Annotated in this window: 53 protein-coding genes, 3 tRNA genes, 1 other RNA gene and 1 pseudogene; 27 read left to right on the forward strand and 31 right to left on the reverse strand. The window is 43.0% G+C overall.

Features of this window, described 5'->3' with window-relative positions; all coding sequences use genetic code 11:
• The first annotated feature begins 299 nt into the window (after positions 1-299).
• The 3 genes from AOB57_RS04420 (at position 300) to AOB57_RS04430 (ending at position 1,062) form a co-directional block, all read left to right on the forward strand.
• Positions 300-371: transfer RNA gene (locus tag AOB57_RS04420), tRNA-Gly, on the forward strand.
• Positions 372-460: 89 nt separating this feature from the next.
• A tRNA-Leu gene (locus AOB57_RS04425) sits at positions 461-545 on the forward strand.
• 199 nt (positions 546-744) lie between these two features.
• A complete protein-coding gene (locus AOB57_RS04430) occupies positions 745-1,062 on the forward strand; it encodes a DUF2795 domain-containing protein (RefSeq protein WP_054299195.1) in 318 nt (105 codons plus the stop codon).
• A gap of 258 nt (positions 1,063-1,320) precedes the next feature.
• Here AOB57_RS04430 and AOB57_RS04435 read toward each other — a convergent pair whose 3' ends face one another.
• From AOB57_RS04435 to AOB57_RS04455, 5 genes are all read right to left on the reverse strand, one after another.
• Positions 1,321-2,874, reverse strand: coding sequence for an MBL fold metallo-hydrolase (locus AOB57_RS04435; RefSeq protein ID WP_054299196.1), 1,554 nt, complete (start codon positions 2,872-2,874; stop codon positions 1,321-1,323).
• 180 nt (positions 2,875-3,054) lie between these two features.
• The gene (locus AOB57_RS04440) at positions 3,055-3,582 is read right to left on the reverse strand and encodes a GIY-YIG nuclease family protein (RefSeq protein WP_082384255.1); all 528 of its coding nucleotides are present in this window, start codon (positions 3,580-3,582) and stop codon (positions 3,055-3,057) included.
• 40 nt (positions 3,583-3,622) lie between these two features.
• Entirely contained in the window at positions 3,623-4,591 is a 969-nt protein-coding gene (locus tag AOB57_RS04445) for an ADP-ribosylglycohydrolase family protein (RefSeq protein ID WP_054299197.1), read from the reverse strand.
• A 313-nt stretch (positions 4,592-4,904) separates the two neighbouring features.
• A tRNA-Glu gene (locus AOB57_RS04450) sits at positions 4,905-4,979 on the reverse strand.
• Positions 4,980-5,199: 220 nt separating this feature from the next.
• Positions 5,200-6,441, reverse strand: a complete 1,242-nt coding sequence (locus tag AOB57_RS04455; RefSeq protein WP_054299198.1) for a proteasome-activating nucleotidase — start codon at positions 6,439-6,441, stop codon at positions 5,200-5,202.
• 850 nt (positions 6,442-7,291) lie between these two features.
• Between AOB57_RS04455 and AOB57_RS04460 the strand changes: the two genes are divergently transcribed.
• The 6 genes from AOB57_RS04460 (at position 7,292) to AOB57_RS04485 (ending at position 13,946) form a co-directional block, all read left to right on the forward strand.
• On the forward strand, positions 7,292-7,537 hold the full coding sequence (locus AOB57_RS04460) for a TIGR00304 family membrane protein (RefSeq protein WP_054299199.1): 246 nt from the start codon (positions 7,292-7,294) through the stop codon (positions 7,535-7,537).
• Positions 7,519-7,896, forward strand: a complete 378-nt coding sequence (locus AOB57_RS04465; protein ID WP_054299200.1) for a TIGR00304 family membrane protein — start codon at positions 7,519-7,521, stop codon at positions 7,894-7,896. Before AOB57_RS04460 ends, AOB57_RS04465 begins: the two co-directional genes overlap by 19 nt.
• A 251-nt stretch (positions 7,897-8,147) precedes the next feature.
• A complete protein-coding gene (locus AOB57_RS04470) occupies positions 8,148-8,321 on the forward strand; it encodes a hypothetical protein (RefSeq protein ID WP_167829542.1) in 174 nt (57 codons plus the stop codon).
• Positions 8,287-9,561 carry an adenylosuccinate synthase gene (locus tag AOB57_RS04475; RefSeq protein WP_054299201.1) on the forward strand — a complete coding sequence of 425 codons (1,275 nt, stop codon included), beginning with the start codon at positions 8,287-8,289 and terminating at the stop codon, positions 9,559-9,561. The genes AOB57_RS04470 and AOB57_RS04475 overlap by 35 nt, the downstream gene beginning before the upstream one ends.
• Positions 9,562-10,422: 861 nt before the next feature.
• Positions 10,423-12,606 (forward strand): amylo-alpha-1,6-glucosidase, encoded by a 2,184-nt coding sequence (locus AOB57_RS04480; protein ID WP_054299202.1) that lies wholly within the window; start codon positions 10,423-10,425, stop codon positions 12,604-12,606.
• Between the two features lie 326 nt (positions 12,607-12,932).
• Complete coding sequence (locus AOB57_RS04485; protein ID WP_264371740.1) at positions 12,933-13,946, forward strand: alkene reductase; 1,014 nt, start codon at positions 12,933-12,935, stop codon at positions 13,944-13,946.
• A 221-nt stretch (positions 13,947-14,167) separates the two neighbouring features.
• Here the strand turns inward: AOB57_RS04485 and AOB57_RS04490 are convergent, their stop codons facing one another.
• The 5 genes from AOB57_RS04490 to AOB57_RS04510 form a co-directional block, all read right to left on the reverse strand.
• Positions 14,168-14,479: an antibiotic biosynthesis monooxygenase family protein gene (locus AOB57_RS04490; RefSeq protein ID WP_054299204.1), complete on the reverse strand. Its 312-nt coding sequence runs from the start codon at positions 14,477-14,479 to the stop codon at positions 14,168-14,170.
• A 595-nt stretch (positions 14,480-15,074) separates the two neighbouring features.
• Positions 15,075-16,139 (reverse strand): glycoside hydrolase family 130 protein, encoded by a 1,065-nt coding sequence (locus tag AOB57_RS04495; protein WP_054299206.1) that lies wholly within the window; start codon positions 16,137-16,139, stop codon positions 15,075-15,077.
• A gap of 430 nt (positions 16,140-16,569) precedes the next feature.
• On the reverse strand, positions 16,570-16,713 hold the full coding sequence (locus AOB57_RS04500; protein ID WP_167829543.1) for a hypothetical protein: 144 nt from the start codon (positions 16,711-16,713) through the stop codon (positions 16,570-16,572).
• 137 nt (positions 16,714-16,850) lie between these two features.
• Positions 16,851-17,231 (reverse strand): peptide chain release factor 1, encoded by a 381-nt coding sequence (locus tag AOB57_RS04505; RefSeq protein WP_226999636.1) that lies wholly within the window; start codon positions 17,229-17,231, stop codon positions 16,851-16,853.
• A gap of 53 nt (positions 17,232-17,284) precedes the next feature.
• Positions 17,285-18,649, reverse strand: a complete 1,365-nt coding sequence (locus AOB57_RS04510; protein ID WP_054299208.1) for an NAD-dependent succinate-semialdehyde dehydrogenase — start codon at positions 18,647-18,649, stop codon at positions 17,285-17,287.
• Positions 18,650-18,882: 233 nt separating this feature from the next.
• On the opposite strand from AOB57_RS04510, the gene AOB57_RS04515 reads away from it, so the two are divergent.
• From AOB57_RS04515 to AOB57_RS04545, 7 genes are all read left to right on the forward strand, one after another.
• On the forward strand, positions 18,883-19,989 hold the full coding sequence (locus AOB57_RS04515; RefSeq protein ID WP_054299209.1) for a DUF1796 family putative cysteine peptidase: 1,107 nt from the start codon (positions 18,883-18,885) through the stop codon (positions 19,987-19,989).
• A 410-nt stretch (positions 19,990-20,399) separates the two neighbouring features.
• On the forward strand, positions 20,400-21,410 hold the full coding sequence (locus tag AOB57_RS04520; RefSeq protein ID WP_226999637.1) for a PHP domain-containing protein: 1,011 nt from the start codon (positions 20,400-20,402) through the stop codon (positions 21,408-21,410).
• Positions 21,411-21,834: 424 nt separating this feature from the next.
• Positions 21,835-23,628 (forward strand): ABC transporter substrate-binding protein, encoded by a 1,794-nt coding sequence (locus AOB57_RS04525; protein ID WP_054299210.1) that lies wholly within the window; start codon positions 21,835-21,837, stop codon positions 23,626-23,628.
• A gap of 14 nt (positions 23,629-23,642) precedes the next feature.
• Positions 23,643-24,653, forward strand: a complete 1,011-nt coding sequence (locus tag AOB57_RS04530) for an ABC transporter permease (protein WP_264371729.1) — start codon at positions 23,643-23,645, stop codon at positions 24,651-24,653.
• Positions 24,650-25,564 (forward strand): ABC transporter permease, encoded by a 915-nt coding sequence (locus AOB57_RS04535; protein WP_082384256.1) that lies wholly within the window; start codon positions 24,650-24,652, stop codon positions 25,562-25,564. The genes AOB57_RS04530 and AOB57_RS04535 overlap by 4 nt, the downstream gene beginning before the upstream one ends.
• Positions 25,561-26,565 carry an ABC transporter ATP-binding protein gene (locus AOB57_RS04540; RefSeq protein ID WP_054299211.1) on the forward strand — a complete coding sequence of 335 codons (1,005 nt, stop codon included), beginning with the start codon at positions 25,561-25,563 and terminating at the stop codon, positions 26,563-26,565. The genes AOB57_RS04535 and AOB57_RS04540 overlap by 4 nt, the downstream gene beginning before the upstream one ends.
• Positions 26,556-27,248, forward strand: coding sequence for an ABC transporter ATP-binding protein (locus tag AOB57_RS04545; protein ID WP_226999638.1), 693 nt, complete (start codon positions 26,556-26,558; stop codon positions 27,246-27,248). The genes AOB57_RS04540 and AOB57_RS04545 overlap by 10 nt, the downstream gene beginning before the upstream one ends.
• 560 nt (positions 27,249-27,808) lie before the next feature.
• Here the strand turns inward: AOB57_RS04545 and AOB57_RS04550 are convergent.
• The 4 genes from AOB57_RS04550 to AOB57_RS04565 are packed head-to-tail and all read right to left on the reverse strand — an operon-like array spanning position 27,809 to position 31,372.
• Positions 27,809-28,528, reverse strand: coding sequence for a dihydromethanopterin reductase (acceptor) (locus AOB57_RS04550; RefSeq protein WP_054299213.1), 720 nt, complete (start codon positions 28,526-28,528; stop codon positions 27,809-27,811).
• Positions 28,529-28,579: 51 nt separating this feature from the next.
• The gene (locus AOB57_RS04555; protein ID WP_054299214.1) at positions 28,580-29,209 is read right to left on the reverse strand and encodes a DUF447 domain-containing protein; all 630 of its coding nucleotides are present in this window, start codon (positions 29,207-29,209) and stop codon (positions 28,580-28,582) included.
• Positions 29,206-30,246, reverse strand: a complete 1,041-nt coding sequence (locus AOB57_RS04560; protein WP_054299215.1) for a triphosphoribosyl-dephospho-CoA synthase — start codon at positions 30,244-30,246, stop codon at positions 29,206-29,208. Before AOB57_RS04560 ends, AOB57_RS04555 begins: the two co-directional genes overlap by 4 nt.
• On the reverse strand, positions 30,233-31,372 hold the full coding sequence (locus AOB57_RS04565) for a methanogenesis marker 9 domain-containing protein (protein WP_054299216.1): 1,140 nt from the start codon (positions 31,370-31,372) through the stop codon (positions 30,233-30,235). The genes AOB57_RS04560 and AOB57_RS04565 overlap by 14 nt, the downstream gene beginning before the upstream one ends.
• A gap of 218 nt (positions 31,373-31,590) precedes the next feature.
• On the opposite strand from AOB57_RS04565, the gene AOB57_RS14835 reads away from it, so the two are divergent.
• Together AOB57_RS14835 and rnpB are read left to right on the forward strand one after the other, a co-directional pair.
• The gene (locus AOB57_RS14835) at positions 31,591-31,722 is read left to right on the forward strand and encodes a hypothetical protein (RefSeq protein ID WP_264371730.1); all 132 of its coding nucleotides are present in this window, start codon (positions 31,591-31,593) and stop codon (positions 31,720-31,722) included.
• 39 nt (positions 31,723-31,761) lie between these two features.
• Positions 31,762-32,122: RNase P RNA component (gene rnpB / locus AOB57_RS04570), an RNA gene on the forward strand.
• A gap of 151 nt (positions 32,123-32,273) precedes the next feature.
• On the opposite strand, the gene AOB57_RS04575 is transcribed toward rnpB, so the two are convergent.
• From AOB57_RS04575 to AOB57_RS04605, 7 genes are all read right to left on the reverse strand, one after another.
• Positions 32,274-33,467 carry a geranylgeranyl reductase family protein gene (locus tag AOB57_RS04575; RefSeq protein WP_054299217.1) on the reverse strand — a complete coding sequence of 398 codons (1,194 nt, stop codon included), beginning with the start codon at positions 33,465-33,467 and terminating at the stop codon, positions 32,274-32,276.
• 153 nt (positions 33,468-33,620) lie between these two features.
• Positions 33,621-34,745 (reverse strand): geranylgeranyl reductase family protein, encoded by a 1,125-nt coding sequence (locus AOB57_RS04580; protein ID WP_054299218.1) that lies wholly within the window; start codon positions 34,743-34,745, stop codon positions 33,621-33,623.
• Between the two features lie 214 nt (positions 34,746-34,959).
• Positions 34,960-35,580, reverse strand: a complete 621-nt coding sequence (locus tag AOB57_RS04585; RefSeq protein ID WP_054299219.1) for a DUF116 domain-containing protein — start codon at positions 35,578-35,580, stop codon at positions 34,960-34,962.
• Positions 35,573-36,208, reverse strand: a complete 636-nt coding sequence (locus tag AOB57_RS04590; RefSeq protein ID WP_054299220.1) for a DUF116 domain-containing protein — start codon at positions 36,206-36,208, stop codon at positions 35,573-35,575. The genes AOB57_RS04585 and AOB57_RS04590 overlap by 8 nt, the downstream gene beginning before the upstream one ends.
• Positions 36,209-36,363: 155 nt before the next feature.
• Positions 36,364-37,593: a dihydromethanophenazine:CoB--CoM heterodisulfide reductase subunit HdrD gene (gene hdrD, locus AOB57_RS04595; RefSeq protein WP_054299221.1), complete on the reverse strand. Its 1,230-nt coding sequence runs from the start codon at positions 37,591-37,593 to the stop codon at positions 36,364-36,366.
• A gap of 4 nt (positions 37,594-37,597) precedes the next feature.
• On the reverse strand, positions 37,598-38,380 hold the full coding sequence (gene hdrE, locus AOB57_RS04600; RefSeq protein WP_054299222.1) for a dihydromethanophenazine:CoB--CoM heterodisulfide reductase subunit HdrE: 783 nt from the start codon (positions 38,378-38,380) through the stop codon (positions 37,598-37,600).
• Between the two features lie 543 nt (positions 38,381-38,923).
• A complete protein-coding gene (locus tag AOB57_RS04605) occupies positions 38,924-39,601 on the reverse strand; it encodes a nitrite/sulfite reductase domain-containing protein (RefSeq protein ID WP_054299223.1) in 678 nt (225 codons plus the stop codon).
• 1,051 nt (positions 39,602-40,652) lie between these two features.
• Here AOB57_RS04605 and AOB57_RS04610 point away from each other — a divergent pair.
• The 6 genes from AOB57_RS04610 (at position 40,653) to AOB57_RS04635 (ending at position 46,028) form a co-directional block, all read left to right on the forward strand.
• Positions 40,653-40,850 (forward strand): 4Fe-4S binding protein, encoded by a 198-nt coding sequence (locus AOB57_RS04610; protein WP_054299224.1) that lies wholly within the window; start codon positions 40,653-40,655, stop codon positions 40,848-40,850.
• Between the two features lie 22 nt (positions 40,851-40,872).
• On the forward strand, positions 40,873-41,631 hold the full coding sequence (locus AOB57_RS04615; RefSeq protein ID WP_054299249.1) for an RNA methyltransferase: 759 nt from the start codon (positions 40,873-40,875) through the stop codon (positions 41,629-41,631).
• 122 nt (positions 41,632-41,753) lie between these two features.
• Positions 41,754-43,856 carry a minichromosome maintenance protein MCM gene (locus tag AOB57_RS04620; protein WP_054299225.1) on the forward strand — a complete coding sequence of 701 codons (2,103 nt, stop codon included), beginning with the start codon at positions 41,754-41,756 and terminating at the stop codon, positions 43,854-43,856.
• Between the two features lie 141 nt (positions 43,857-43,997).
• The gene (locus tag AOB57_RS04625) at positions 43,998-44,288 is read left to right on the forward strand and encodes a DUF424 domain-containing protein (RefSeq protein WP_054299226.1); all 291 of its coding nucleotides are present in this window, start codon (positions 43,998-44,000) and stop codon (positions 44,286-44,288) included.
• 126 nt (positions 44,289-44,414) lie between these two features.
• Positions 44,415-45,038, forward strand: a complete 624-nt coding sequence (locus AOB57_RS04630) for a coiled-coil domain-containing protein (protein ID WP_054299227.1) — start codon at positions 44,415-44,417, stop codon at positions 45,036-45,038.
• Positions 45,039-45,068: 30 nt separating this feature from the next.
• Positions 45,069-46,028 (forward strand): coiled-coil protein, encoded by a 960-nt coding sequence (locus AOB57_RS04635; protein ID WP_054299228.1) that lies wholly within the window; start codon positions 45,069-45,071, stop codon positions 46,026-46,028.
• A gap of 195 nt (positions 46,029-46,223) precedes the next feature.
• Here AOB57_RS04635 and AOB57_RS04640 read toward each other — a convergent pair whose 3' ends face one another.
• The 6 genes from AOB57_RS04640 to AOB57_RS04665 form a co-directional block, all read right to left on the reverse strand.
• Positions 46,224-46,736, reverse strand: a complete 513-nt coding sequence (locus AOB57_RS04640; protein WP_226999639.1) for an S-layer protein domain-containing protein — start codon at positions 46,734-46,736, stop codon at positions 46,224-46,226.
• Between the two features lie 94 nt (positions 46,737-46,830).
• Positions 46,831-47,808 (reverse strand): biotin--[acetyl-CoA-carboxylase] ligase, encoded by a 978-nt coding sequence (locus AOB57_RS04645; protein ID WP_054299230.1) that lies wholly within the window; start codon positions 47,806-47,808, stop codon positions 46,831-46,833.
• Positions 47,809-47,918: 110 nt separating this feature from the next.
• Positions 47,919-49,400, reverse strand: a complete 1,482-nt coding sequence (locus tag AOB57_RS04650) for an acetyl-CoA carboxylase biotin carboxylase subunit (RefSeq protein WP_054299231.1) — start codon at positions 49,398-49,400, stop codon at positions 47,919-47,921.
• Between the two features lie 22 nt (positions 49,401-49,422).
• Positions 49,423-51,138: a sodium-extruding oxaloacetate decarboxylase subunit alpha gene (oadA, locus tag AOB57_RS04655; protein WP_054299232.1), complete on the reverse strand. Its 1,716-nt coding sequence runs from the start codon at positions 51,136-51,138 to the stop codon at positions 49,423-49,425.
• Positions 51,139-51,818: 680 nt separating this feature from the next.
• Complete coding sequence (locus AOB57_RS04660) at positions 51,819-52,766, reverse strand: class I SAM-dependent methyltransferase (RefSeq protein ID WP_054299233.1); 948 nt, start codon at positions 52,764-52,766, stop codon at positions 51,819-51,821.
• A 137-nt stretch (positions 52,767-52,903) separates the two neighbouring features.
• Positions 52,904-53,089, reverse strand: a complete 186-nt coding sequence (locus AOB57_RS04665) for a hypothetical protein (protein WP_167829544.1) — start codon at positions 53,087-53,089, stop codon at positions 52,904-52,906.
• A gap of 210 nt (positions 53,090-53,299) precedes the next feature.
• Here AOB57_RS04665 and AOB57_RS04670 point away from each other — a divergent pair, with 210 nt between their 5' ends.
• Entirely contained in the window at positions 53,300-53,521 is a 222-nt protein-coding gene (locus AOB57_RS04670) for a histone family protein (RefSeq protein WP_226999640.1), read from the forward strand.
• Between the two features lie 142 nt (positions 53,522-53,663).
• On the opposite strand, the gene AOB57_RS04675 is transcribed toward AOB57_RS04670, so the two are convergent.
• The 4 genes and pseudogenes from AOB57_RS04675 to AOB57_RS15115 form a co-directional block, all read right to left on the reverse strand.
• On the reverse strand, positions 53,664-53,927 hold the full coding sequence (locus AOB57_RS04675) for a 4Fe-4S dicluster domain-containing protein (RefSeq protein WP_054299235.1): 264 nt from the start codon (positions 53,925-53,927) through the stop codon (positions 53,664-53,666).
• Positions 53,928-54,101: 174 nt separating this feature from the next.
• Positions 54,102-54,614 carry a COG2426 family protein gene (locus AOB57_RS04680; protein WP_054299236.1) on the reverse strand — a complete coding sequence of 171 codons (513 nt, stop codon included), beginning with the start codon at positions 54,612-54,614 and terminating at the stop codon, positions 54,102-54,104.
• A 118-nt stretch (positions 54,615-54,732) separates the two neighbouring features.
• Positions 54,733-55,752, reverse strand: a complete 1,020-nt coding sequence (locus AOB57_RS04685; RefSeq protein WP_226999641.1) for a replication factor C small subunit — start codon at positions 55,750-55,752, stop codon at positions 54,733-54,735.
• Between the two features lie 138 nt (positions 55,753-55,890).
• Positions 55,891-56,294: pseudogene (locus AOB57_RS15115) on the reverse strand (hypothetical protein); the annotation flags it as partial.
• 311 nt (positions 56,295-56,605) lie between these two features.
• Here AOB57_RS15115 and AOB57_RS14460 point away from each other — a divergent pair.
• Both AOB57_RS14460 and AOB57_RS04690 read left to right on the forward strand, forming a co-directional pair.
• On the forward strand, positions 56,606-57,013 hold the full coding sequence (locus AOB57_RS14460; protein WP_226999642.1) for a hypothetical protein: 408 nt from the start codon (positions 56,606-56,608) through the stop codon (positions 57,011-57,013).
• Positions 56,943-57,644, forward strand: a complete 702-nt coding sequence (locus AOB57_RS04690; RefSeq protein ID WP_226999643.1) for a hypothetical protein — start codon at positions 56,943-56,945, stop codon at positions 57,642-57,644. Before AOB57_RS14460 ends, AOB57_RS04690 begins: the two co-directional genes overlap by 71 nt.
• Positions 57,645-57,671 lie beyond the last annotated feature (27 nt).

Raw genomic sequence — 57,671 nt, forward strand, 5'->3', positions numbered from 1 at the left:
AACACTGTATATAAAATTAAAATATATAATATTAGGTACATAAAATAAGACGTTTACGTATCTGTTACCAGCAAACTGAATATTAATGTCTATCACAAATGCTTTGTCAAATAATCTCTAACGAAAGCCTGCACCTACTTAATCCAGTTACTATGCAATGCCGGTTTTTGATCAAACTTTTTCTGAAAAAGTTTGTGGTTAAGCAAATGAAGGAACCAAAGCGGATTCGTAATCCTGAAGTGCAACATAGGAAGCGAAAAAAATATATATGAGAAATACCTCTAGATGTGTTGCAATTCGCGTTGATGGTCTAGCGGCTATGACTTGGGCCTTCCAAGCCCAAAACCCGGGTTCGAATCCCGGTCGACGCATTTAACCTTTCTCAAAGAAAAGAAAACTAAATTACTCTTTTTCTTATTTTCATATTGAACTAAACCCACTAAATAAATCGGACGTTAGTGCGAGGGTTGCCCAGCCAGGTCAAAGGCGATGGGTTTAGGACCCATTTTCGTAGGAATTCGTGCGTTCGAATCGCACCCCTCGCATTCTTTTCACAGAAGGCTATTATCAACCATTCATGCTGGATTTTTTGCAACATTTATTGGACAGAGGAATATCACTCATGAGAGCTTCTCGGTAACAGGAGACCTGCTTTTAAAATATATAATTAAGTATTTATTTATATGATTAATATAATTGTTTAAATTGGGGTAAATCCATAAAACATGGGGAAGGTGAAAAGGCATGAGGGCAAGTGCTAGCAGTATGCAGGAAATTTTTAGAGATATGAAGTTTCCAATGACAAAAGATCAAATTCTAGAGCAGGCAAGAAGTAAGAACGTCTCCAGTGACATAATGGAAGATTTGCAAATGATTCCTGACAGGGAATACGAATCAGCCGATTCCTTAATTAGAGCGATGGAAGCAGCCAGCCAGCAGGTCGGCGGAGGTGGAGGAGGGAAGAGTCAGTCATTCGGTGGGTCCGGCACTGGTGAGACAGGCGGAGGTGGTCCGTCAGAGGGAGGAAGCAGCCAGAGTTTTGGAGGAAGAGGAGGAGCATAAGTCTAACTTTGCAACTGGTCAATTCTAGAATTTTAGGTACTTTACATGAAATATGAATTGTAAAATAGATCGGATTTACCCCTGATCGATGATAATTGCACAAATATAAATGATTCTCAAGAATGATTGAACAAGTATAAATGGCTCTCAAGAATAATTACACAAATATGAATGATCCTCAATATTAACTTCTTATTCTTTAATTACCTCAATATTATTCTATCGGAATTTCCTCACAATGTTTTTCTATGGGAGGTTTCAAAAATTTTCTTGAGAAATAGAGACAGGTTTTTGTCCTGCTATATACCTCTCTGAACCTGTATATTCAACAAGTTTTCCCTCTTCCATTACCGATATTGAGCCATGTCCGCAGCAAATAAGACATTTCCTGCCTTTTCCAGCAAGTTTTTCATCAATTTCGGAAATAAGAGAAAAAAGAGTTTTTCGTTCCTCTCGTGCAAGCTTGCTGTCAACATTCACCGACGTCATAAGGTAATCAGCCAGAATGTTATATTCCGTTCTATCAGGGCTCAGACTTCTGAAATTGATCAATGCATCTTCGGGAAAAAGAAGCCCCTCATCCGGGCAAAGATAAAATACCTCTCCATGCATGTGCCCGCCTATACCTTCAAGAGCTTCAAACTCCAGATCGCCTATCCTGAATCGAGCAACGACAGGGAATGAACCCCGCTTTTCAATTGACTCAGTTGACGAGGAAATTTCAGGAAAGAGAACTATGTTTTCAGGGGGAGTAAACCTGGAAAACAGGTTTATTATCTTCGTATAAACCTCTTCCAGAATACAATCCTGGCTGCTTGAGCCGTAGGCTCTGCTGGTCTCCCGAGTGATCAGAAAAGTCTTATGGTTAAGATAGGATGGCGCAGGAAAAAGGCCGGCAGCCCCACAATGATCGGCATCGGCATGCGTTATGTAAATTCTTTTGAGCAAGCTCAGATCCCCAAGCCCATAATACTGGAGCATATTCACAACATCCTGGAAATAAATTCCATATCCAGTGTCAATCATGACCCTTTCAGAGGGAGTATCGAAAAGATAGATATTTCCCCCGCAAGGAGGTTGAAAACAGAAAAGTTCAATATCGTCTTTGATTTTGATCCTCTGTACATCTGCATAAAAGTTATCTCCTGAAGTCCGGTTAAGGCAATCTCCTACTTTCAGGATATTCTCAAAAACCTCAATAGGATCTTTCTGAAGGTTTGAAAGCTCCTGAGCAATGTGATTAATATCGTGCAAGAATCTCATCAAAAAATCATCTTCTGCACTCCCTATAAACGACCTGAGCTTCTGGGCGAGCCGAAGATAAAATACCGTATCATCAAGTTTCTCCCCGGTTGTATCGTACTCTAAAATTTCGAGCCTGTACCTGGATTTGAGCTGGTTCAGGAGGGCATCGATCATATCTGGATTTTCAATGTTAAGACCCACGACAAGCCTTTCAGGATGCTGTCCTCGATCGTCAAAATCAAGAAAAGTAATGTTTGCTTCTGCTGAAGTGATATAATTCAGAAGATCAAATAAAGCCCCAGGACAGTTAGGAAGATAGATATGGAATTTGAGGAAGGCTACGGGTTGAAGGGAAGTCTGAAGATAGCCTATTTTTTCCAGCTCCTCACGGATTTTTTCATAAGCCTGCGGAGCAGCAGTCACCTCAAAAAAAACAGTGTACATATCTATCCTGCGGTCGTACTGAATCCTGTTAATATTTCCTTCGTACCGTGTAATGATTTCGGCTGCCCTATGCAGCGCCCCCGGTCTGTCAGGCATGCGGGCAATAAAAGAGAACTGTTCCATTGGATATCCCCTGATTAAATATCCTAATTTCTCATAACTTAGATAAAATCTTTTTTACATTAAGCTTTCCTGTTAGCAGCAGAGAAGATTAAGGTTAAAATCGAGTTGAAATTGAGGATTAAAAGTAAGGATTAAAAGTGAGATTTAAAGAAGTTTAAATCTGCAATTTAAGACTAGGACTTAAAACTCAAGCACAAGGGCAGAAAGTCCCAAAACTTCAAAAGTTTCAATGACCTCTAAAAGAGGGCTTTTATTCCTATAAAAAAGATGAGAACTGCACATACAGTCCGTGCATCCGAAACCTGAAACAAAATTTCCTCCGATCCTGCTGGCAAGCGCGCACTCAAGCTGCGAAGAAGTAAAGGCGTAAACCGCTGAAACCAGCCTGAAAGCAGGACTCAGGTGAAGATAATCTACATGCCATTTTGGGTTTCGGTCCTTGTTCCTGGAGAGGTTAATGTGCCTCTTTACCCTTTTAAGACCTCCCGGACCCAGAGCCGAACCCACATAGATATGAAATCCTGCATGGAAAAAGAATTCTCCCTTTTTACCTACCTCAAACTTGCATGCCCGATTCTCAAATATCAAACAGTAGACGCCTTTCCCGGAAAAAATATCCTTCTCAGAGTGATTATTTTCCTCTAAGTGAGCAGTTCTCTCGGAACAATCAATTTTCTCGGGATAAACGTTTTCTTCGGAAAAGAACATCTCAAGACTCCTATTTTTATCTCAAAACCTGAATCAAATCTCAAGACTTTAATTTATCTCCTGAGACCTGAAAATACTTCTCAAGCAGAGGCTCTACTGTTTTCTCCAGTTCTTTTTTCCACTTAAGCGCTTCAATCCAGGAAACGGGTATGGCATCAATTCCAAGCCTAGCCCCAAGAATGCCCCCCGCAACGCCCCCAACCGAATCCGAATCCCCTGTAATATTCACTGCAGTCTGTACTGCTTTTTTGTAGTCATGAGGATAACGCAGTATGCAGAAGTACGCCAGGGCAAAAGTCTCATCAGCATACCAGCCCTGCCCAAGTTTCCTCAAGCCTTCCTCGTCTTTGATGTCACTATAAGCCGTTTTATAAGAACTTTCCAGGGCATGAGTGAATTCCTCAGAGATTCCCTGAGTTACCTCAAAAAGAGGTTCAAACATATCCCCGGGTTCCACCCCATCAAGGGCAAGTTTAACTGCATATGCTCCTGCAAGGGAAGCAGCTTCTGCGACCGGATGGGAGTGGGTTATTCTGCCCGAAATCAGGGCAACTTTAACCAGCTTTTGAGGATCATTCTGGAAAACAAAACCGAGAATCCCAGCCCGCATAAGGCTCCCACAGGTTTTGGATCTGAGACCGGATTTGCTCCAGGGAATCCCATCCTTAAGGCTCAGGGCTGCCCCTCTGGTAGTCGCCCCTGCTCCCAGATCAGGCTCATCCAGCCAGAATACAAGCTCCTCTGCTATCCTGTCCATAAGCCCGGGAATTTCAAGCTCAGCCCCCCTAAGTAGCCCTCTGGCAAGTACAAGCATCAACTGAGTATCATCGGTCCAGGGGGAATCAGACGAGAGTTCAAGAATTCCTTTCTCTCCATACGTACTTTTGATTTGTTCAAGAGTTAGGTGTTCTACCGGGCGCCCGAGAGCATCAGCGCAGGCTGTGCCGAAGAGGTAGCCACGCAGCTTTTTTTCAATATCTGACACATCTGGCAGTTTTTCTGTTCTCATGATTTTAATCCGCTTCCTCTAGTTCCAGCTTATAAGTATTAGGCGTATCAAAGAAAAAACATCGTATTGAGGTAGATCAGGCAATCATTGAAAAAAGAGTGGAAAAACAGATAGAGTAAAGTTTAGAGATTTATCTGACAGGTTGAACTGTAAAAGGAAATGTAGTAGAGATAAGATCAAAGATTTAAAAGTATATAATAAAAACTGATTTGAAGAATTAGAAATTTTGCATGAAAAGAAATTAGCATAAAGAAAATTCAGTACAAAGAGGTTATAAAAAAGTTCAGTATAAAGAAGTTATAAAAAAGAATAGTGCTCCAATGGGGATTTGAACCCCAGTCGCAGGAGTGAGAGTCCTGAATGATTGGCCGAGCTACACTATTGGAGCATTCTGTTATCTGTTATTATGCTTTGCCTCACAGGCAGCATATCTTCAAGTAATTTATAAAATATAAACCTTTCGTTTGACTTTTTAAAGAATAAGGAATTGCCGGCAGGATTTTCAGCCTTCCGGCGTGCTTGAGAAGAACTTCTCTAGAAGCTTTCCTTAAACTTAAAGGGTAGTTTTGCTTCTATTTGACTTTCTAAGATCAAGTTCCCAGGGCCGATTATACGAACATAGCCTGAGGAATTGTGGGTTCCTCGGTGTTTACAACTTTTTCGTACGCTTTCAGGAAGTCAGCCATTGTAATCTGTTTACCGCGCCTGCGCAGCACAAAAATTCCGGCTTCCTTGACAATAACGCTGATATCTGCCCCGCTCATGCCTTTCATGATTTTTGCGAGTTTCTCGAAGTCCACGTCGTCTGCAAGATTCATTTTCCGTGTGTGAATTTTAAGGATTTCGACCCTTCCTTTCTCATCAGGGAGCGGAACCTCGATAGATCTGTCAAACCTGCCGGGCCTGAGAAGAGCAGGATCAAGCAGGTCAATTCTGTTGGTTGCAGCAACCACTTTTACATTGCCTTTAGGATCAAAGCCGTCCATCTCCGCAAGGAGTTGAAGCATTGTCCTGTTTACCTCGGCAGAGCCACTTGTTCCGTCGTAAGTTCTCATGCTGCCGACAGCATCGATCTCATCTATGAAGAGGATACTCGGGGATTTGTCTCGGGCAAGCTGAAAAATATCTTTGACAAGCCTTGAGCCCTCACCTACGAATTTCTGGACCAGATCAGAACCCGACATCCTGATGAAGGTTGCTTTTGCCTGAGAGGCTATGGCTTTTGCGATAAGAGTCTTGCCCGTTCCCGGCGCGCCGTGGAGCAGAACACCTGAAGGGGGCTCGATTCCAAGTTCCTCGAAAAGCTCGGGCTCGGTAAGCGGAAGTTCAACGCTTTCTCTGACTTCCTGGAGTACCTCGTCAAGCCCACCAATCATGCTGTAGTCCACACCAGGCGAGTTAATGAGTTCCATAATCTGAGCCCGAACATCGGCGGCCCTGCTGACTATGGAGATAATTGAGTATGCCCCGTTTACCGCAACTCTCATACCGGGCTCGATCTTTCCTACATATTCTTCAGGAATCTGGGTGAGAACTTCCTGGTTGTTCCCATGCTGCCTTATAAGCGCAATTTCCCCGTTTACCTCAAGAATAGTTGCAATAAAGAGAGGGGGCTCGGTAAGTTGCTCCAAATGAGCTTTCAATTTATTGATCTCCTGGAGGTGTCTCCCTGTTGCCACACTTGCCTCAAGAAGCCGGGCCTTCATGTTTTCATTCTGGACCCTCATGATTTCTATTTCGGTTAAGAGGGACTTCACATCTTCAGCATTGATCTTCCCGCACTCAAGCTGGAACTCTACCCTTGTTTTGATATCTTCCAGAGAAGATCTTATTACACTGTCTTCTGACATCTGAAAACACCTTTTTTATCGCATGAAATTGAGTTTAGATATGGTTTAAAGATTAGTTTACTCGGAATTATTGATTTGCGAACACTGATTTGATGGCAAGCTGCTTACGGATTTGTTATTCAACTTCGCAATCAGTTAATTAGCCATAGCCAGTTAACCAGTAAAGTTTAAGCGTTATTTCTCGTAAAGGCTGTCCGCCTGTATATTAGATCTCAGTTAGATCTCAGGGTTATTACATTCTCTCTCGGCTTCTACAAGAAGTAAGCCTGAGAAACGGGAAAACAGGGAAGAATCCATTTTCATAAAAATCCCCCGTTATAGTAAGATTTACACACATATCAAAGGTTAAAATGGCATTTAAAAGGTACTCTTGACTTTCACAGTATATATTAATGCCGGGAATTTATATACATACATAAATATAAAAAGGGTATATATAAGTTCCTGCGACATCAGTGGCCTGTTTAATATTCTTGATGAGGATCTATCAATTTTTCCATTAAATTGCTTTTGGACGCTTTCTGAGATCTGTCGATTTTTGTGTTCCGCTCAGTTTTCATATTCTATTTTTTCTATATTAGGTCTACTGTCGCATTTCCCAAGTATCAGTAAATTTCCGGGAAGGACAGAAGATATAAACTTTTTCCGAATGGGAGAGGAAGGTATTGCCGGAAGAATATATCCTTTTGTAAACCATCAAAACACACTCGACAGTCTTCTTTCCTCCGGAGGTAGATATCGGAACATTATATAATATTTATCGGATTGAATTGAAAAGCGAATGAAGTAAGCTACATATGTAAAAAGTACAGAAGAAAGATTTAAGAATGAGAGCACTATATCATTCCACATGCGTACATCGCAAGATTTTCTAAGAGCAGGCGCAGCAGTCACATTCATTGGCTTCATTATATTACTATTAGGTATAGTCCTTACTATCTTCCAACGTTCTGCAAGCAGCCAGATGGGCGGATTGATAATGATAGGCCCAATCCCAGTTGCTTTTGGCTCCTCTCCTGAAATAACAACAAATATGCTGGGGCTTGGATTAATAGTTTCAATTCTCTATCTATTCCTATGGAAAATGAAACATTGATTGAAGGAAATATGCTTTTTTCAATTGGAATTCTCGTAATACTTATAGGGTTTCTGCTGATTCTTATCGGTATAGCTCTTAGCCTGTACCAGGAATCCAAATCAACACAGTCACACTCAAACAGGACAGACGCATTCGGGAGAAAAACCCGTTTTGAAAGCACTCCGGATTCTGAAACTCCATTTAATGAATGGTCCCCTGCAAAAGAGAGTAAAACCGAAATCAAAACTGGCGGAGTAATTATGATCGGCCCGATTCCCATTATTTTCGGAAGCGATAAAGAAGGTGCCAAAACCGCCGCAATCCTGGCAATAATATTAATGCTCCTTAGCCTGCTAATCCTCAGAGCTTCTTTCTAAACCCTGCTATTCTCCCGCATTTTTCTACCTGAGTGCTTACGTTTAATTTACCAGACTTTATACAACCTGAATGATTCTAGTCACTCGAACCTTAATAACAACCGGCACAGAAAAAAAGTCTCAATTTATAGCCACGGCGAGTAGTGAGAAATATAGGAAAATTCTGTCTCACAAGCCTTTTTGAAAAGGTTTGAGTGAAAACGATGTGATGGCGTAATCAAACCGGACAACGCAAACTTTTTCAAAACCCATTGACCCGAAACCTTTGCCCTGCGGTCGTTTTGCCGGTCGATCACGCCGACCATGCGGTCATGACGTTTTCTTTCAAGCCTTCTCAAAAAAAGGCTTGGAACAAAAAGTTATTAATGGTTAAACCCGAATCAGGGCTTTATGTTTACGATAATCACAGGCGCGCAGTTCGGTGATGAGGGAAAAGGCAAAATTGTTGACCTTCTTGCAAAAGATTACGACATTGTTGCCCGCTTCCAGGGAGGGAACAACGCGGGCCATACGGTCAGGGTAGGAGATGAGGTTTACAAACTGCACCTGATCCCTTCAGGTATTCTGCTTGATTCCAGAGTTCTGATCGGGCCTGGGGTTGTCCTTAATCCTGAGGTTCTTGCCGAAGAAATCACAATGCTTGAAAAGCACGGCATAAAAGTAAATTCCAGAAAACTAGGAGTCGATGCGAAGACCAGCATAATCATGCCCTATCATATAGAGCTTGACGGGCTAAGGGAAGCTTCCAGGGAAAAGAAAATTGGAACTACAAAACGCGGAATAGGGTATGCTTACATCGATAAAGTAGCAAGAGACGAATTCCGCATGGCTGAACTTGTAAACCGCGAACGTTTTCTTGCAAGACTTGAAGAACTTGCTCCCCAGAAAGAAAAGGAAATAGCAATAATGGGAGGAAATCCTAAAATCGTCCGAGATCCTGCGCTAATAGAGAGATACCTTGAACTTGGCAAGCAGTTTGCCACTTATATAACAGATGTCTCCAGAGAAATCAACAAGGCTCTTGATGAAGGAAAACACGTAATGGCTGAAGCTGCCCAGGGAACTCATCTCGACGTCATACACGGAACCCAGAAATTCGTAACATCTTCTTCTACAATTGCAGGTTCTGCCTGTGCCAACCTCGGAGTCGGCCCTACAAGAGTGGATAATGTGATTGCTATAGTAAAAGCATACATCACAAGGGTAGGCGAAGGCCCACTTCCTACAGAGCTTACAGGCGAACTTGGAGAAAGAATACAGAAAGCTGGAGGAGAATTTGGGACAACTACAGGCAGGAGCAGAAGATGTGGATGGTTCGATCTGCCTCTGCTGAAGAAAGCTATTGCCCTAAATGGCTACACCGAGATTTCACTTACCAAACTGGACGTACTTACAGGACTTGATCCAATCCGGATCTGCACAGGCTACACACTCAGAGGAGAAAATATCGACTATCCTCCCGAACTTACCGAGGATCTTGCCGAGTGCACGCCTGTTTACGAGGATCTTCCAGGCTGGGAAACTGACCTCACCAAGGTAAAATCCTACAAAGAACTTCCGGAAAACGCCAAAAACTATGTTACAAGGCTTGAGGAACTCATGAAAGTGCCCATTAATTATATCTCCGTAGGTCCGGGCAGGGCACAAACCTTCAAAAAAGAATGATCTTATTCTGCAAGCTTGCATCATGAGTTACAGAAAAATGAATGCGAAATATAGGGTATGTAATAATATTACATATCCAGCTTATTTATAACCTAATTAGCTTATTCGTAATCAAATTATATAACCGACTTCGCTTACTTATAATCTAAATTATTATAACCAATTTCGCTTTTATAACCTGTTTATTACCAGATTCTAATTCGTTTTCTTGCTATTTAAGTCGTTTTGAGCCAGATTATCTTTTTCTATTACTGTAAATCTCATAGTGAACTCTGTGCCGTCATTACTTCTCAATTCAGACTCCCCATCCAGATGATCTACAAGGGAAGTTAAAAGCTGCATGCCAAGCTAACTATTCATTGACCCAGTTTCGCAAGTCATTAAGCTGATCTACAAGGGAAGTTACAAGCTGCATGCCAGGACTATCAAGGTTTTCGATATTCTGGGAGATTCTTTAAAAACTGAGAATAAAGCGCCAGACCAGATACGGTATTTTAAATTTTGTAATTATTATAACACATTCTTTTTGATTTTTCAGAATAAGTTATTGTAATTTGACTACCGAAATTATCGGACAAACTGCGAATATTTAAATAAATTTCCACTATAATTATATTAGTTTTTACCCCCAGATGGCTAAGATAATTCTCAAAGTAGTGGCAGGATAATAGTGAAAGTATACAGAAAAGGTTTCGTAGTTCAATGTAGACCAGACTTAATCAGCTTTACCTTCATTCTGCAACAGGGTCAGTAAGAGTTTGTCGAGGGTATAGATGGGATGTTCTCCTATCAAGCGTGAAAGGAGCCATCCAAGGGTTGCAGCCACTATATAAAACAAATACTGGATTATGAGGAATTTACATGCTAAGACCTTCTGAACGAGAGGGAATTCGCGAAGCGTGGGATATACACAAGAAGCATACCTTGTCCAGCAGCATTATCGACAAGATGGTCATACGGGATAATGAGCTGGCATTCATAACGCAAGAGGATGGCGAGATCCCTATCATAGAAAACTATGGGTATGGCCTCTACTATCATGACTGCAGATACCTGAGCGGTTTTCACATAAGACTCATGGATGTGCCTCCGACACAGGTTCTATCCAGTGATGAGAGAGGTTTTATATCGACGCTTATAGTCACCAACCCGGAAATGAAAGATTGCACAGGCACCGTCATCGCTAAAGAAACGCTCCTCGGCATTATGACCACGACTATACCTGGCTGCATCCAGCAAAGCCATACTATCCGGAACTTTAACACCTTCCCCGTAACATTGGAACTGAATTTTGAGTTCGATGCAGATTTTGCAGATATGTTCACCATCAGGGGTATTGTCCCTCCTACAGCTGGAAAAGTGTTACCAGCCAGATTCGATGGTAAAAAACTTTATTTATCCTACGAGGGAGAGGACAGGCTTCGCCGCAACACGATAATCGCATTTGACCCATTGCCTACGAAGGTAGAAGGGAAAATATGCACCTTCGAGCTGAATATAACCTCACACGGGTTACAGACCATTAATTTAGAAATCTCTGTCGAGGAAATTAAACCTGGTCAGGAACCTGAACGACCAGTAAAAACTCCTGATGAGCGAATAAACCAGATTATAGGATCCCACACCGCTGCTCTTGAATACTGCAACAATATACCGACCAGCAACAACATTTTCAACAGCATCATGGCTCGCTCGCTGGCTGACCTGAACATGATGCGTATGAGCCTTAATGGAGATGTATTTCATGCCGCTGGGATACCCTGGTACGACACATTATTCGGGAGAGATAGCATTATCTCGGCACTCCAGATATTACCTTTTGATGCAGAGCTGGCAAAAGGCACATTGCTGGTGAACGCAAAATTCCAGAGCAACAGCTCAGATGATTGGAGGGATCAGGAGCCCGGTAAAATAGCTCACGAATTGAGGCGTGGAGAACTGGCGAACCTGAACCTGATTCCTCAGACCCCGTACTATGGCACTGTGGACGCCACGCCCCTGTTCCTTATCCTCCTGACCGAATATGTGAATTGGACAGGGGATATCGAACTGGTCAAGCTGCTGGAAAACAATGTGGATCGGGCGCTTGAATGGATCGATGTTCACGCCAACATGGAAGGAAATGGCTTTATCTACTATGCGGTGAAATCCCCATTAGGTATTTACAATCATGGTTGGAAAGACTCTCCCGACTCTATCAGCCGTTCAGATGGAACTCTGGCAAAACAACCTATTGCCGTTGCCGAAGCACAGGGATATGTGTATATGGCAAAAAAAGGACTCGCACCGCTTTTCAGACGGATAGGTCGAAAAAGCGACGCTGCCAGACTGGAGAGGGAAGCAGAGGAACTGAAAGAAAGGTTTAACCGTGAGTTCTGGATGGAAGACAAGCAATTTTTCGCCCAGGCACTGGATGCTGACGGCGTGTGCGACGTGATATCATCTAATCCAGCGCAGTGTTTGTGGACAGAAATCATTGATCAAAGATACGCAAAATGTCTGGTCAACAGGATCTTCAGAGACGATATGTTCACCGAATGGGGGATTCGCACGCTGTCCTCGAAGGAGAAGCGATACAACCCTCTAGGCTATCACAACGGCACGGTCTGGCCTCATGACAATGCGATAATTACTATGGGCTTGAGAAAGTACGGGTTCATCAAAGAGATGTCCTTATTATTTACAGGCATGTATGAGGCGGCAAGAGAGTTCGACGACTTCCGTCTGCCGGAATGCTTTGGTGGGCTGACGCGCTCAGAGTATGGTATCCCTGTTAAATACCCGGTAGCCTGTAGCCCGCAGGCGTGGGCATCCGGTGCCATACCATTTATGTTAACCGCCTGCCTGGGCATAACTCCTGATGCTCTGAATAACCGGCTAATTATCAATAGACCTCATCTGCCTTCATGGCTGGATAACGTGCAGTTCAACAACGTGAAGGTTGGCAACACTTTGACGGATCTGAATTTCAGGCGCGTTGAAGAAGAGACACTGGTTAACGTATCCAAGAGGAGTGGGGATATTAATGTGCTCATAAAGTATTAACGCCGGAACTGAACGGAAAGAAATTGAAGAAAACAGAATTAACAATAAAATCAGGGGGGGGGGCATATGGCAAAAACATCAATGTAACCATAAGCGTCTGCCTCATACCGGAAAAATAAAGGAATTTTTCTGATCCAAAAGCATGTCATTTAAGTTTATGGATTATGATCTCTCCACCGAGAGCGAGAAAATAAGAAAATCTGAGAAACTCGAACTGGCAACCAGTCAGGCTTAAAGAGGGGGTTATCATGGAAAGAGACATAAACCTTTTTTCACAGTATAAGATGGGCGATCTCATACTGCCAAACCGTATAGTAATGGCGCCAATGACTCGCAACCGCGCAGGGGATGGCGATGTTCCGGTTCCTTTGATGGCTACTTATTATGTGCAGCGAGCCTCTGCCGGCATGATTATCACCGAGGGTTCGCAGGTTAGCCCACAAGGAGTGGGCTACATTCATACACCAGGTATTTACTCTGCAGCACAGGTCGCTGGCTGGAAAAAGGTGACGGACGCCGTCCACCAGGCTGGCGGCAGGATTTTCATCCAGCTCTGGCACGTAGGGCGAATCTCTCACCCCGACCTCCTGGGGGGCGCTCTGCCCGTTGCACCATCCGCGCTACCAGTCGAAGGTACTGTCCACACGCCAAGTGGAAAAAAGCCAATACCAGTACCCAGGGCTCTTGAAACCAACGAAATACCGGACATCGTCAGACAGTTCCGGCAGGCAGCAGAAAACGCCAAAACGGCGGGTTTCGATGGCGTAGAAATTCATGGCGCTAACGGCTACCTCCTTGACCAGTTCCTGCGGAGCGGATCTAACACGCGAACTGATGAGTACGGCGGTAGCCTTGAGAACCGTGCCCGTCTGCCTCTTGAAGTCGCAAAAGCTGTAATTGAGGTATGGGGTGGCAACCGTGTTGGCTATCGCATCTCTCCTCACAATACCGGTCATTCTATGTCGGATGCTAATCCAAGGGAAACATTTTCCTATCTCGCCAGAGAGCTTAACAAAATCGGCATGGGGTACCTTCATCTAATCGAGCCTATCGGAGGCAGGATGGGGTTTGTGCCACCCAAAACACGGCTTGGGCCTACCCTGCGCAAAATTTTTGAAAGGACGCTAATACTGAACGGCGGCTATGATCTCCAGAGTGGAAACGAAGCTATTGCCAGCGGCGAAGCCGACCTGATATCTTTCGGGGTACCATTCCTCGCAAATCCTGACCTGCCGGAGCGTTTCAGGCAAAATGCGCCGCTAAACGAGCCAGACGTGGCTACATTCTACGTGGGCGGCGAGAAAGGCTACACGGACTATCCGACACTGACCGATAGATGATGATTAAAAAGGTTTTACTGTAAGTCTGCGAGGATGGATAGTTTACAGGTTCTACATTAGCTGAAAAAAATCTCATATCTCGAAGATTTTGCACAACTGGTGCTGACCTTCGGACTGGTCTCAGAGCTTACTGAAAATTTATCCCAACCCCGCAGACTATAGAGAACTCTCTTATTTTTCTTTTAACAAATTACATTGCTAATTTTACATCACATAGTGCCTTATGGAATACTAAATACGTTTTTCATTGTGCTCAGTTTTATCTCATCACACAATTCTTTCAGTTTCACAAAAGCTGCTTTAAATTCCGGCTGCTGCCGCCATGCCTGCACGCAAGCTGGAGTTTTCCACGGACCAAATGATATAAACCGGTTCTTTTGCTCTAAATCTTGCAACAGGACAGCTCCAGTGTTACACATCTCATTAGCCTTAGTCCAGTTAGCCAGATCCGTCCAGATTTTCAGAAATTCTTCCTCTTTCCCCTGTTTCACAGACCAGATCTCAGCTGCATATATTATTTCTTTATCCCCCATTGTCTTTCACCCGTCGAATTTATATTCCCCATATAGACTTGTGAAATATATAGTTATATACTTATGGTTATTATTTTGTTCCAAAATTATTTCGCATTTCCTGTTTGATTTTCCTGAAGCCTCTTAGTTATCAGATCTTTTTTTAATTACAGGGCTCATATTTAGTAATAATAGAAATAGACAGGGCCATAAGTTCCTTATGTTTCCGTGAAAGACAACCAGCTTCAAATACTTACCTTTATAATTCAAGAAAAGAATTATAATTGCTGCAATTTCTAAAAATCGGGAATGATGCCGTTTTCTATCATTCATACTTTGATTATAGGTTTTGGAGCGAATTCGCAGATAACTCAAGCAATTTTGATAAAAAATAGGAGCCTGGGCGTAAGAATCTCTTAACGCCCCTGTTTACGCCGAAGTTCTTACGCCCTTCGCTCATCTTCCGGTTTTTGTCGATTTTCTCTTTCGCGAGCCTCGTGACAAGCTCAAGACCAGATTTGACTTCTTCGATGGGCTTCGTCTCGAACATGCCCGCGGCGACAGCCTTGGACCAGATTTCATACCCTACCCTGGTGCGGACTCAATAATGAAAACATCAACCACGTACTGATGGAGTTTCATTTTTGACTTTTATTTTAATGTCACCTTTTTTGGCATCACTTGAAAGCCCACTGTTTTCTTCAAACCATCTACAGTAATCCTCTGGGCATTGAGTTTCCGGGCATTGATGTATGTACTCCAGGACATCACTCATTTTTGCAGTAGCTAATGACACAGAAGTGTCCGCACTTCCGTAATAAATACGGAGTTCATCATCTACAACAACCCATCCGCAGGGGAAAACAACATCATTAACATCCCCACTGCGTTCATACATTTCACGCGGTCCGAAAACCCAGCCTTCCGACCTGTGGAGCACTTTTCTGGGATCCTCAAGATCAAGAAGAGCTAGCCCAAGCCTATAACTTGCTTTAGCCGTTGTCTGGCGTACTCCATGATACATAATTAGCCATCCATCAGGTGTACGTAGTGGCTGCGGGGATAATCCGATTTTTCGGGCGTCCCACCATCCACCTTCTCGAGCATATAGAAGAACTTCGTGTTCTCCCCAGTATTTCATATCTGGAGAAAAGGATATCCAGATATTTGCCTTTGCACCCGCCATACCAGATACAGGCCTGTGTAACATTGCCCATTTGCCTTTAAATCTTACAGGAAAAACAGCAGCATCTTTATTTTCAGGCGGCAGGGTAGCTCCTACCCGGTCAAAATTACGGAAATCTTCGGTAAATGCAAGAGCTGTTAATGGACCGGAATCAGAAAAAGCCGTATATGCTACAGCCCATTTTCCCATCTCGTCTATATAAGTTATACGCGGATCTTCAATGCCGTATATTTCTTCAGGGTAATTTACAGGGTCTGGCATAAAGGTTGGCTCTGGGTCAATTTCCCAGCCATCAATCCCGTTCTCACTCCTGGCTACTGTAAAGTGAGAAAAGCCTCGATGATCCTCGACACGCACCATTAATAAAGTTGTTCCATTAACTATAGCTGCTGCAGGGTTAAATACTGAGTGAGCTCGATATGGCCAATCATCGACGGTAAGTATAGGGTTTTTAATGTTCCTCTGGAACAGCTCTCCATGGTCTTTCCACATCATATCTACCTCATTCTACCTGATTTGTTAATAGCGGCTCCTTTTTGCAGAGCATGTCACTTACTTAGGTTGGACACTGTACTGAAAAATTATTTTTGAGCTCTGTAGAAATCTTCAGAATAAAAAAGCTCCAATTATTGAAATGAACTACGTCATATATTTATTTCTATATTTTTCAGCCTAATGAAGTTAATTGAAAACCTATCGAAAAATGCGTGACCTCCTATAATATTAAATTTTTTAAGGAATGTGCTCGAACCCGGTGAAATGTTATCCGGCTAAAAAAAGTTAAATAAATTTCTTAATAACTGTCTTTAAAATATATTGAAACACAGCATCAGTTGGTAGGAGTAGCGCAGTATTAGTTAGTAGAAGAAAAGATGGAAACTAACATTAATAAGGTTTTATAAATCTATTACCAGCCTTAGTAAATTTAACAAAGAGCCTCGATTTTCCAGATGGGCTCTTTGTTACCAAATTTCTTTTTAATTCCGGTAGAGTTGACGTATTCCTCATCCACCTGCCAGCCTGCGGCTGTCGAGGAAGGTGTCTCCTGCTTATGACGATGAAGCTCCATTTGGAGTGAGAATTTGGAGTGAGATATTTAATAGGCTTAAACACAGGCTTACCGATTTTAATATTCTATGTATTTTATACAAAGATCATGGCTGCCATATTCTATGTAAAAAGGATCAGTATTAAACCGTGTAGCACTTAGTCCGGTTTACTCATTCTTTTTCTTCTTATTTCTTCTCTGATCTCTGCGAGTTTACTGCGAGCATCATTATATTCGTTCCTTAGAGTATCAATGTCCGCCGGAATGGTTTTTATCCTTGCCTCTACCAGTTCCCTCATCTGTTCATCTTCGATTTCGTCAGATAATTTGCAGCTTAAATCTTCTTTAATCTGTCCTACCTCTTCGAGGTATTCATCGAATTTATCGACAAAGCCTGTCATTTTTAATTCTCTGGCTACAGTTTGCAAACTCTCTAATTCATCTATAAGAGCATCTGAACTTCTATCCAAATCGTTCATTTTCTGTTCTAATCGGGTTAATCTGGACATTATATCCTGTTCAGTTGATTCAGACAACACATTTCCCCCTAACTATTGAATGTCAAAGACACTACTTATCTAAAAATTCTTCATTATTTATTGACAACGACAGTCTTTATATTTACAAATTCCCTGAACCCATACTGGGAAAGTTCTCGCCCCACTCCGGATTTTTTCACTCCACCAAAAGGCAGCCTAGGATCGGATTTAATCATTCCATTGATAGATATAGACCCACACTTTATTCTTTTTGCGAGCCTTTCAGCTCTTTCCAGGTCTTGAGACCAGAGTTTGGCCGCGAGCCCGTATATGGTAGAATTTGCAATTTCTACAGCCTCATTCTCGTCTTCTACAGTAATTATTGGGGCGATTGGCCCGAAAACCTCGACATTGCATACTTCCATATCTATACTGGCTGCAGGGATAATAACAGGATTGAAGAAAAAACCTCTTTCAGGTTTTTCTCCGTAGATATGGGGTTTTGCACCTTTCTTTTTCGCATCTCTCAAAACCCTATCAAGACTATCGATAAATTCTTTCTTTGCAATCGGCCCTATATCGGTTTCCTCATCCATAGGATCCCCGATTTTCAATTCCTGCACGCGGCGTTCAAATGCCTTGATGAAATCCACGACAATATCCTCTACAACAATGAGCCGCTTGGCTGCGATACAGCTCTGCCCGGCATTCAGGAAGCGTGACCTTACGGCCGCCTGTGCAGCTTTCTCAATGTCAGCATCCTCAAGCACTATAAAAGGATCTGAGCCTCCCAATTCCAGCACTAAAGGCTTGATCAACCCTCCGGCAAGTTCCCCTATCTCTGAGCCTGCGCCTATACTGCCGGTGAGCGAAACTCCATCTACCAGTTCTTCCTTAATAATCTGCATGGCAGTTTTAGAGTCAATTAACAGGGAACTAAAAACGTTTTCTGGAAACCCGGCTTCAATAAAAACTTTCTCAATCTCCAGTGCCGACTTCGGCACATTTGATGCATGTTTTATAACGCATACATTCCCTGCGCACATTGCGGGCACTGCAAACCTGAAGACCTGCCAGAACGGAAAATTCCAGGGCATGATCCCGAAAATTATCCCCAGTGGCTCAAAAGTTACATAGCTCTTCTCAGCTCCTGTATCCACAATCTCATCTTTCAGAAGTCTTGCTGCGTTTTCTGCGTAATAATCACAGAGCTGGGCGCATTTTTCAATCTCATGCCTTGACTGCCTGATAGGTTTTCCCATTTCCTTAGTAATAATTTCGGCATAGATCTCAGTATTTTGCCGAAGGACACTGGAGACTCGTGTGAAATGCTTTGCCCTTTCCTCCACAGGCATTAAACTCCAAACTAAAAAAGCGGCCCTGGAATTTTCAATCCGGGCTCTACATTCCCCGAGTGAAAATGAGTCATATGTCCAGTTTACCTCTTCAGTATAAGGGTTAATTGACTTAATTTTCATACTCCCCCCGAAAAAGAGTCATTATTAGTATTGAAATTCCCAGTATTATAAATTAAGGAGAAATAAAATCTGAAGAGGAAGAAACATCTTGAGTTCAACATTAAAACCGATTTTTGGAGGAAAGAAAGCTGCCGATTAAAAATAAGAGAAGAATTATGCTCAGAGCCCACAAGGACAGGATATCCTTCACTTCAAACAAAAGATTTATTCCATAGTCTCAAAGATAACTACTCATGAATTCTAGCGATGAGGTTGTCGGTTCTTTAGGTCAGGATCTCAGGAGCGGCCAGTCATATGATTTTGCGGTAAGTCTTGGAGCAGCCTGCATAGTTGCCAGTAAAATGGAACAGAATAGCCTGAGGCTTTTTGCAGGACCTTTTGACTGGATAGTAGGATCTCCCGAAAGAGTAAACTATTTAATAAAAAATAATTTTGAGAGTTTTTTTCGGTATGAGAACCTGGAAATCGAGGGAAGGAGAGATGGGAAATTTTTAGTAAGGGACAGGTTGAACTGGCTTCTATCTGTCCATGATTTTAAGGAGCTTGGAAGTAAGATCTCCAGAAGTGAGTATAGCAAGGTAATGGAGAAATATAATCGGCGAATCAACAGGTTTTATGAATGGTGCAGAAGATCCGAAAATGCCCTGTTTGTTATTTTTGTGGGATCTGAAGAGGATCTCCAAGACGTATACAGGATAAAAGAAACAATAAGTTCTGGTTTCCCACAGCTGGATTTTGACATTTTGGTAGTTTATCTTTGCTCCGAAAAAATTTCCGAGATAAATAAAATAGACGATAATATCTACCTTGCCAGAGTATACCATGACGAGAGCAACTGGCCAGGATCGGATTTGCACTGGAAGAATATCCTCAGCCACTTTTCCATTAATTTCTCGCATAAAACGATTTATCTTTCCAAAGTGCTTCCTTTAAAGAATAATCGCCTTGATTTTAAAAATTCTCATGGTAAGCATCATGATGATAAGAACAGGTTTGTTTATCTGGGCTTATCCAACCCTGAACCTCATGGCAGGTGGTCAGTAGGAAATAAAACAAGAATAGGGTTGAAAGTAAATACAAAACCTGAAAAAATGATCGTAAAATGTGGCTCTTATAAAAATAATAGCAGTTTAGTGTATATAAATGGAAAATGTGCAGGAAGCATGGACTTTACGAAAGGCGGTTACTCCCATGAATTTGATTTAAAAGACATTGATATGGAGAACGGTTGTTTAGTTATAGATTTTATTCATGAATCTCCAATATCTCCCCTCTCTATTGGAGAATCGGCAGATTCGAGAATGTTAGCCGTTCTATTTGATGAGATAAAATTTTCCTAATGAAATTGGTTGCTGCTTCCTAGGGTTGCTGCCTCGTAGAAAGTTTTCATGTCAAAATAAAGAAAATTTTCATGCCAAAACAAAGAAAGTGGTTGAAACAGCTACAGATATAAGACCGATTAAAAGGTTAATTCCTAAAGTTATTAAAGCACTCCGTTTTCCCAGAAAAATTTCTTTTTTGAACTGCGCTCAAATTTCTCAAAAAGGCTGGAAGTTCTAAACAAATCTATAGTTAATCACTAATATCTTTGTGAAAATATGGAAATATTTCAGTATATATATAATCGGGCAAATCTGAATCCGGATAAATCCATCCGGAAAACCTTAATCTAAAAAAAGAATATACCATATTGGGGAGAAATTTAATACTTAATAAAAATAATCAAGATTAAATTGAATTGTCGGGTTTTATGCCTATGGGAAGAAGGCCGAGGAACTACGAGGAGAAACTTATAGCCCCGGAAAAGGCAGCCGAAATTATGGAAGAGGGCTGGAAGCGAGCAGATCTGCACGTTCATACCACCTGTTCTTTTGACGTACTTCCTGTTAGAGACCTGCATCCGGAAAGCCTTTATGAGAAAGCACTCAAGCTCGGTATGGATTATATCACGTTTACGGACCACGATACCATAGAAGCATACGAAATTCTAGGATGGAATCGTGAGAAGCTAATTCCCGGGGTTGAGATGAGTGTTTATGACCCTGAATTTGCAGGACATAGCCTTCATATTAACATTTTTGAATTTGACAGAGAAGAGTTCTTTGAACTCAGAGAAATTGCAGAAATTGAACATGACCTGAAAAGTTTTATAAAATATCTCAGGCGGCATAAGCTTCCATTTATATACAACCACCCATTCTGGTTCGAATTCCACCGTGAGCCAAATCCTTCGGCAGTACCGAGACTGGCAAAATTTTTCCCTGTACTGGAGTACAATATGCATGAGCTCAAGCAGAAGAATGAACTTACTATTGCCCTGGCTGAAAAATTCGGAAAAGGCATTGTTGCGACAACCGACACTCATTCCGGCAGACTCGGGAAGGTGTATACCCTCTCACAAGGAGATAATTTCAGGGAGTTTTTCAGGAATATAGAAAAGGGGAAGAACTACATTGTCCCTAAAAACCTTACCAGGGAGCTCCTGATAGATGAGATGAATACCTGGATAGATCTGATTTTTGAAAAAAGCCAGAAAAGCAGCGATATAAAAAATTATCTTACAGGAATAAAATCTCTGGACACGATGGTAAAAATCTCCAGAAGCACTCTTTTAAATTACTCTCCAAAGCTCAACAAAACCGCAATGAACCTGTTCTACATGATCTCAAACACAGGGCTTCCGGCTTCATTCTACATTCATTCGGAAAAAAGTTTTGCCAAAGAAATAGAAAAAAATATAGAGATCGAAAGCCAGAAGTAAAAACGAATTTTCTTTTTTCAAGTTTTCCTATTCTCAGTTTTTCTTTTATCCTCTTTTTATAAAACCCCTGTGATTAAGATCTCATTGCACCTGGTCTGCTTTTCAAAAATGCGTAAAAAATGAAAAGGTTTATATTACGAGATTGAAAGATCTTAGCATAAAAACTAAATTTTTCGTATTATTTTTAATTATTTGATTAATGGATATTAATAATAGATGCAAATAAATTTAAAGAAAACGGCGCATTGAGGTTACCATTATCATTCTTACTCATATTTCACGCATAATACATCCCGTTACTGCCGATAAGCAGAGAACCGGAGAAAAATGAGAAGAATAGAAGTCTTATTCAAAGTAACCGGAACCTCTGGCGCTATTTATGTAAATCCAGGAGAAAAAATTTGAAAAAGGAAGAGGCAGCAGAATGAAACAGATAAAAGGTTTCACTGGACCGGAATTAAAAAAAGAGTTGAAACGGTGGTTGATTTATTCCGTACTCATGACCATTTTTTGCTCAAATATATGCCCGGCAGGGGCGGTAGGGACAGAAGATTCGGGAGAAAATCTTTCGGCCTCAAACGGCGGGATCTTTGACAGGATTATAACGTACATAAAAAGCCTTCTGGGAGAAGAAAATGTTCAGAGTTCCGAAAATGTTTCCGGAGCATCAACCGCAGGTATGCCGTCAACCGCAGGTATGCCGCAATCAGCAGGTTCTGAAGGGACAGTCCTGAAAATAGCGACTCCAAACGTAATAAAGTCTGCATCATTTATAGGAGACTCAAATCTCGGAGTTTTTGCCCATCTCTCAAATCCGCCACTAATGAAAATGGACTCTGAGGGGCACCTTGTCGGGCAGCTTGCAGAAAGCTATAATGTATCGGAAAATAACACGTGCTGGACTTTTTACCTCAGGGATGACCTCTACTGGAGCGACGGAGAACCTGTGACCCCGGAAGATGTCGAGTTTTCAATCCGTTACTACGGGAAAAAAACGCCCTGGGCTAGCTGGATAAATGAGACCCTGGAAAGCTCAACTGTTTCGGGAGTCAACAATTCCGTGACCTTCAAATTTAACAAGCCTTACACCCGAGTTAACCTGGAATTTGCGACCTACAATATCCTCCCTGCCCATATATGGAAAACAATTGAAAATCCAATGGAGTACACAAATAACGGCCCTTATGTGGGCTGCGGACCCTATTACCTCAAGCTGATAGACCTTAACGCCGGAAAACTCGTTTTTGAGAAAAACCCATACTGGAAAGGAAAAGCTCCGGAATCCGAAACTGTAGAGGTCCACTTTTACTCAAGTGTTGACGTAGCCACCCTGGCCCTTGAAAACGGAGAGGTTGATACTTACTATAAATACGCAGGTTCATACTCATATTCCGGAATTGAGCAGCTCGAAAAAACTGGAAATTTCGACTTTATTGAAAAGACAGATATAGGGCTTGTATTTCTTGCTCCCAATTTGAAGAAAGCTCCTCTTTCAGATGAGGATTTCAGAGACGCACTGGCTTATGCAATAAATTATGAAGAGATTGTAAATCTTGAGACTCTGGGGTACGGAAAAGTTCCGAATCGTGGTTTTGTGCCTCCAACCATGGAAAATTTCAAGGAAACCGAAAAACTTGAGTACAACCCCGAAAAAGCCAGAGAAATTCTCGAAAAAGCAGGATACTCAGACAGTAACGGAAATGGGGTACTTGAAGGAAAAGACGGGAAAGACATCAAGCTTGAAATCCTTATCCGGCCGGATTATGCCCGTACAGGCGAGCTTCTTGAAGAATACTTTGAACAGGTGGGCCTTGACTCAGATCTTAGGACTGCAGATGCAGATACCTGGTTCACACTCAAGGACAAATACGAGTATGACCTGACAGTAACCCGCTCCACCCCCTGGGGCATGCTCATGCACGCAAGCTGGGGAAGCGGCTATTTCGATTCAAGAAGGACAGGCCAGGGAGTTATGCATAATCTGGATGACCCCGAATTCCTGCAGCTCTGCGACGATATCCTTGCAACCACGGACCCTGAAGAACTTGACGGCTATTCATCCGAGCTTCAGGACTACTATGCTGAGAATTTGCCTGCAATCCCTCTCTACTGGAACAATGTTGTTACCCCGTATAACAGGCACTTTGAGGGCTGGTATACCGATCCTCTTTACGGGATCTATAACCTTGACACCTTCCTCAATTTACATGAGGTATGAGGAAGGACAAGCCTTTGAGGAGGTGCGAGGCAGGAGAAGCATTTGAGAATAATACTTTGAAAACAGTAAGTGGTACGATGCGTGAAGCAGTAAAAAAAACGTTCAGGTACGCAGCCTCCTTTCTCCTCATAGTTACCCTCAACTTTGCACTCCCGAGGCTCATGCCAGGGGACCCCGTAAAGAATCTCATAGGAGAGGAAGTCTACGTTTCAGAAGCCGTAATGGAGGAATTGAGAGCCGAGATGGGGCTGAACAGGCCGATTTATGAGCAGTTTACAGCTTATATCGGAGACCTCCTCCGGTTTGACCTGGGTTACTCATATCACCTTCACAGCCCAGTTGCCGAGGTTTTGAGGGAGAGGATTGGCTGGACCCTCCTTTTTGTGGGGGTTTCCGTACTTCTGGGAGCAGTTCTGGGGACCCTGCTAGGGGCATACGCGGGCTGGAAACCTGAAACAAAGGCAAACCGCCTCATATGCTGCGGGTTTATTGCACTCTCCTGCACACCTCCCTATTTCCTTGCCCTGCTTTGCCTGGATATCTTTGCTTTTGAACTGGGGCTTTTTCCTTTCAAGGGCTTTTATGATGTCCCGACCCCTGGAAGTGTTATACACCACATGTTTTTACCGGTAACTGTGATGGCCGTCTTTTCGGCCTCCAGGAACTTCCTGATAATGCGGGGGAGTGTCATACAGGAAAAAGGACAGCTTTATGCCACCTATGCCCGGGCAAAGGGCCTTTACGACATATCCATCCTTTTCAGGCACGTCATAAAGAATGCCTCCCTTCCTATCATTACCCTGCTGGCCCTTGATTTTGGATTTCTTTTCAGTGGAGCCCTTTTTACAGAGATAGTTTTTTCCTTAAACGGTATGGGGACCCTGATCTATGATGCAATTATAGGAAAAGATTACCCCGTCCTCCAGGGGTCTTTTCTGGTAATAGCCCTTGCAGTCTTGCTTGCGAATATGCTTGCGGACCTGCTGTATGCAGTTGCTGACCCAAGAGTAAGGAGGCCGACATGATGCAAAAGGAAATATACATACAGGAAAGTCCCAGGCAGTGGAAAGACTTTATAGCTCATTATTTAAACCTCGATATCCGAAAATATGAAAAAGCATTTAAAAAATTCAACCGGGGAGGACTTTTTCTCTTCTTCTTTTTCCTTATCCTTGCCCTGTTTCCCTCTCTTTTTGCCCCTTACCCCCCTACCGAACGTTTCGTTTCCTATGAACCGCCATCTGTTGCCCACCTCCTTGGGACAAACGATATAGGAAATGACATACTCTCGGAGCTGGTTTACGGAGCAAGAATCTCTATGATGGTGGGCTTTGCCTCTGCCTGCATATCAACCTTAATAGGCCTTATGATAGGACTTTGTTCAGGTTACTTCAGGGGGACGATGGACGAGCTGCTTATGGGCTTTACAGACGTTGTCCTGATAATCCCGAAGATCCCTCTGATCATAATCATAGGTGCTTTCCTTCACCCAAGCATCTGGACCCTTATCCTTGTCCTGGGGCTTCTTTCCTGGGAGTCCATTGCAAGAGTCGTACGCTCAAAAACCCTTCAGATAAGGGAAGCAGGTTATGTTAAAAGTGCCCAGTGCATGGGATTTTCCTCATTTCACATCATGGCCTCGGACATATTCCCGAACCTCATCCATGTCCTGCTACCCAAGTTCATGCTGGCAACGGCTTCGGCAATGATTTCCGAAGCCTCACTTTCCTTTCTGGGACTTGGTGACATAAACATGAAAAGCTGGGGAATAATGCTTTCCTTTGCCTTTTCCCGGGGCGGTTTTATCAGGGACATGTGGTGGTGGTACATACCTCCTGGGGTCTGCATTACGCTCTGTGTAATGTCCATTGCACTGATAGGGTTCGGGTTCGAAGGAAAGGATGAGAACGGAAAAAGAGGAGTAGATGCGGAATGAACCCCCTGCTGGAAGTAAAAGACCTCATCGTTTCGTTCCAGGAAAATGAAACCGAGAACAAAAACAAGAACAAAAACGAAGATAAAAATGAAGATAAAAACGAAACAGTGACCGCGGTTTCCTGCCTATCATTTTCGATAAGGGAAAAAGAAACACTGGCCCTTGTAGGAGAGACCGGGTGCGGGAAATCTGTCGTTGCACATGCTATTATGCGTCTTCTGCCCCCGGAATCCAGAGTTAAGGGTGCAATCGAATTTAGAGGTAAAAACCTCCTGGAGATGAGCGAAAAAGAGATGGCAAAATTCAGGGGAAAAGAGATCTCAATCATTTTCCAGAACCCTTCTCTCGCTTTAAATCCCGTATATTCCATAGGGCATCAGCTTGCAGAACCCTTCCGAATTCACGGGCAGGAAAAAAAGAAAGAAAAAGGGAATACCACCCTCTCAAAAGTTTCAGGAGCCCTTAAAAGAGTGGGTTTTTCAAATCCTCATGAATACATGGGTTACTACCCCTCCTGGTGTTCCGGAGGAATGAACCAGAGGTTCCTGATCGCGGCCTCAACCATGCTTGACCCCGCCCTACTTATAGCAGACGAACCTAGCAAAGGGCTTGACAGAGACCGCGTATCCGAACTTGAAAATGAACTGAAAAATCTGAAAGAGAAGAATGAAAATGCCCTGCTTCTGATAAGCCACGACCTTGGCTTTGTGAGGCGACTTGCAGACAGGGTTGCAGTAATGTATGCAGGAGAAATAATTGAGATTGCTGGCCCTTCAAGCTTATTTGAAAGCCCGCGCCACCCTTACACCCGGGGACTGCTTAACAGCCTGCCGGAAAATGGTTTTGTGCCCATACCCGGTTCATCTCCGCCTCTCAGCAACCCGCCTGCAGGCTGCAGGTTCCATCCGAGATGCCGCATTAAGGAAAAACGCTGTATGCAGGAACATCCCGAACTTAAAGAAAGCAATGGAAGTGCAGTGAGGTGTTTTTTGTGTCCCTGAAAGCAGAAAACATCTCAAAGAGATACGGGTCCGGCCTGCTGCGTGAGGGAAAATGCATTTTCCGGGAAGTGTCGTTTGAACTTGAACCCGGGAAAACCTTCGGGCTGATGGGGCCCTCGGGGGAAGGAAAAAGCACGCTCGGAAGAATTATTGCAGGGCTTGAAAGCCCCACCGATGGCGCAGTTCTTCTTAACGGGAACCCGCTTTCCGGGATGAAAAAAGCCGAATACGCAGCTTTCCGCCACAGGGTCCAGATGATGTTCCAGGACCCTACAGATTCTTTTAACCCCAGGAAACGGATCGAGCACTCTATCTCCGAAGTCCTGAAACTGCTCAATAACCAGGAAACCAAAAGACTTCAGAGCACAAAAGAAATGCTGAAGACGATAGGCCTTCCTGAAGAGGTGCTTGCCCGCTACCCGGCCCAGCTCTCAGGCGGACAGCTCCAGCGCCTTGCCCTCGGCAGAATTCTCCTTCTCGAACCGGAATACATTGTGCTTGACGAGCCTACCTCAGCACTTGACGTTTCGGTCCAGGCCCAGATCCTACACCTTTTGAAAAAGGTCCAGGACGAACAGGGGATAGGCTACCTCCTGATCTCCCATGACGAAGCCGTCATCCGCTTCATGTCGGAGAGGATTGGAATGCTTAAAAAAGGGAAGCTGGACATGATTAGAACATGATACTGGAGTGAACTACTCCTCCCTATCGGCCTTGTAGCCGCTGAGGAAGGAGTCCTCTCGCCTTATCGAGATAGAAAGATTTCCTTAGTCCCGGATAAAAAATATCCTGCCTCACTGCGTTTACATTTCAAAGAAAATTAGGAAAGGAAAATTGAGAAGATAACACAAACAGAAAAGAGGAAAACGAAAGCCTGAAAAACCAAAGATAAGGAAGGGAAAAAGAAGACAAGTAGACATAAAAAACATAACGGCGTTAACAATACATTTATATATATCAAATGAATACCAATAAATGATAAATCAACTTAAGTTGATTTTAGAGTACTTATGCCATTGGAAATCTCCACAATTTCCACGGAAAAATGAATACTCCACAAAATCCACTTTTTTATTTTTTATTTTTTTAAGGAATAAAAGTTTCCTTACCGGGAGGTATGGAAAAGTTATCACATCAAGTGAAGTTTCATCCTGACAAGTGAAGTTTCATCCTGATGCCTGCGTAACTTCCGAAGAAAAAAGAGAAGGAGAAAAGGAAGAAAAGAGAAGAAAAAAGAGAAAAATCAGAAAAGCTCCAGAATGGCTTCAGGGCTTTCGAGTACAGTTATTCCTTGCAGTCCTTTTACAATCTCAACATTTCGCATGTCCACGTCCCTGACAAGGACTTCAACAGGCCCACCCTTGATAGCATTGTAGGGACAGAGTTCTTTGCAGGCCCCGCAGCCTTTGCATTTAAGGAGTTCTATCTGGTCCGTAACGCCATTTTTCTCGGAAATTGCTCCATGAGGACAGTTTTCCCGGGGAGGACAGGTCTCACAGTGCCTGCACTGTTTCCTATCAATGTTGTAGGGCATTTCGGATATTATCGAACCTTCAATGTCCACAGGTACGATATAGACCGGGACCCTTCCTTTAACGGCCTGGGCAACGGCATTGGTTACAAGGGAATCGGCAATTCCGTAGGCGATTTTCGAGACCGTGTTTGAAGTTGCAGGCGTAACGAAGAGGGCATCATACCTGTCAAGGAGAAAACGCCCGACTTTGGGGGAACTTGAGCCCTGCTCGCTTTCCCTGAAAACCTCTTCCAGGTAGTCCCCACCTGAGATTTTAACAAGCTTCTGCTCAAGCCCGTACATCCGGAGAACTTCTTCGGCTGCCCTTGAGACATATGTGTTTATGGAAAGTTCGGGGTTTCTGAGTTTAAGTTCTTTAAAGACCTGATAACTGCGGTCCAGGAAATGACCTGCTCCTGTAATACCCCATGCAATTCTCTGAAAACTCATGGAAAGAAGTCATGCCTGAGGGGGATAATATAATTTTCTAAAAAAGAGGGCTTAAAGCCCGAGTACTTCATAAAGCAATTTCATAGCTTTCTTTTCACCCTCGCCCCCGCATCTGGAAGCAAGGCTCTCGTAATGCATTATCCATTCGAGGTATTTTTTGTCTCCTGTAAGCTTATAGCGGGTTGCATGGACAGCAGCCTCAAGCACGGCATTAAAGCCGCGGTTAGGGGCCGGAATCGCTCTCCTGTTCGCCTCAAAAAAGCCCGCTCCAAGAGGAATGAGGTCGGATACCACAGTCTGTTCCGTATTCTTGATGTTGGTGCACCTGAAAGCCACCCAGGAAATGGCCGATTTAAGGACAGGAAACTTTTTCCCGCCAATGTCCACAAAATCGAATTCGGAAGATTCAATGTCAAAGAAAGTGGAACGTACAAGGAGCAGGGGGTCGTATACCACGTTTGCTACAAGAACCCCTTCCCGAACCAGGTTTTCCCCGGTATGGCTGCCTTTGAAAATGCGGACAAAGATCTTCTGGTTTTTCCTTATAATCCCGATAGGGGCCGCATTGGGAGTATCAAGCCCGGTACTTACGATTGTCTCAGAGATGCCTTCCAGAATCCCGTATTCGGAGAGGTCGATATCTGGTTTACAGCTATCTCCGGATTCATCAAATTTCTTCAAAAACGTAGTCCTCCAAGAAGGGCAATAAAAAGCCCTGCAATAATGATATCTGCCGTAGAGCCCGGGTTAATCCTTTTTTCCAGAAGCTCGGAATCAAATTCCTGTACATCAGGAAGAATTGAGGCAAAGTCTCCTGCCCTTTTTCCTGATATTTCCCAGTCTGAAAGAATCTTGCCTGCTCTGGAAGAGACATAATCCGCAGTTTCGGCATCAAACTTGGTCTGGATAAAGGTATCCCTATTCATTGAAAGCAGTTTCAGAAAAGTGTATACTACGGCCTCATTGATTCCTGTGCCAGAGCAGATCGAAACCGACCCTCCTGTCAAAGCTTCTGCACTGCAGTTTCGTGCCTGCATGAACTCAAGAATGCTTTTTGCTCCCTCAAGGCAGCGCCCGAAACCTGTGGTCCACTCATTTGCGATCAGGTCATAGTCCCTGGCAATCTCCATAAGAGAGTAAAGGGTAATATTCTGTTTTCTTAGATCTGAAGTTGATTCAGGGTCTTTAAGGTCAAATTCCTCAACGCTGTTTACCCTGACCCCTGCATGTCCGAAAGCCCTGTAAAAATCAACGGCATCTTCACAGTCCGTTGACCGGACAAAGGAATGGGCACGGGAAGCGAGCTCCTCAAATTCTCCGATCTCAAGCCTGAAACCTGCTTTACCGCAGCTGGACTGTTCCCTTGAAAGTTCGCCTGCAGCCATTGACAGAGGGATCAGGAGTAAAAAAGCCCCAAAATGCGTGTTTCCTCCCTGCTGCCAGGCAGAGCTTTCGTAAACTGCACTCCTGAGAAGCACCCCTATCCTTCCTGTGTTCTTTGCAGCAAGCTCAAGGACAGGGTAGACGGCAACCGAAGAGGCAACAAAATGCTCAAAACAGGTATCGGGATAGTTATGTTCCCTATCAACATTCCCTGGTTTCGGAGAAGCTGAGACTTCAAGCAGCATAGCAAGCTGTGCACAGCGCGCGATCAGGCTTGAGGTAAGAGATTCTCCTCCAGGTGTATGACAGGAAAAAACAGTGTTAGTGGGATTCATTTACAGGAATCCTGGCGTGGTCAAGGACATATTTTGCCAGCTTTTCTTTAAGCTTCATGTACTCCGCGTCAGAGAGACCGATCGTATTCAGTACGCCGTCCCTGATCCAGCAGGGTTTTGTAATCTTACAGCACCAGACAAGGCTGCCGAAACAGGTATCCTCTCCATACTCAAGCATGGTTCCTCTGGCAAACTCCATTTTTGTCCGGGCGAACTCTTCTGCGGTATATCCCAGCTTTTTGTATTTCCCATGCACAGGGCAATGTTTTACCGGAAGGCAGCAGAAAGCCAGAGCTCTGAAGTCCCCTTCACTGCAAACGTGTTTGGGAGCATTATACCAGCCTATTGACTCCTGATACGAAGTGGCACCTTCTACGAGTTCCTTTATGAGATTGGGGTTTTCCATAGTCCCTCTTGCAACAGAGACCATGTCAGCTCCCCGGGAAAACATATCCTTTGCGGCGGCAAAATCAGTAACCGAATTGTTGCCTATAATAAAGAGCCTTGTAGCGTCCCTGTAATTTGAAATTGCATCAAGGTCTGCCCCAAAACCTTCGAGCATGGCATCCACATGGATAATATCAGCTCCAGCCTTATCAATAAGCCTGGCAAGTTTGACATCATTTACTATATTTGCCCGCACCTTCACAGAAAGCACGACTCCGGTTTCTTTTATTGCCTTTATCCAGGCAGAGAGTCTTGGAAGGTCACGCAAAAGGGCTTCTCCCATACCCGCTTTAAGCATTTCAGGCTGCTTGCAGTGAGCGTTTAATTCAAGAATTGCCCCTTCTTCCTTTACAAGTTTTGCAGCTTCAATCAGGGGTTCAAGGGTGGTGCTTCTTACGTTTACAGCAACCGCACTTCCAGAGTTTACCGCCCGAATTTCCCTTTTTATAAGCTCCAGAGGTTCATCGGAAATGAACTCTTTCCTACCCCGAGATGTAAGGTCTGATGCAACTTCCATAGATCCTTTATCAAGATTGAAGGCTCCAAGCACTACGAGCCCGGCATAGCCTGCATACTGGTTGGCAAAAGCGCTGTCAACAATTCCGGCCATTGGCGCCAGTGCGATAGGGTTTCTAAAACGGACATAACCAGCATGCAAATCAAATAGACAATCACTCATGTTTTACCTCTTAAAAATAAGCGTGGAAACTGAACACAAAATGATAGTAATAGTTAGATATTAAACTAACGAATCTTTTTAGGCTTACGATACTTTTTTCAAAGAATTCGCAAGAATGGAAAATCCATATTATTTTTGCGATAATAATACATATATATAAATATTTGGGAACATTTCCAGCAAGCAAAAGTTATATAGAGTGCACGGAAGGGAGACACTTGCTTAACCCAGCCGCTGGAGAACTGAAATTAACCGGAAAAATCAACCTGCTGTTGAGGAAAGAATTCCTATCAGGAGACCATTTCATCCTTTCCCTTGCTGTAGAAGTATTCTCCCATAAATATATATAGGTTTAAAAAATAGATAGAGCCAGGAAATCAGTAACGTGCGAGAGAGGCTGGACGGCTGCCGGACCTTCAGGTCTGAGGAAAGTCTCCCCACCGCTCCGGACACACGAACGTCTGTAAAGGATGTCGGGCGAGAGCCCGGGCCCTGGCACAGAAACGAGAACCATCCCCTGCAAATGCGATGATGCCATAAGCTGAGGTCACAGGGAGAGTGGATGAAACGGCGAATCCTCGTGGGTGCAAGTTGGAAATCGGGAAGAACGAGCAGTCCGGAATCGCCCGATTGGTTTTGGTAACGCTTAGCCGAATGCCGTCGCTGCAAGAGTCTTCAGGGACCATTTCCCTCACTGATGGGTGACAGGAAATCTTTGCAGCAACAGAAGGGAGCTTACGTGCCTCACTCGCATAAACTTGCTTTATTCTGTTATTTTACTTACTTTCTCTGTTCTGCTAATGTTCTTAAATCATCTTTATGTTTTTTAAAATCCTCTTTGTGTTTTTAAATCCTTTTTGTGTTTTTAAATCCTTTTTGCGTTTTTTAATTCTCTCTGTGCTTATTTTTCCCTTCTTGTTCCATTTTTGTCGGACCCTTCCAGTGTAAGAGACTTTATTCTGGAGACAGGTTCAGCCAGGCAGAAATTCAATAGTAACCAGCGGACGTAATCCTTATAATTCCTGCCGATTACCACCTCGTCCAGATATTTATCCAGGATCTCTCTGTTGTTGACAGTCAGTTTAAAAGAGATCCCAGGAAAGCGATGCATTATTTTTTCCATTTTAAGAGAACCGGCAAGATAATTACCGAGCTCCTTCCTGCAGCTGGATTCGTAGGCTTTAAGGCTGCTTAATTTCAGGCTATACATAACAAGATTGGCAACTGCTTCCGCAGCAAGCTGTCCTGATCGGATGGCGTATGAAATGCCTTCTCCCGTAAAAGCATCTACAAACCCGGCTGCATCTCCGCTCAGGAGCAGCCTTGAATTGATGATTTTTCTCTTAATTCCACCTTTGGGGATAATATGGGAATGGAAAGGAAAATTCCCTGGTAAGTTGTTTTCCTGCAGAAAGTCCAGCAGTACTTTTTTCGGATGCTTCAGGTACTGAGCTGTTCCAACAATCCCTGCAGAATAATATCCTGAATGAGGAAAGATCCAGCCATACCCTCCCTGCGCAATCCCGAAATGAATATCTATAGTTCCCGGGAACCGGGTCCTTATTGCTTCATCCTCAGCAGGGATTTCCGATGTAAGACCTATCCCGTAATCTGTTCTTTTGTCTCTCGGCCTTACTTTATATTTAAGGGTTCCACCTGAACCTTCTGCAATAAGCACGAACCTGCCCAGGTAGGTATTATCCGTGGTCCTGACTTCAACATGATCATCTTTTTCAATGCAATCCAGAACTCTCTCCCCTGTACGAATCTCAATTCCGGTTTCTCTGGCTTTCTCAAGCAGAAAGTTATCAAAGACTTTCCTGGAAATAAGCAGGGCAAGATCAGGTTCTTTCACTCCCTCTACAAAGCGATCCCGGAAATGAACCCTTACCTTTGAGATATTTCTCTCGATTACGTGTTCAGGGAGCTTAAAATCCAGGCAGGATAAACCGTAAGAGGATAGAGCCCCCCCACAGGGCTTGTACCTTGGAAAATTTTCTTTTTCAATTAAAAGGGTTAAAAGTCCCCTTTTCCCGGCTGTCCTTCCTGCCGATGCTCCTGAAGGTCCTCCTCCTACTATAATTAGATCGTACATGGTAAGACACCTAGTTATGGAATAGGGGCATTCATATACAAATAGAAATAACCTGCCCTCAAAATATATTAAAGCTGGAGCGATAAAAAGGTAGAGGAAAGAAAAAGAATACCTGAAAAAGTTAAAACTCTTAAGAAGTTCTTATCAGTTCGATCACTTAAGTTTGAAATTCAGGAGAACCCAGTGCAGGTAATCCTTATAGTCAATTGTGAAATCCACAACCTCAAGATACTTATTGATCATTTTATCACCTGACGTGAAGATCTTAAATGCCCGGTCAGGAAAACGGTGCATTATCCTGGAAAATATAAGTGAATACTTGAGATGAGTCCCAAACTCTGCCTGGCAGAGAGCCTCATATCTGCTCAGATCTTTAAGGCTTTTACCTTGCAAGCAAAATCCTGCGATTACATCAGCCGCAAACTGTCCTGAACAGATTGCATAGGCAAGCCCCTCACCTAAGAAAGAATCTACATATCCAGCAGCATCTCCGCTTAGAAGGACCCTTGAACCCACGACTTTCCGCTTAATCCCTCCCCAGGGAATTTTATGCCCATGAAATTTATATTCTCCGGAAAAGCCATTTTTCTTCAGGAACTCGAGCATGGATTCTTTGGGATGCGGGAAATCCTTGATAACCCCTCCAATACCGACAGAATAATAGGTTCTGTGAGGAAAGATCCAGCCATATCCCCCTCCAGCGACGCCAAAGTGTAGCTCTACGGTTTTTCCCAGACGCTCTTCAATTTCTCTTTCTTCCGCAGGAACTTCGGTGACAACACAGATTCCATACTCTTCTCTATTATCTGTGGGCCGCACACAGGTTTTGACAACCCCATGGGCGCCTTCTGCGATTATCGCAAATTTTGCCCGGTATGTACCCTCCTTGGTATCCACTTCAACGCAGTCAGGCATTTCCCTGCAGCAAAGAGCCTTTTCTCCGGTATGGACTTCAATTCCTGTTTCTTTTGCCTTTTCAAGAAGGAAATTATCAAACTTATCCCTGGAGACAAGTATAGACAGACAATGGTCTCTATGTACTTCAATTGACTGATCCCTGAAAACCACATTTGCCCCTGTGATTTCCCACTCAACAATATCCTGAGGGAGTTCGAAATCAAGATAAGACAACGCATGCTCTGAGAGTCCTCCGCCGCAGGGCTTATATCTGGGGAATTTCGTTTTCTCAAGCAGCAGTGTCTTCAGCCCAAGTTTTCCTGCCCTTCTTCCGGCCGAGGCTCCGGAAGGACCACCACCTATGATAATTACGTCATACATGCGAATAGCACCTCTAAAAATATCCTGAGTATCTTGATTTTATTTTATATAATTAAGCTAGATTAACTAATTTAAGATGTTGATATCAATTTAAAATTGCGATATAATGAGGAAAGGAAAGCCGAAAGAAAGGAAAATTATCAGGATAAAAAGATAGATTCTCATCAAAGTGTATGAAAAGAAAGAGAAGTATAAAACTCTTTTACTCATTTATTTAATCCTTAAAAGTTTCAAAAACATTCAAAACCTTCTGGTAATCCACCTCCGTATCGAAGCAGCCGTCCCTTTCCATAGGAATACCGTAGCTTACAACGTTTTTTCCTTTGAGGGCACGCATTACCTTGTTGATTTCGTAATCGCAGGCAATCATAAGGACACCGTCGGCAGCTTCCATTTTAAGGATATTCTTTACAAAGGAGGAACCTGTAACAATGAACAATTTATACCCATATTTCTCAGCGTCTTTTTTCAGTTGAGTAAAGACGCATTTCCCGCAGGATTTACACTGTATCCCTGTCTGAGTAGAATAAGCCGGGCAGTCAAGACTCCGCATGCAGTGTGGAGCCAGAAGAATCCTCTTTTTTGTTTTTGCAAAATTAGACTTATAGGCTAGGTTTTTCAGAGATGCCATCCACTTATCCAGAATTCGTATATCGGAAAATTTAAGGAAAAGTTGTCTTAAAGGCAAATAAAAGAAATCAAGCACATTTGCAAAAAAACCTGCAAGGTAAATGTTTCCCGTCAGACTTCGTCTGCTGGCAAACAGAGCTATACCAGAAAGAAGAAGGGAGGCAACTATAAAAAAGAAGAGAACCTTCCCGATGATATTATACATTACACATCTCCATTTTTTGAATTATTTCCTCAACATTGGCCTCAGTATTAAAGCATCCATCCCTTAGAAGAAGAACACCTTGCACAGGAACAAACGATACAGCCTGCATATTTTCGGAAAGCTCATGATAACAGGCAACTCCCAGGCAGGCTTCAGGCCTGTGCTCCTTAAAGATCTTTTTGACAAAACTTCCTCCAGGCACTACAAAAACCTTGAAACTGCACCTGTCAGCAGCTTCGGAGATTTTTGAGATGTCACATAGTCCACACCGTTTACATTCATACCCGTGTACGGGATCACACCTTGCTTTACAGTTTGGATGGCGCAGACATTGAGGAAGGAGCAGAATTTTCTTACCTTTAACATGCTGGAAATCATCATGCATAACAGCGTTTCGGACATCAATGAGGATATCGTCAACAAGAGTATCCCTTATCCTGAAAACTTTACAGAGCCATTTTGCAGGGGAATAGAAAAGATAAAGCGTAAACAACACAAATCCTGGAAAAATAATCCTGTGCTTTTTGAACGAATATGCCCCAATAATCAGGGCAATCCCGGTTCCTACAAGTGCAAATAATACCAGGATTATAAATATTTTCCCTAAAAATTCGTAAGGCATATACATGTTTAAGGGGAAGGAAGTGTCGATATTTAAGTTTTGCTATAAAATAGCGTAAAATAAAAAAGAGAAGTAAAGAAAGCCTGGAAAAGAGAGAAACAAAAAAATTTAAAAATGAGGGAAATAAAGAAAACTGGAAGAACCAGTTTTACTTCTTTCGGTTATTTAGTCTCAAGGCCCAGAGCCTCTGCAACCAGTTCAATGACGTCCTCGACAACCATGTCAACTTTGAGTGAGTCCCGACCATCCATCAGGTTTCTCTTACAGAATGGGCAGCAGCTGGAAAGGATATCTGCATCGGTTGCAACAGCATCCTTAACCCTGGATTCTGCGACTGCCATAGCAAGATCAGGGAGACCTGCCTTTACACCACCGCCAGCTCCACAGCAGCGCTGGAATTCTTTTATTCTGTCCATCTCGACAAACTTAACACCAGGAATGTGGGATAGCACATATCTGGGGGCATCAAAGACGCCTACGTGACGTCCCAGGTGGCAGGGGTCGTGGTAAGTAACTGTCTTGTTAATAGACTTCTCCCACTTAATTTTATCTTCTTTTATCAGGCCTGCAAGGAACTCTGAAACGTGGACAACCTCAAAAGGCAGTTCTTTGCCGAGAAGCCGGGGCCAGTCGACCTTTGCAGCGCGGAAACAGCCTGCACATGCAAAAAGAACCTTCTTGGCACCCTTCTTCTGGATAGCTTCAACATTGTGTTTCGCAAGTTCAAGGGGCACATTATTGATATGTGCCTGACCCGTCCTGATAAGGGCTGAGCCACAGCACCATTCATCTTCACCAAGCATGGCGAACTTAATACCCAGCTTGTTGAGCACACGTGAGGTCGCATAGGCTAAAGCGAGCTGATTATATCCAGCAGTACAGCCGGTAAAATAGACAATATCGGCTTTGTCTTCAATTTTCACATCTGGTGGAACCCAGGCAAGCCTGTCTTTCTGATCCTTCATGTAAGGGTTGCGGTACTGCCCAATAAGTTTTGGGAACATGTTCTGCTTCCCATAAGGACCTATACCTTTCTTTACGAGGTTTGCCCTCATAGATTCCCAGAGTTCCACGGTATTAATGCCTGCTTCACAGACAGTTGAACAGATACCGCAGGTGGTACAGCCGTGTACATCATCTTTGAATTCTTCAAGCTCTGAGCTTGGGATTTCTTGCGGACCAAAGAGCCTTGCCTTAAGTCCGTAAGACTTGTTCATGTACTGCCTCCAGCGCAGGATCTTGTCTCTAGGGGCTAATCCTGGCTTCTCGCCGGAAGCGGCATAAGTTGGACACCATTTTACACATTCACCGCAGCGAACACAGGAATCAAGTTCCATAAGCTGGACTGCAGTGAGATTCTTCGTATCGATTGAAGGGTTACGTTTTGCCATTTTATTATTCGCCTCCTTTATTTGCAAGTAATGCAAGCGGTATGGCGATTATGTGAATATATTTACTGTATGGAATAAATGCAATACAGAAGAGCAGGGAAATTACGGAATGGAAGAGTGCTGCCGGCGGTGCCAGTGATGGGTCAAGCCCGAAGCTCCAGATAAATCCTGTTCGGATTCCGTCGGCAAGAAAACCGGAAATAGTAACTAAGAAAACTACTCCGATCAAAACCCAATCATACATAATGGAAGCTTCCCTGACTTCAGAGACAAACAGTCTTCTTACTATTGCTATAAGAACCCCTATAAGCAGGATATACCCGAAGATATAGTTCGGAATGGAGAGCCATTCTCTAAACACGTAGGGGGTGAACGGGAGTTCAATTCCGATCATATGAGACATTTCAACTGAAAACATGAGTCCTGATAGAGCAAAGAGGGTCATCCAGCCCGCGAAAATCGTGAAGTGCATGAACCAGCGAAGAGGGCTTCTCTTGAGAATTCTCCTCTGGAAAAGGATATCAAGAATGAGAATCTCAAGGATAGGCTTTCCATGACCGTGGGAAGATTCTTCAGTCACCTGTTTCCACCAGGTCTTTAAGAATGTGATTGCACTTCCTCTTTTTCCGTCCTGAGGCTCAAGAGCGTAACCTGTGGCTCCTGACCCCCATTTCTGCATGGTAATAATCATACCATATAAGAAAATCACAATGGCTATTGCGCTAATTATCATCATCTGGACAAACGTGATTCTCAGTGCGTCCGTGAGCCCAGAAAAATAAACCATTTCCTCACTAATAGTTTCTTCCTCCTATGTATAGATCAAAAACTGGGAGCTAATGCTGCTTTTACAATTTTCATGTTACAGGCGTCAATGATGCGTCAATAATAATAAAGACAGAATGATAGCCGCAGCGACTGTTTGTATAAGATTTGAATATTCTGTTAGTCTTTGTATCTATTATATTTAAACGTTATCTTTATTAATGCAATAGATAGAAAAGCCCACTGAGTAGTAAAATGAGAAGAATAGAAGTAATCAAAGAGAGATAGAAAAAAGTAGAACTAGAAAATATAATGTTTAAATTATAAAATAAAAATTATAAATTAATTATATAAAACCCTTCCAGTCTGGAAAGTAAGAAAACAAAATATAAAAAAATAAAAAGTAAAGGTGCAGGAAAAAAAAATTCAATTGCAAGCCTCCTCACAAGCCTTCTCAAAAAAGAGCTTGAGCGCAAACTTTTTGAGAAAATGTTTGATCAAAAACCGGCACGGCGGCATGGTCAAGCGACTCCACGCTTGTGGGTCAACGATTTTGGGAAGCTCTTTACAATCCTACTTCGGCTTTGAATTTTTCAAGTCCCATCTCGTCAATTACTTCTCCAATTCTTCTTGGCTTTGGATATTCCTTGTAGAAGTTAATTATTCTTTCGACAAGATCCATAGCCTGCTCTTCCGTAAGATCCTTCGCTACCACATTTCCCAGTCTTGGACGCGGGCCTGCACTGCCTCCTACAGATAGAGTAAAGCCTTTTGCCGTACCCATGAGCCCTATATCCTTTATCATAGGTTCGGAACATGAGTTCTGGCAGCCGGAAACCGCCATCTTGAACTTGGACGGAAGCTGCATCCCGTGGTACTTTTCATCTAGTTTTAACCCAAGCCCGACAGCATCCTGCTTGCCCCTCTTGCAGAAGGTAGTTCCGGGACAGATTTTAATACTCCGAACACAGAGCCCTATTGCAGCCCCGGGTTTTAGATTCAGCTCTCCCCATGCCGCATCCAGATCTTTTTCTTTCAACCCTACAATTGCTATTCTCTGAGCTGAGGTGAGTTTCAGAGCAGCAGCCCCGTATTTCTCTGCAATGTCAGCTATCTTCCTGAGCGTTTCCGGGTATACAATTCCTCCTGGAATATGGGGAGCAATTGCATATGTTTCACCATCTCTTTGCAGGATTGCGGCTTTCTCTGGAAGGTCACCTTTCACATATTCACGACTTACCATATTAAACACCCCTCTAACTCAATTAATTACACGCCTATTTTAAAATTTATTCGTTTAGCGTTTTTTCACAATTCGATTGCTATGTGCCTTATATTTCTGCATTATTTAATCTGAAACCAATATCGGAAAATCGGAAGCAAAGCTAACTCCATAGAGCCGATTGGTTCTTGGGTTAATTAGCAGATTACAGCGAATTCTACTTCAGCCCCCTGAAAATTAAACCCCCATCAGAAGGTAAAGAATCCGATATTCCGGCATTTTTCCTGACTAAGTAAATTTAAGGCCCGAAAAAAGATTTCAGATCCAGAGAGTATATCTGTTTGAAACAATATAAAATTGCATCCCTTATATAACCCAGCCTGTGGCAAAACCAAAGAATTCAATGCAGTAACTTTAGGAAGCCCAGTATTGACCGGGCTATAACAAAAGATAACAAGGTTACAACAAGAAGAGTAGTTAACAGTTAAAACATTAATTTAAAAGTTTTAGATATTAAAAAGAAGGATCTTCCAATCCTTTTTTCTTATTACTGTTTTTAATATTTCCACGAATCTGTTAAACCCTGCGTTGTGCCTGGCTTCGTCCAGAACTGCCCTTTCAAAGAAAAGAGTAACTCTTGTATTTCCTTCTTGTCTGGCTATTTCTGCGGCTTCAGCTTTCTAGATTTCGGCTTTTCTTTATCCTTCAAGCATCATTTCCAGGTTTTCAAGGGTTGTTTTTTTAACAAGCCCAAGGATTTCAGCTACTCGGTAGCATGCCAGGCTTCATCCATAGCGACCTGGCTCAGATAAATAAGGACTTAAGACTAATATATTTGGGGAGTAAATACGACTTCTTAGTTCAACCGGAAAGAGCATTACAAAAAGAAAGGGTTGAGAAGGATTAGAACTTAAATAGGAAAGGAAAGAATAAAGGAAAGTACTAACAGGAAGGAAAGGTCATAATAAATTTCACATCACAGTGAGATCTCAAATTACCATAAGACCTGAAAACGTTGCAATAAGGTTTGAACACACTACAATAAGACCGAAATACATGGAAATTAATCTGCATGAAAATATATACTAATGAGGAGAAGTGTACAGGTTGTGGTAATTGCAAAGCTGCCTGTCCGAAAGGCCCAAGGGTTTACTCGATAGAAGAAAAGCACGGGAAAAAGGTCTGCGTTTTAAAGGATCCATCTTACTGCCTGGGCTGCAGAATGTGTGTGACTGTCTGTATGGAAGATGCAATCACACTTGAAAACTGATTCTAAAAAAGGATTGAGAAATTTGTCACTTGAGATTCGTATAATACTTGTAGAGCCCATGTATCAGGGAAATGTTGGATCTGTTGCAAGAGCCATGAAAAACTTCGGACACACCGACCTTGTGCTTGTAAATCCCTGTAAACTCGAAGGGGAAGCAAGAGCCATGTCGTCCCATGCAAGAGATGTGCTTGAAAGGGCAAGAATTACTTCAACACTTGAGGAAGCTGTAAAGGGTGCAGACCTGAGGATAGGGACGACCGGAGTGGCGAGCTTGAAAACCGGAGAGCACATACGTCTTCCGCTTTATACTCCAAGAGAACTCAAAGAGAAATTTAAAGGTTACAGCGGAACAATTGCACTTCTTTTCGGACGCGAAGACAGCGGCTTTAGCAATGATGAGCTCAAAAGCTTCGATATGCTCATAACGATTCCGACTTCCGAGATTTATCCAATTATGAATCTCTCACATGCTGTTGCAGTGGTGCTTTATGAACTCTCTGAGCTGGAAGGAGGGAATAATCCGCTCGCCGATGGGTTTGATCTCCAGCTTCTATATGAGCATCTGGAGGAATTGCTGGAGGAAATCGATTATCGCCCTCATAAAAAAGATAAAACTTTCCTGATGTTGCGAAGAATTTTCGGAAGAGCAGGACTAACTCCAAGGGAAGTTCAGACTTTAAGAGGTGTAATAAGAAGAATTGAGAGAAAAATGGGATATCCATTAAGAGAGTCCGGGGGTCAAGAACCAGAAATTTCGGAAAGCATGGAAAGGTTCATATGAGAATAAACCTGTTCTTACATCAGAATTTATGATACGTGTTTTTGACTTTTTTTAAAGTTCTTTAAACAAAAAATCTCGTAATGAAGAATGAAAATTTCACTTAAAGCCAGATAGAGAATGATATGACTGAAACAGAAAGCAAGTGGAATGAAAAGCTAAAAAGGTTTTTTAAAGATTACTACTGGAATGAGATCCTCCAGCTTGCAAACGAGTATCCGGATCAGCGAAGCCTTAGCGTGGATTTTACGGACATCGAGAAATTTGATAGAGAACTTTCAAAAGAGTTTCTTGAGCATCCAGGAGAACTTATACAGGCGGCTGAGGCTGCCCTGAAAGAAATCGACCTTCCTGTTGAGAAAAACCTTGAACAGGCTCATGTAAGGATAGTAAAAATCCCTAACAGAGTATCTATAAGAGAACTCAGAAGCAAACATCTATCCCGGTTTGTTGCTATTGAAGGTATGATAAGGAAAGCAACTGAAGTGAGACCGAGAATTACTAAGGCTGCTTTCCAGTGCCTCAGGTGCGGGCATCTGACTATTGTGGAGCAAAACAGCTTCAAATTCGAGGAGCCTTTTGCAGGCTGTGAAAACGATACCTGTGGAAAAAAAGGACCTTTTAAGGTGATAATAGAAGACTCCACTTTTGTTGATGCTCAGAAACTCCAGATTCAGGAATCGCCGGAAAACCTTAGAGGAGGTTCCCAGCCCCAGAGCCTTGAAGTAGATTCCGAGGACGACCTGACAGGAAATGTAACTCCTGGAGACAGGGTAATAATTAACGGAATCCTGAGATCCAGGCAGCGCACCCTAAAAGATGGAAAATCCACTTTTTATGACCTTGTACTCGAAGCAAACTCCATAGAACAATTAGACAAGGACTTTGATGAACTTGAGATAACCGCCGAGGATGAAGAAAAGATTCTTGAGCTTTCCCGCGATCCTGCAATTTATGACAAGATTATCGGCTCGGTTGCGCCCTCAATCTATGGGTACGAGGACATAAAAGAAGCTCTTGCCCTTCAATTGTTCTCTGGTGTTGTAAAGAACCTTCCTGATGGCTCCAGGATAAGGGGCGATATTCATATTATGCTTGTAGGAGACCCCGGAATCGCAAAATCCCAGCTCCTGCGCTATGTGGTCAAACTTTCTCCAAGAGGTGTATTTACTTCAGGACGAAGTGCCTCAGCAAGTGGTCTGACTGCGGCTGCTGTAAAAGATGACCTCAACGACGGCAGATGGACAATCGAAGGTGGTGCCCTTGTCATGGCTGATATGGGGATTGCTGCGGTTGACGAAATGGATAAAATGAAAGCTGAGGATAAGAGTGCCCTGCACGAGGCAATGGAACAACAGACTATAAGTATTGCCAAGGCTGGAATTATTGCAACTTTAAAATCCCGTTGCGCCCTTCTAGGAGCTGCAAACCCGAAATACGGGCGTTTTGATCGGTATGAGGGGCTTGCAGAGCAGATAAGTATGCCGCCAGCACTGCTTTCCCGATTTGACCTTATCTTCGTTTTGCTCGACACTCCTAACCATGTTCTGGACAGCAGGATTGCGAATCACATTTTACAGTCTCATTATGCAGGAGAACTCTTCGAGCAGCGGGAAAAGCTTCCCGGCTCTCACATTCCGGAGGATTTTGTCGACGCCGAAATGGAAGTGATCGAACCTGTGATACAGGCCGAGATCATGCGAAAATACGTTGCATATGCCCGAAAGAATGTATTTCCTGTGATGGAGGAGGATGCCAGGGATCATCTGATAAAATTTTATACAGATCTTCGAAAAACAGGAGAGGGCAAAAACACACCTGTGCCTGTAACTGCCAGACAGCTTGAAGCCCTTGTCCGTCTTTCGGAAGCAAGCGCAAGAGTCCGTCTGAGCAATACAGTTACGCTTGAAGATACAAAAAGAACTATCAGAATAGTTATGAACTGCCTGAAAAATGTAGGTGTCGACCCGGAAACTGGAGCCCTTGATGCGGATATAATTGCATCTGGCACAAGCATGAGCCAGAGAAACAAGATAAAAATCCTGAAAGATGTAATTAAAAAAGTGAGCGAAAAGCATCCGGGAGCTAAAGCCCCTCTGGAAGAGGTTTATGCTGTAGCTGAAAGCGAGCACGGGATAGATCGAACTCATGCTGAGGAGTATATAAGAAAAATGAGGCAGAGAGGAGATCTGCTCTCCCCAGACCAGAACCATATCAGGCTTGTTTAATTTGAGACAAGGTAAAGCGCTGGAAGTTCTACCATAACTTTCAAGATCCTATGATGTGAAAAAAGAGCATCTACAGAATAATTATGTAAGGACGGTTAAGCTGTAAATACTAAAAGGGCATTACTATTTAAAAGGGAGAATATGTATTTAAAAATCTACAGAAATGGGGAGCATGTCCTTGTTGCAGCCTGTGACAGAGAAGTGCTCGGAAAGACCCTGAAATACGGGAATACCGTAGTTGAGATCAACAGAGCCTTTTATGAAGGAAAATATGTTTCCGGAGAACAGCTCCAGAAAGCTCTACAAGAAGCTACGACTGCAAACCTCTTCGGAGAAGAAACGATAAAATGCGCCATAAAATACGGGTTAATCGATCCGGATTCCGTGATGGTAATCGATAACGTGCCCCATGCCCAGATCTTCAGGGTTTAACTCGATATTGCGTGATTGGTTCCTGGAGAAACTGAGTCAGTGACAGCCAGATTACTGGCTTTCAGGGCTAATTATATAGAAAATAAAACAACCTATGTATAAATAATAAATGCAGATTGTGATACAGTGACTGAAAACATTGAAGAAGCCGGATTCAGAGTGTTGACAGAAGAGGAACTGATCGCGGCAGCTGTGGAAAAACACAGACGGTTTCTGGAAGAGAATATAAAGGAATTTGCAGAGCTGGACAGCAGGCTAGCCCAGGTCGAAGAAGATATAAAAAACGTAAAAATTTTCAGAATCCGAATGGAAGAAAGAAAAGAAGTTCTCAAGGAGAAACGCCAGCAGTTCTACCATCAAGCCGAAACATTCCTTGAGAAAGAGGTCTTCCCGAAGCTGGACTCAATTACTGCCAGTAAACTTCAGGAAGAACTTAAAAAGCTCAAAGGGCAGATAGAGCCCGAAGAGGAACAGAGACGTAAAGATTCTTTTATTGAAAACCTGCACGAGGTTGTTCGGGCAACAGGAAGTGGAGAGAATATTCTCCTGCAAATCGATGCCAGAATGGAAGAAGCCAGGAATTCAAATCAAGAACTAAAAGAAATAATCCAGTCTGAAAAGCAGCTTGTAGAAGATGACGACAGCAAGAATGAAGAGATTTCAAAAAGCAGATCCCAGCATAAACGGCTAAGCACTAAAATAAAAAACCACGAAGAAGCCCTGAATTACTGGGAAAAATTGAAAGCATGACACTTCTTCGAAAACACGCGGGTGATACACATGACCAACGACGTTTCAACGACAGAAATTGCAACGGCCGACCTTTCAAACCTTAACGAACGGGAGCTGAAGAGCAAGATAAACGAGCTCAGGAGCAAGATAGAGAAAAGCGAAAGGCAGTTGGCTTCGATTTTTAAGGAACTGAAAATGAACAGGGCCGATATCGACGAACTGAAAGAAAAGAGAGACTCTCTGAACCAGCAGGTTAAGGAAAGGGTTGCAAAAGCACAGGAATTAAGAGATAGACGGGATGAGATTAACAAAGCAATCAGTGAGTATAAGGAGAAAAGAAGTGAAGTAAACTCAAAGACGCAAGAACTGTTTTCAGGGATTGCGGAACTCAAGGAACAGCGGGACGAATGGAATAAACTTTCCCACGGAAGTGTGGAATCTCTCACAAGGGCTTATGAAGCCGAACTTGATGCTTTTCTTAATAAAGAACTGCCTCTTGCAGTGGAAATTAAAATTTTCCAGAAATTGAATGACCTCAGTAAACGCCTGCAAGCTGCAAAGAAAGCAAATGAACTGCATGCACAAATTCAGGATAGGTATAAACAGTCAAAAGGAATTCACAAAAAAGGGGATGAATTCCATGAAAAAATCCAGGCCCTTTCAGATGAATCCCAGGCATGCCATCTGGAAATGCTTGAAAATTTCAAATCTGCTGATGAGATCCGAAAAGAAGCAAACGTATACCATGCCCAGCTTACTGATAAAATCATGAATATAAACTCAATCAAAGAAAAAATTGACCCGCTTAAAAACAGCATTGCTAACAACCGTAAGGAACTCTCTTTATATCTTGACAGGTTAAAAGACCTGCAGCTTACAAAAGACGAGCACAAAGTAAGCCAAAAACACAGCGATGCCCGCGAGAAACTTCAGAAAAACGCTCGTATGAGCCTTGAAGATCTAAAAATTCTTATCGAGAAAGGGGACGTAAAATTTTCCAACGAATAAGTACTCGGGAGATTCATAGGAAACTGGCGAGAAAAATCAGTTCCAGTGAAAAATCAGTTCCAGAGAAAAATCAGTTCCAGAGAAAAATCAGTTCCAGAGAAAAATCAGTTCCAGAGAAAAATCAGTTCCAGAGGAACTGTATCCGGCTTATAAATTTTAACTAAATTTCTTTTTTCCCGTCCAGCGTTAAAAAAGTTATTTTCCCTTCCTTTTTCCTGCAAAGAAACCTGTCGCTAAAAGCACGGTACCTAGGCCCAAGAGGAAGAGAGGCATATCAAAACCCTTTGCCTGTGTTTCCATTTCAGGGTAGTCTGAAGAGATGTTTTTATCCGAAGCATTGTCATACGATTCAGTTGAGCTTTGAGGCATGGGAAGCCTGGTATCAAGATACTGGTATACAGGCGAGAACCTGACCAGTACTCCATCCGCTCCTTCGTATATTGTATTCACCGTCAGATTAAGGATTTCAGTGGAATTCTGCGTATATACGAACTGGGAGCCTTCGGTGACAATTGCATCCTGAAGGGGAACTCCTTTTCTGCTAAGTTCAACCCAGATTCTTTTGCCTTCGGTATCAGTACCCTTTATATAAAGCTGATAATCCTGCAAAAAGGTGTGAGATCTACCTGACCTTATGTAAATCTCATCTCCATCGATTAGGATGATGGTAAGTCTTTCTTTATTGTCAGCGGCTAAACTAGGTGACATGGAGTAAAAGATAGCTGAAAAACATAAGGAGATAAGGAGTAAAAAAGAAAATACAGAAGCGAAGTTTATCTTCTTATTTTCCTTCCTTCCAGGTTTATCTGGGACGCGCATAAATGCATCTGCCTGCAATAATTTCTTCTTTTGTATCGTCAGCTTTTTTAATTACTAGAGCTCCGTCGGGGGTTATTCCTACGGCTTTTCCTTCAATTATTCTTGAAGGCGTTGTGACCTTTACCTCTCTTCCTATAGTGTCGGAAAGAGCAAGCCATTCGTTGAGAATATGTGAGAACGGACGGATCTTGAAATTTATATATTGCTGCTCGAGCTCGAAGAGTAAATCCTGAAGGAACGAAACCCTCTTTATATGTCTTCCAAGCTCAACTTTCAAAGTTGTGGAGCCTGCACGGAAAGACTCCGGGATATCCTTTAAATCCATGTTTACATTGATCCCTATCCCCAGCACAACATAATCCACCCTATCCACTTCGGCCTTTGCCTCAGTAAGAATCCCGCAAACCTTTTTTCCATTTATCCGGACATCATTTGGCCATTTGATGCTGGCATCAAGACCCATATTACGAATAACATTTGCAACCGCAAGCCCTGCAATCAAGGTAAGCCTTGAGGCGTGCCTGAGAGGAATTCCGGGTTTCAGGATTACTGACATCCAGATCCCGCCGTGAGGAGAGACCCATTCCCTGCCCATCCTTCCCCGGCCTCCTTTTTGCACTTCGGCAATTACAAGCGTTCCTTCTTCTTCCGATGCTGCAATCTCTTTTGCAGTATTATTTGTTGAAGTTACTTCTTCGAAATAATGAATTTTTTTCCCCAGAAGGGTTGTCTTGAGCCCCATCTGGATTTCTTCCGGATACAGGAGTTGAGGTACGGATTTCAAGACATATCCCCTTTTCGGAGATGATTCTATCTCATAGCCATCCGCCTTAAGGGATTTGATATACTTCCAGACCATTGTCCTCGAGATCCCTAACTGAAGCCCCAATTCCTCTCCGGAAACAGGGCTTTTCTGTGCATCTTTAAGCGCCTTGATAATCCGAGATCTTTTGTCTCCCATCCGTGCACCCCATACAAATGTATACGTTCCACCGTATATAATTATTTAGTTCAAACTATTCCATATCTAACTGTATAAAGTCCTGTTCCTGTTTCTCAGGAGGACATCTTTCAGTGCTGCGTTTTCTGTGCCATGCTTACATAGGCGTGTACAGCAGCAGTGATAGCCGCAACTTTTTTGTCTTTTGCATCAAGAGCCGAGGCCAGAGTAGCTCCCTTTTCAGCATCTGCTTTGACGACCTCTTCAACTGACTCCAGAATCTTCTGATCTTCGATAAAAGACGTTGTAAGGTCACCCCTGCGGAAGGCCGGGTTGCGCATAACTGCCTTGTGGAAAGGGATATTGGTTTTTACTCCAACAATCACATATTCGTAAAGCGCTCGTTCCATCCTGGCAATCGCTACATCTCTTGTCTTTGCCCAGACACAGAGCTTCGAGATCATCGAGTCATAGTATGGAGAGATCGTGTAACCTGTATGTACTCCGCTATCCACCCTAACTCCAGGACCGCCTGCAGACCGATATCCCCGGATCTTTCCAGGAGAAGGCGCAAAATCATTTAACGGATCTTCCGCATTGATCCTGCACTCGATAGCATGCCCGTTAATGACGATATCTTCCTGGTTAAACTCAAGTTTTTCTCCCCAGGCTATCCTTAGCTGTTCCCTTACGATGTCAACACCAGTTATCATTTCGGTTATCCCGTGTTCGACCTGCAGGCGGGTATTGACCTCAAGGAAATAGAAGTTGCCCTTTGAATAAAGAAACTCCACTGTGCCGGCGTTTACATAACCAATTGTCTTTGCTACTCTGACTGCAGCTTCTCCCATCTGTGCCCTGAGTTCAGGGGTCATGATAGGAGAAGGAGCTTCCTCAATGAGCTTCTGATGCCTTCTCTGGATGGAGCACTCCCTATCTGAGAGGTAAATTGTGTTTCCATACCTATCTGCCAGAATTTGAATTTCTATGTGCCTTGGTTCTTCTGCATATTTCTCGATGAAGACCGAGGAATCCCCAAAAGCCGAGCCAGCCATTTGTCTGGTTGAGTTGAGTGCGGTGGCAAGTTCGTCCTTGCAATGTACCACTTTCATTCCAATTCCGCCACCTCCTGCCGAGGCTTTGATCAGGACGGGATAGCCAATTTCTTCCGCTATCTTCAGAGCCTCATCCGTATCCTCAACTGCATCCTTCGTTCCAGGCACTACAGGCACGCCAGCCTTCATCATAAGGTTCCTTGCCCTTATCTTGCTTCCCATCTCGGCAATCACATGACTGGGAGGGCCTATGAAAACAATTCCTTCTTCTTCACAGCGTTTTGCAAAGACAGGATTTTCGGAAAGGAAGCCATAGCCCGGATGAATTGCTTCAGCTCCTGTGTTTTTTGCAACTGCAAGGATAGCTTCCATATTCAGATAGCTCTGGCTGGAAGGAGCCGGGCCTATAAGGTAGGCCTCATCTGCATACTTGGCAAAAAGGGCATTTTTGTCAGCCTCCGAACAGACCGCGACTGTAGAAATCCCGAGTTCTCGGCAGGCACGCATAACCCTTATCGCAATTTCACCGCGATTTGCAACGAGTACTTTTTTGAACATAATACCTTCCACCTCGCCACATTTATTCGATTGACATTATTATGTCTCCGGGAGATACAGTGTCGCCTTCAGAAACGAAAATTTCTTTTACAATGCCTGAATTGGGAGCGTGGACAGCATTCTCCATTTTCATAGCTTCGATAACAGCGACTGTATCGCCTTCTGCAACGGTGTCTTCGACCTTGACCTTAAGAGAGAGGATCATGCCTTGCATTGAACTGCTCACGGCTCCTTTAACGGAATCGGCACTTGGTTTCTTGGGAGATGCCTCAGATACGGAAATTCCACCGCCCAGTGGCTCAACCTTGACCTCGTAGATTTCATCATCTACTTCAACCTTGAAATGGTTTGGAATTGTATACTCCTGCTGAACTGCAGGGGCAGCGACTGCCAGAACTTCTTCTTCCACTTCTCCTTTCAGGAATTTGGGGGCTATAGCCGGATAGAGAATATAGGTAAGGATATCTTCCTCGGATTTTGCAATGCCTATTTCCTCAGCTTCCTTTTTCCTTTTCTCGTATTCAGGCTTAAGAAGATCGGCAGGACGGCAGTGAATAGGTTCTTCATCTCCGATCACCTTGCCTATTATCTCAGGGCTTATGGGAGCAGGAGGTCGCCCGTAAAGTCCACGCACATAGTCCTTTACTTCTTTAGGAATAACCTTATAACGCTCGCCCATGAGCACGTTGAGCACTGCCTGGGTGCCCACTATCTGGCTTGTGGGAGTGACAAGAGGCGGATATCCAAGTTCCTCTCTAACCTTTGGCATCTCGTCAAGAACAGTTCCATACTTATCAAGAGCATTTTGCTCCTTTAATTGAGAAACCAGGTTTGAGAGCATCCCTCCCGGGATCTGATAGATAAGGACATTAGTATCGATCTGCTCGGAAATAGGGTCAAGTATACCCCTGTATTTCTCTTTCAAACTTTTAAAGTATTTAACAACCTCTTCAAAAGCTTCGAGATCAAGTCCCGTATCATAAGGAGTGCCCTTAAGGGCAGCTACAACTGTTTCAGTCGGAGGCTGGGAAGTTCCCCAGGCAAGGGGGGAAAGTGCAGTATCCAAAATATCCACCCCTGCCCCACAGGCTGCCATATAGCTCATAGGAGCCATTCCTGAGGTACAGTGGCAGTGCAGAGAAATTGGAATGGAGATTTCCTTTTTCATGGAATTTATTATTTGGGTAGCATCGTTAGGGGAAAGAAGACCTGCCATATCTTTGACACAGATGGAATCGCACTCAAGTTCTTGAAGCTGTTTTGCAAGTTCAACATATTTCTCAACAGTGTGCACTGGACTTATTGTATAGCAAACTGTACCCTGAACGTGAGCACCAAGCCCTTTTGCCACCTTAATAGAGAATTCCATGTTCCGGATATCGTTAACCGCATCAAAAATCCGGAAAACGTCAATTCCGTTCTGGTAGGACTTAGTAATGAATTTCTCGACCACATCATCCGAATAGTGCCTGTACCCTACAAGGTTCTGACCCCTGAGCAGCATCTGTGCATAGGTATTGCTCATTCCTTTCTTGATATCTCTTAGCCGCTGCCATGGATCTTCATTAAGGTAGCGAATACAGCTGTCAAAGGTAGCACCTCCCCACATTTCGAGAGAGAAATACCCGATCTGGTCCAGTTGCCCAACCACTTCGAGCATATCTCTTGTCCGCATTCTGGTTGCCAGGAGAGACTGATGTGCATCCCGGAGGATGGTTTCGGTAATTTTTACACTCATGGATGAACCTCTTAAAAGCGAATCAAGATAACCGGGTTTACCATTCTTGACAGTATATTTTGAATGGTTTTCCAGAGGGTTTCGTTTAATATCCCGGAAATATATCGGTTAATACTTTGATCCGGTTTGAGTAAAGTGTATTAAATTTCTGATTGTAATTTTAGCATGATTTCTTGCGGTTTTACCGGGAAAAGGGTTTCTATTATTCGGTATAACCGACTTTCTGAAACCACAATCAGAGGAAATCAATTTTATAGTCTTAAACGCAGTACTCAACTAATCTGCGTTGATAAGAATTCTTTAATATACCATTGTTAACAAGTATATACTTTTCGGCCGTTGACATTAAAAAAGTGGTTTTATGAAGATGTTTTTGATTTATGAAACACATTGAATTTGCAGGAAAGAAGCTTTCTAATTTCTGAAGTACAGAGGAACTTATTCAGAACTAGTCCTTTCTGAAACGTAACCTATGAGTATCGAAATGAGATAAACAAGCAGCAAATATCCAGCAAATACGCAGTGAACTTTAATCGATGAGGCTGGAAGATAACCGTCGGGCTGCAAAATAATTAGGAGATTGGAGACCAGGAAAGATTAAACGTTTAAAAGGCTAAAAATAAATCAGTTTGAAGTGAGAAATATAAATTTTCCAGGAATTCCATCCGTAATCAAGCTTTCTATTTTCTTCCTACAAAGAACCACTGATCGTAAGTCCCCTCAGAGTCTGTGTTATCTACAATCTCCCCTTCAACTCCCATCCTGAGTAAAGCCCTGGCAAGAATCTCAATCTCAGGTTTGCTGCTGACTGTAAAAAGTATGAGACCGCCCTCTTTTGCAACCGAGACTGCCTCTCTCATAATGCCTATCCAGAGTTCTTTGTTAAATTCATAGACAAGCCCCAGCATAAATCCCATTACTGCATCAAAGCTTCCAGGCTCAAAATATCGTGAAAGGGAGGTTGCGTCCATTACAATCGTTTTTTTGGGGTTTAAAACTCCCTGTTCAAGCCCCTGGCAGACTGCACATTTATTGATCTCTACAGCCAAAGGGTCAAGTCCGAGTCTGTAAAGGGCAATTGTGGACATCCCGTTTCCACAACAAACCTCAAGAACCTTGCCTTCAGGATAAAAACCCTTTTTTTGAAGAATATCAAAAACTTCTGTTACTCTTCGCACACGATTTTCGGAAAAAATACTTCCATAAGACTCAGGCTTAACAGAACAACCCTCGCAGAGGTTACGGTTTACAAGCATAAGGGAGTAATATTCATTGACGGCATCTCGCCAACTTTCCGAGGAGATCTCAATATCTTTCTCAGGTAGATTAAAAGCAAGAAGAGAATCCGTAAGAACCTCAAAATCTTTCTTTGAGCGAGTTCCCGCAAGAGCTCCGGTAAAAACCGACCAAAAATCCACAGGGACTTCCTCACCTGCCGGATTAAAAAGCAGTATCCCGAGCGTATGCTCTCCTTCCCGGACCCTCAATAGTCGTATTTGCCCTCCCTCTGCAAACCTCCGTACCCCCTTAAGATAATCAAGCGTACGCTCGAGAGTCCTCTGGGCGAGATAACTTTCCTCTACAAAATAGACCTCTTCATCAATACCAAGGAGTTCCTGTAAAAGCATATCTGATTAGATTCGGATAATCTCATATCAAGATTTCGAAGAAGAAAGCTTCACCTGAGGCATTCAAACCTCAATAACCGTTAAACTCTGATCTGTCAGAGAAACATACCTGACTGTCATTATCACCAACAAAGAAATCAATCAATCGACATAACCACGATACATATCAGAATAGAAAATATCCTTCCAACCCCATTTAATATAAACTCTCTTGAGCTCAACCGCTGTGCCGCGACTGTCGCATCGGTCGATCGCGCCGGAGGGTTTGGGATAAGGTTCTCAAATCCAAAAGGCATGCCGAAACCGTTGCACCGGTCGATCACGCCTCCATGCCAGTTTTTGATCAAACTTTTTCTGAAAAAGTTTGTGATAAGGCTTGTAGGTTGGTGAAACCCGGATATAGCAATTTGGAGAGCAAAAGTGTATTAAAGGCTGAATAGATAGTGAAAAAATCCAAATATAAGCAAAGTTATTTATAGAATCTGAGTACAAAATCAGGGATTATAAGGATATATATTAGCAAAAAAAGTAGATTGGAGGATAATATGGCAAAAGTAATACCGTTTGCACCAATTGAGCGTTTAATAAGGACTGCAGGTGCTCATAGAGTAAGTGAGAGTGCGGGAGTAACTCTTACAGAAATTCTGGAAGAATATGGACTTGAGATTTCAAGAGAAGCAATAAAACTTGCAGAACATGCAGGCAGAAAAACCGTAAAAGCTGAGGATATAAAATTAGCAAAAGAAATGTTATAAGTTAGATAGATCATCCGTATAGATCGACCATCCCTTAAAAGCTATTCACCAGTACTATCTTGCTTTAAGGGACAGAATAAAAAATAAAATGCTGAGGATCAGCATTTTTCCTATTATTTTCCTATTTTTACTTAAAATTCAATTATGCGGTTGCGGACTCCATATCCACTACGGTCAGAGATTCCACAGGGCAAATCTTTGAGCAAGCTCCACAGCGGACACAAACTTCATCATTGATAATTGCTACTCCGTCCAGGATCCTGATTCCCAGTTCAGAGGTTTCGGGATCAAAGTCTTCACTTTTCATCAGTTTTACATTTACAGGGCAAACGGAAGCACAGATTCCGCATCCAACGCATTTTTTGGACTGAACTACTTTTTTGTTTTTCTTATCTGCTTTTGCCATTAATAGTCACCTCAAAATTCCAGAAAACTGCCAGACAACGAAAATAAGCTGCAGGAAGTTGTAAAAGCAGGAGCTGGTAATAATATAATCGTAAATTTATATTTGTACTGTCAGTGGTATATTTGATATTTTTAAAATATATGAAGATTTCGAAGCAAGCGTTTTTAAGGAAGGTTATACACCCAGGACCATATCAGCGAGACCTATGCCTGTCACAGTAAGGGCAGTTACTATAACTCCGGCTATCATGACGCCGAGAGCAATTGCTGGCAGCGCCTGCCTGAACTTGACCCCGAATACAAATGCTGCTGCACAACCTGACCAGGCGCCTGTAGCGGGCAGGGGTATGGCTACAAAAACGGTCAGCGCAAGGAGTCCGTATTTCTCAAAATTCTCAGTATTGTTCCTGCGGGTTCTTGAGAAAAGCCAGGTGAAGAAAGTATCAAAGATTGAATAGCGTCTGAGATAGTTCGAGACCGGTTCAAGGAAGAGCAGAAGGGGAATTACAGGAAGAAGGTTCCCAAGCACTGAGAAGAAGAAGGCTTCGAAGGGTCCCATTCCATAAATGCCCATTGCGACAGGGATTGCCCCCCTCAGTTCGGAAACGGGTACAGCTCCTAGAATCAAAACCGCAAGCCAGTGGGGGACAGCCCCCAGCATATCTACTAATGCTAGTTCAACAGACATAGTAATCAGGATTTGTTTAATTCCGCATTTTCCTATTTTAAGAAAAGGCTAAATTCAAGCCTTTTCAAACTTTTAAGAGATCTGGAGTATAGAGAAGCTGCTTCCTGTTCATTAAACCTTAATCTGCACCTGAGAGTGCAAAATGTGCGAGTAAAGCTTCGAGCTGAATCTTTTCAGTAGCACCTTCAGTGAGCCTGAAATCGATCTCACCTACTATATCTACGAGTTCGACAATGCGCCTTTCAGAAAGCCCGAGATCCAGAATCATCCGGTCATCCATTTCCGAGATTGCCCTGTAAATCTGTCCAATTATATCTTCCCCGGAAAGACCCTCTTCGTAGAGCAACCTGTTCAGTTCCTTTCGTGCAACCCTGAAATTCCCGCTCAGGGCCGTTTCGATCAGGTTCCTGATATCCTCAGGATTTGCGGTTGCTGTAGTTCTATAAATGGTTTCCCTGGATATAGGCTTTTCTGGATCTATGAAAGCAGCAGCTTGGAGAGAATTCACAGCTTTTCTCATATCTCCCTGGGATACGTAAATAAGTGCCTCATATCCGTCTTCAGTAATGGATAAATCCTGATCTTTAGCTATGTACTCAAGGCGGCTCCTGACAGCCTCTTCAGAAAGGCGCCTGAACCTGAAAACTGCACAGCGGGACTGGATAGGTTCTATAATTCTGGAAGAATAATTGCAGGACAGAATAAACCTGCAGTTATTGCTGAAGCGCTCCATTGTCCGCCTGAGTGCAGATTGGGCATCCGAGGTCAGTGCATCGGCTTCGTCCAGAAAGATAATTTTGAACTCGGCTCCTCCTATAGGGGCAGTTTTTGCAAAATTTTTAATTTTCGTCCGGACAACATCAATACCTCTTTCATCTGATGCATTGAGTTCGGTAAAGTTCTCACGCCAGAGATCTTCCCCGAAGATTTCTCTTGCAATCGATACTGCAGAGGCTGTTTTTCCGACCCCAGGCGGCCCTGAAAACAGGAGATGGGGAAGATTTCTCGTTGCAACGTAGGATTTCAGGCGTTCAATTGTTTCTTCCTGCCCTACCACCTGGTCCAGCCTGATAGGCCTGTATTTTTCGATCCAGATCTCTTCTTTAATCGTAGAGTCCTCCATCAATGCTTGCACCATATTTAGAAAAGATAATATTTAAACTTTTGAATGTTCTCAGTTGTTATGTTTAAACTGCATCTTAAAAGTACAGTTATGCGTTACAGCCAGGATACAACTAATATATAAATGTATAGAAAATAGGCTCTGTAGAAATCCTAATTCGATCCATATTATTTCTATTACGTTTTTGTTTATGTTATAGACTATTAGTTTAACTTTTACTTCTTTTTATTTGATTTCTAGACTTTCTTGCCCTTAATATCTCTCCAAATTTCCTTATTACGGCAGATATTATTGTCTCTAATATATTTCTTCTATTTATTTGATCTTGTCAAACTCAGGTTAAACAATGAGGAAGGAATTCTGGACACAAACTTTTGAAGAGTAGTGTAATGAGGAACCTTATCAAGGTCAAGTTTTTCTTTTATATTACTCATAAGGTCAATAAGTTCTGCAAAATCACGGTAATCTGTATTTATATACTCTTTCAGTAAAACAAAAACAAGAAGCTGATGTTGAGTATAAACATGTTTAAAATATTTACAGGAGTAAAGGTTCAGTCTTCAAGACTGAACCGTTTTAAGACTGAGATCAATAAATTTAATATACTTATTCGATGGCAATAGCAATTGCTCTTTTGTTTTTTGTGGGGACAAAAAAGTAAGAAGCATTTCTACAATTTTATTTTTATAAATTTTTGGGCAAAATAAAATTTATAGGATTTCTATAGAGCCGATACAAAATCTAGTTAAGAAGGTTATTGGACTATACTAGGGAATTAGTATATTTGAATGCCGATTAAAGGTATAGCGGTTGTCTGCATAAATTACATTGAGAGCAAATACTTTTATTTAATTTGGAAAAGTCGAGAATGGAAGAACAAGCTGAAAAATCGAAAATGGAAAAACTAACTGAAGAACTCAAAGAAATGGCTCTGACCCTTGGAGCTTTTAAAGTGGGCATCGCTACAACCGAAACCCTTGCAGGCGGCCCTCCTTCCACGGATCTGACATATGTGCTGCCAGGGGCAAAATCGGCAGTCGTTTTTGCCCTTGCTTTTGACCAGAACCTCATAGAACCCTACTTTAGAAAAAAGGATCACAAATCCTTGGACACAAATAAGGTGCGGACAACCACCCTTGCTAACGGGATAGCCCTTGAAATGGCAGGATTCTTGCAGCAGTATGGTTACAAAGCTGCCCCTCAGCTTGCGAATTTCGTTTACCGTCAGGATTCGGAAAACTGGCTGCTGGATATGCCCCCCCCCTATTTCCCATAGGTATCTAGCAGTTCGCTCCGGGATAGGGCACTTCGGGTACTCAGGGAACATAATTACGGACGCGGAGCTTATCCCGACAGAGCCACTGCCAGAAGAAGAGAATTATTGTGATGAATGCAAGATCTGCCTTGCAGTCTGCTCCTCTGGATATGTTGACCCTCTTGAAAAGGTAACAGTAAATCTTGGAGGGAAGGAGTTTACCTACGGAAAGAGGAGAAGCAACAGCCGATGTTTCCTTGTCTGCGGAGGGCTTACAGGTCTGAATGCCTCGGGAAAATGGTCAACCTGGTCTCCGGCTCGCTTTGAGATTCCAAAAAAGGACGAGGATTTCATCGCTGCGTTGCCCGGTGCAATAGAGGCATACCTCAAACGACCGAAAATCAAAGGCGGATTTTTCATATGCCTGATCCCAGGAAACAGAATGGAATATACCTGTTCAAACTGTCATTTTGTCTGCCATCCTGACAAAGAAGTCCGGAAAGCACGATACAGGATGCTCTCGGAAAGCGGCGTGGTCATACAGGAACCCGATGGAACCTGCAGGGCCGTGTCTCCGGAGGAGGCAAAGGAGTTTCTCAAAGCCATGCCTTTAGAAAGGAGAAAGCTTTACGAATCGGTTCCAGAGGAGTAACTGATCCAGAGCAGAGGAAGTTAATTC

The sequence above is a fragment of the Methanosarcina flavescens genome (assembly GCF_001304615.2).
Lineage (GTDB): Archaea > Halobacteriota > Methanosarcinia > Methanosarcinales > Methanosarcinaceae > Methanosarcina > Methanosarcina flavescens.

Bases quoted from the DNA above. Each gene is read 5' to 3' on its own strand.
- AOB57_RS04455 (WP_054299198.1), bottom strand. From the start codon at position 6,441: ATGTCAGAAGACAGTGTAATAAGATCTTCTCTGGAAGATATCAAAACA.
- AOB57_RS04660 (WP_054299233.1), bottom strand. From the start codon at position 52,766: ATGCTTTTACAGGAACTCCTTGGTATTGATGAAGAGGTCTATTTTGTA.
- AOB57_RS04585 (WP_054299219.1), bottom strand. From the start codon at position 35,580: ATGTATAATATCATCGGGAAGGTTCTCTTCTTTTTTATAGTTGCCTCC.
- AOB57_RS04605 (WP_054299223.1), bottom strand. From the start codon at position 39,601: ATGGTAAGTCGTGAATATGTGAAAGGTGACCTTCCAGAGAAAGCCGCA.
- AOB57_RS04590 (WP_054299220.1), bottom strand. From the start codon at position 36,208: ATGTATATGCCTTACGAATTTTTAGGGAAAATATTTATAATCCTGGTA.
- AOB57_RS04540 (WP_054299211.1), top strand. From the start codon at position 25,561: ATGAACCCCCTGCTGGAAGTAAAAGACCTCATCGTTTCGTTCCAGGAA.
- AOB57_RS04535 (WP_082384256.1), top strand. From the start codon at position 24,650: ATGATGCAAAAGGAAATATACATACAGGAAAGTCCCAGGCAGTGGAAA.
- AOB57_RS04510 (WP_054299208.1), bottom strand. From the start codon at position 18,649: ATGAAAATTAAGTCAATTAACCCTTATACTGAAGAGGTAAACTGGACA.
- AOB57_RS04560 (WP_054299215.1), bottom strand. From the start codon at position 30,246: ATGAATCCCACTAACACTGTTTTTTCCTGTCATACACCTGGAGGAGAA.
- AOB57_RS04565 (WP_054299216.1), bottom strand. From the start codon at position 31,372: ATGAGTGATTGTCTATTTGATTTGCATGCTGGTTATGTCCGTTTTAGA.
- AOB57_RS04515 (WP_054299209.1), top strand. From the start codon at position 18,883: ATGAATTCTAGCGATGAGGTTGTCGGTTCTTTAGGTCAGGATCTCAGG.
- AOB57_RS04435 (WP_054299196.1), bottom strand. From the start codon at position 2,874: ATGGAACAGTTCTCTTTTATTGCCCGCATGCCTGACAGACCGGGGGCG.
- AOB57_RS04640 (WP_226999639.1), bottom strand. From the start codon at position 46,736: ATGTCACCTAGTTTAGCCGCTGACAATAAAGAAAGACTTACCATCATC.
- AOB57_RS04680 (WP_054299236.1), bottom strand. From the start codon at position 54,614: ATGTCTGTTGAACTAGCATTAGTAGATATGCTGGGGGCTGTCCCCCAC.
- AOB57_RS04620 (WP_054299225.1), top strand. From the start codon at position 41,754: ATGACTGAAACAGAAAGCAAGTGGAATGAAAAGCTAAAAAGGTTTTTT.
- AOB57_RS04485 (WP_264371740.1), top strand. From the start codon at position 12,933: ATGACTCGCAACCGCGCAGGGGATGGCGATGTTCCGGTTCCTTTGATG.
- AOB57_RS04635 (WP_054299228.1), top strand. From the start codon at position 45,069: ATGACCAACGACGTTTCAACGACAGAAATTGCAACGGCCGACCTTTCA.
- AOB57_RS04575 (WP_054299217.1), bottom strand. From the start codon at position 33,467: ATGTACGATCTAATTATAGTAGGAGGAGGACCTTCAGGAGCATCGGCA.
- AOB57_RS04440 (WP_082384255.1), bottom strand. From the start codon at position 3,582: ATGTTCTTTTCCGAAGAAAACGTTTATCCCGAGAAAATTGATTGTTCC.
- oadA (WP_054299232.1), bottom strand. From the start codon at position 51,138: ATGAGTGTAAAAATTACCGAAACCATCCTCCGGGATGCACATCAGTCT.
- AOB57_RS04550 (WP_054299213.1), bottom strand. From the start codon at position 28,528: ATGAGTTTTCAGAGAATTGCATGGGGTATTACAGGAGCAGGTCATTTC.
- AOB57_RS04650 (WP_054299231.1), bottom strand. From the start codon at position 49,400: ATGTTCAAAAAAGTACTCGTTGCAAATCGCGGTGAAATTGCGATAAGG.
- AOB57_RS04500 (WP_167829543.1), bottom strand. From the start codon at position 16,713: ATGGAGCTTCATCGTCATAAGCAGGAGACACCTTCCTCGACAGCCGCA.
- AOB57_RS04645 (WP_054299230.1), bottom strand. From the start codon at position 47,808: ATGGGAGACAAAAGATCTCGGATTATCAAGGCGCTTAAAGATGCACAG.
- AOB57_RS14460 (WP_226999642.1), top strand. From the start codon at position 56,606: ATGGAAGAACAAGCTGAAAAATCGAAAATGGAAAAACTAACTGAAGAA.
- AOB57_RS04685 (WP_226999641.1), bottom strand. From the start codon at position 55,752: ATGGTGCAAGCATTGATGGAGGACTCTACGATTAAAGAAGAGATCTGG.
- AOB57_RS04430 (WP_054299195.1), top strand. From the start codon at position 745: ATGAGGGCAAGTGCTAGCAGTATGCAGGAAATTTTTAGAGATATGAAG.
- AOB57_RS04675 (WP_054299235.1), bottom strand. From the start codon at position 53,927: ATGGCAAAAGCAGATAAGAAAAACAAAAAAGTAGTTCAGTCCAAAAAA.
- AOB57_RS04475 (WP_054299201.1), top strand. From the start codon at position 8,287: ATGTTTACGATAATCACAGGCGCGCAGTTCGGTGATGAGGGAAAAGGC.
- AOB57_RS04495 (WP_054299206.1), bottom strand. From the start codon at position 16,139: ATGATGTGGAAAGACCATGGAGAGCTGTTCCAGAGGAACATTAAAAAC.
- AOB57_RS04580 (WP_054299218.1), bottom strand. From the start codon at position 34,745: ATGTATGACGTAATTATCATAGGTGGTGGTCCTTCCGGAGCCTCGGCC.
- AOB57_RS04625 (WP_054299226.1), top strand. From the start codon at position 43,998: ATGTATTTAAAAATCTACAGAAATGGGGAGCATGTCCTTGTTGCAGCC.
- AOB57_RS04445 (WP_054299197.1), bottom strand. From the start codon at position 4,591: ATGAGAACAGAAAAACTGCCAGATGTGTCAGATATTGAAAAAAAGCTG.
- AOB57_RS04465 (WP_054299200.1), top strand. From the start codon at position 7,519: ATGGAAAATGAAACATTGATTGAAGGAAATATGCTTTTTTCAATTGGA.
- AOB57_RS04525 (WP_054299210.1), top strand. From the start codon at position 21,835: ATGAAACAGATAAAAGGTTTCACTGGACCGGAATTAAAAAAAGAGTTG.
- AOB57_RS04520 (WP_226999637.1), top strand. From the start codon at position 20,400: ATGCCTATGGGAAGAAGGCCGAGGAACTACGAGGAGAAACTTATAGCC.
- hdrE (WP_054299222.1), bottom strand. From the start codon at position 38,380: ATGGTTTATTTTTCTGGGCTCACGGACGCACTGAGAATCACGTTTGTC.
- AOB57_RS04490 (WP_054299204.1), bottom strand. From the start codon at position 14,479: ATGGGGGATAAAGAAATAATATATGCAGCTGAGATCTGGTCTGTGAAA.
- AOB57_RS04480 (WP_054299202.1), top strand. From the start codon at position 10,423: ATGCTAAGACCTTCTGAACGAGAGGGAATTCGCGAAGCGTGGGATATA.
- AOB57_RS04610 (WP_054299224.1), top strand. From the start codon at position 40,653: ATGAAAATATATACTAATGAGGAGAAGTGTACAGGTTGTGGTAATTGC.
- hdrD (WP_054299221.1), bottom strand. From the start codon at position 37,593: ATGGCAAAACGTAACCCTTCAATCGATACGAAGAATCTCACTGCAGTC.
- AOB57_RS04460 (WP_054299199.1), top strand. From the start codon at position 7,292: ATGCGTACATCGCAAGATTTTCTAAGAGCAGGCGCAGCAGTCACATTC.